The organism is Kitasatospora sp. NPDC093102 (assembly GCF_040683915.1).
Classification (GTDB): Bacteria; Actinomycetota; Actinomycetes; order Streptomycetales; family Streptomycetaceae; genus Kitasatospora.
In genome coordinates this window covers 1-57,671 of sequence record NZ_JBFBFA010000046.1, presented here as the reverse complement: position 1 = coordinate 57,671, position 57,671 = coordinate 1, and the positions used below count along the sequence as shown (strand labels likewise).

Sequence of the window (57,671 nt, the reverse complement as noted above, 5' to 3'; positions counted from 1 at the left end):
CTCCTTCCACGTCATCGCGTGCGGGTCCTTGGTGAGAAGGCCCTGCTCCTGTGGGATGTCGTCGTTGGTGGTGTTGACCGGTGTATCGCGCCTGTTCTGGTTCGAAACATCGCTGAGGGTGGCGTTCGCCGATGCGTCGCCGTTCTGCCAGTCCCTTTGCCAGTCCGTGTTCGGGTTCGAGTTCGAGTCCGACGTCTCGTTCATGGCGCGCTCCTACCGTCGACGCGGGTGCAGCAGGTCTTCGGGCTGGTCGTCGAGCCACTGCGACGACTCGCCCCGGGTGTCGTCCCCTTGGGAGGTGCGTGATTCCTCGGTGTCCCGCCGGACCGGCTGGACGACCTCTCCCTCCACCGAGGAGGCGGTGCGGCGCGCGGGGTCCGGACCGAACCGGGGGCCCGCGTACTCCTCGACCTCGCCCGCCACCGCGGTGCGCCCCTTCGGGTGGGCGCCCCAGACCTCGCTGTCCTCGGTCAGCTTGATCCTCTTCTCACCGGTGCGGGACTCCCCGCACTTGTACGGCAGTTCGCCGTGCGGCGCCGGAGCCAGTGGCATGCCGGGTGTTCCGGGCAGGTGCGGGCCGTACGGACCGTGGGCGAGCTCGGTCCGGTAGCGGCTCGCGGCCAGCTCCTCACCGACCGCCAGCTTGCCGCCGACGGTGGTGACGGTCCGGAACCCCGGGCTGCCCACCTCCAGCCTGGACAGCAGGCCCGGGGCGACCACCCGTTCCTCGGCCATGACGCCGCGCAGCTCGGCGAGCCGGGCCGACTGGACCCGCTGGGCCTCGTTGCCGCTCAGCACCTCCCCGTACCCGCCGGTCAGCGCCAGGGTGCCCATGGCGGGCACCTCCGGGGAGAGGTCGAGCGGGTGCTCGATCGCGGACGCGAGGCTGTTGGGCAGCGCACCGACGCCGTGGAACAGCGAGTCGTAGCCGTCGACCGTCTTCACCGGCACGTCGAGCGGCGGGTTCGGACCGCCACCGACCGGCAGCCCGGCCGGGGTCGGCAGGTCGGACGACGGCGCCGACGGAAGGTGCACCGCCAGGTGGGCCACGGGCGGCGGCCCCGGCACGTCGAGGTGCGGAACCGGGCCCGCGCCCGGCGGTGCCGGGGCGGAGAGGGACAGCGAGTCGACGTGGTGGTCCGTGAGGTTCCCCAGGTCGGGTGCGAGGGGAGCGATCGGCACCGGGCCGCCCGGCAGGTCGGTGCGCAGCGCCGGATCCGTGGAGGCACCCGGTACCGGGTACGCGGTCCGGGCGATCGGGCTGAGGGCGGCGGCGGCGTCGTCGTAGGTGGTGGCCAGCTGCGTGATCACCGCCCGCATCCGGGTGTTGAGCTGCTCCACCAGCTCCGGGTACTGGTCGATCGGCACGATGCTCATGCCCGCCTGGGCGGGCATCGGTGTCCTGGTGGTCCCGGGTTCGAGGGGCGCGCTGTTGTACCGCGCCGCGCCCTCGACCGCGACCTCGGAGTCGATCCGGCGGATCTCGATGATGGCGTTCGCGAGAGCGTCCGACATCCGCTGCATGGTGACGGCGTACGGGGTGGTCCCGTGGCCGACGCCGTTGCCCAGGATCGGGTCGGCGCGCTGCTGGATCCGTCCGACCAGCTCGAACATGGTGGCGCGGAAGTCCTCGGCGCCGGGCCCCTGCCAGATGCCCGAGTGGCCGGTCAGCTGCTCGATCATCCGGGTCACCTCGACGTTGAGGTTCTCCAGGTCCATGCCGGTCTGGGCGAACCTGGCCCCGGCACCGCTGATGGACAGCGGGTCACTGACCGAGGGCGTGACCGTGCCGGCGTAGTCGGGACCGTAGGTGCCGAGAATCGCGTTCTCGATCTGCCGCCAGTCCCAGGTGTCGTACGTGCCCACTGCTCTCTCCTCGGATCGTCGGCCAAGGCGGTGCGGCTGCGGCCCGGTGGCTAGTTGCCGCTTCCGCCGGCGGGCTGGGACGGGGACGAGGACGACGGCAGCCACGCCTCGACGTTGTGGACCATGGTGTCGATGTTGCTCACCAGGTACGAGTTCAGGTCGTCCACGCTCTGGTAGCGGTTGGCCGTCTCGATCAGCGCGCCGGCGAGCTTGGTCAGCGCGGACTCCAGGCTCTTGAGGTCGCTCATCAGCTGGGCGCCGCGGCTGCTGTCCGAGTTGGAGATCAGGTCGGCGATCTTCGTGGCCTCGGGGAACAGGCCGGCGAGGACCTTGTTGTTGCTGATGTTCTGGATCGCGGTGTCGATCTTCGGCGTGAGCGCCATCAGCTGGTTCCCGAACTGGCGCAGTTCGTCGGGGGTCACCTTGACGACGGGCTTGGCCGGGGCGCCGGACAGACCGAAGTCGCCGTACAGCTGGTTGAGGTCACTCACTGTGTTGCTGTTGCTCGGGAAGCTGTTCTGGACGTTGCTGTCCGTCGGATGGGTGCTGTTCGGGTTGCTGGCCACAGCTCACCTCTCACTCTCTCGCGCGGTGTCGGGTCCTCGACCCAGTGCGGGAGCCCGGGCCGCGCGCATGCTCGGCCCGGGCGCTGAAGCACCGTCCGGTCCGGTGAGGACCGGTCAGCTGACGTGAACCGTCAGACGTTGTGCGCCTGCTGCCACAGACGGGTGGTCTCGTCCTCGGTGGCGCTGTAGTTCTGCATGATGCGCTGGACGGCTTCGGTCATCTCGCCGTGCGCGGTGTGCAGCTGCTGGTACTGCAGGTCCAGGTCGTTGAAGAGCTGCAGGGCGCGCTGGTGCGACGGGCTGCCCTGCCAGACCCGGTCACCGCTCAGGTCGTTGAACAGGTTGCGGGCCTGACGGTTGTCGGTCTCCATCTCCTGGAGCGTGGCGTTCGCCTGGTGGAGGTAGTTGTTGGCCTCGTCGTAGTCGACCAGGTAGCTTGAGCCGGCCATGGGAGTTCCTCTCTTCGGGAGCGGGTTACGAGGGGGTGGCGATCGGGCCCGGTCAGGCCGAACCGACGATGGAGTTGGCCTTGGCCTCGGCGGCGCGGTACTGCGTGGCGGTCTGCTTCAGCAGGCCGATGAGCTGCTGGTAGTCCGTGAGGACGTTGGTGAAGGCGCGGTTGAAGCTGGCCACCTTCTGCTCGAAGAAGGCTTCGGCGGCGTTGCTCTGCCACGCCGCCTCGAGGATGCGCTGGCTGTTCTGGAGGGTGCCGAAGTGCCCCTCGCCGACCTGGAAGGCCTTCTGGAGGGCGTCGACGATGTGGTCGATCGCATCGGCGTTGACTGCCTGGGTGCTCTGCTGGGGAGCCATGGACTGTTCCACCTCTCGGGTTGACGGTTCCGGCTTTCACGTGGGCCGCCGGCGAGCGGTGGCCCGCCCCGAGCGGGGGCTCGGGGAAGTCTTCGGTTCAGGCGGCGGTGGTGGTCCCGATGCCGCGGGCCTCCAGCACCGGGCGCAGCGCGCGGACGGCGTAGAAGCTGCGGGACTTCACCGTCCCGGCCGGGACGCCGAGGACCTTCGCCGCCTCGGCCACGGAGCGGCCCTTCATGTGCAGCTCGACCAGCACGTCCCGGTGGTGCGGCGGCAGCTCGGCGAGCGCGCCGGCCAGGTCGTGCGCCATCAGGACCGAGTCCAGCGGGTCTGCGTTGAGGACGCGCTCCTCGGGGGCCTCGTTGGAGACCTCCTTCGGGCGGGCGCTCTGCATGCGGAAGTGGTCGATCGCGATGCGCCGGGCCACCGTGAAGAGCCAGGGGCGGCTGCGCTCGGGGCCCTGGGAGATCGCCTCGGGGTGCTGCCAGGCCCGGACGAAGGTCTCCTGGAGGATGTCCTCGGCCTTGCACCGGTCACCGCTGGTGACCTTGAGCAGGGCCCGCAGCAGGTAGCCGCCGTGCAGTCGGTAGAGCTCGGCCAGCGTGGCCTCGTCCAGCGTGGCGCCGCGGACGGCGCGGCCGGTGGTGGCGCCGCCGCCGGGCTTGTCGGCACCGGTGCCGGTGTACTGCGCCGTGCGACTGACGTTCAGGTCCGAGGCCTGCATCGAAACCACACTCCTCTTTGATCCCAGTCGGGTTGCCCACATGAGGGCCCGTTCGCCGCCCGCCTTGGCGGCGGACTGGGTGAGGCCCGTGTCCTCTGGAAGAAAGAGTGGACTTCCACCCCAACGGCAACCCAACTCACAGCCAAGCCGCCGTCCGTTGGTCCCTTTGGCCGCCGGGCTTGCTCATGGGACAGCGCTGACCTGCGGTTTTGCCTGGGCGCCAACGTCAGGGGGGCCGGCTTCGGCGCTCCGCGTTGGCGGACGTTGGCGGACGTTGGCGTCCATTGGCCGCCCTGACGGGCCGCAACCCCCGCCGGGAGCCGACGGGGGCTGCGCGTTCCGGTCCGGTCGTGCGTCAGCCGTCAGCCGCTCGCCGCCGTGGACTCGGTGACGACGGAACGGATGTCCGGCGGTGCGAAGAGCGGGATCCCGGCCGCCGCCTCGGCACCGGGCGCGACGGCGTCCGCCTCCACCTGCGCCTGCGCTCGCGCCTGCGCCTCCACCCCCGCTTCCGCTTCCGCTTCCGCCTCGACGTTCCCGCCGAGCGCCGGCAGGGCCACCGCCGCTCCGGTGGTGTCGACCACGTGGGCGTTGCGCAGCAGGAACAGCAGTGCGGTGCCGCGCAGCGCCTCGTCGAGGACGGGGCTCAGCTGGTCGGTGCGGAGCAGTTCCTGGACGTACTGGTCCGCCTGGAGGCCGTCCCGTTCGGCTCCCCGGTTCAGGTAGTCGGAGAACAGGTCCTGGTCGGGCGCCAGGTGCTCGGCCGACGCGACCGCGTCCAGCACGAGCTCGGCCTTGAACCCGAACTCGACCTGGGCCCGGATCTCCCGCTCGAACTCCTCCTCACCGATGCCGAGTCGGCCGAGGTAGGTGCCGAAGTCCATTCCCCGCTCCGGGAGTTCGTGACTCTCCAGCCGGTGACGGCGGGCCGCCACCTCCTCCTCCACGACCCGCTCCGGCAGCGGGATGACGGCCCGTCCGACCAGGTCCTCCAGCACCAGCTGCTCCGCCTCGGCCTGTTGGTCGATCCGCTTGACCTCGGCCAGTTCGGCCCGGCACTCCTCACGCAGTTCCGCGAGCGTGTCCAGGCCGCGGGAGAACCGCGCGAAGGCGTCGTCGAGTTCGGGGTACCGCTTCTCCTGGACCTCCAGCACGGTGACGCCCACCTCGGCCGCCTCTCCGGTCCGCTCGCCGCCGAGCACGCCCCGGAAGGTCGTCCGCTCACCCGCGGACAGCCCCACCACCGCCTCGTCGATGCCCGGGACGAGCGCGCCGGAGCCGATGACGTAGCCGAGCCCGCGCTCGACGCAGTCCTCCGGCACCTGCCCGTCGATCACGGCTTCGAGGTCGACCACCACGATGTCCTCGGGGCCCGCCGGGCGGTCCACCCGGTGGCCGGTGGCGAACCGCAGCCGGAACTCGGACAGCGCCGCCTCGACCTCCTCCGCCCGCACCCCGGCCGGTGCGACCGTGACCGACAGGCCGCGGTACTCGGGCAGTTCGACGGTCGGCCGGACGTCGACCTCCGCCGTGAACCGGAGCTCCCCGCCGTCCTGGAAGGCGAGCACGACGAACTGGGGGAAGCCGACGGGCCGCAGCCCGTGCTCCTTCGCCGCCCGCTCGAACCAGTGCCACTGGGCGTCCTCCACGGCCTCGGCGAGCACCGCCCGCCGACCGGCGTGGGCCTCGACGGCCGACGCCGGGGCCCCGCCCTCGGGGTAGCCGGGGACGTCGCCGCGGTCGCCCAGGGTGGCGTACGCCATGTCGACGTGCGGCGCGAACTCGGCCGGGGGGACCTCGACGAGTACCCGCACCCGGGTCTGGTCCAGTGTTTCCACGGTGCTCTGCACGGTTGGATCTCCTTGGGTTCCGCAGTGGCCCGTGGCCACCGGCCGCAGGTCCTCGACATCCTGGCTACGGCCGTCTCGCCCGGTGCGGTTCACCCGCCATTACCGCAATGGCCCCCTGTGCGGTAGACCACGGGAACCGGTCGTTACGGAACGGTGAACCCGCCGTCGGTTCGACCGCGTTGAACCGGAGGAAGTGCGCCGAGCCCGGCGGTGCCGGCATCCCGGTCGCTCACTGCGGACAGGCAATTGGGGGAGGCTGTGACCCAGACGGGAGATCCCGGCGACGGTCGGCTCGAATGCGGCTCGTCGGTCTCACGCGAGGGCGGCGTCCGCGCGCCGTCGCGGACCGCCTTCGAGCGGTGGCACGCCACACCGGTCCGCCGTCTGGTCGACTCCTGGCTGGCGGAGGAGTCCGGCCCCGGCTCCGTCGAGGCCGACCGGGCGGCGCTCACCGGCGGACTGGACCTGCCGCCCGCCGACGCCCGGTCCGTGATCGCGGCGGCCCATCACCTGCTGACCGGCCCCGACGCCCCGGGACGGCTCATGTTGCGGGCCCGCCTCGAACTCGGCGAGGAGGGCTTCGGCCGGTTACTGCGGCTGTCCGAGGCCCTGGTGGTGGACGAACACCCCTCGGCCGGGCTGTGGACCCCCCAGGACCGGCACCGGGCCGTCGAGGCGGTCGGCCTGCTGATCCACCGTTACGGCGAGGACGGTGTCAGACGACTGACGGCCGGCCTCCGACGCGAGCGGACCGACGGCGACGGCCCCGACGCGGGAGCCGGTGCGGTCGAGGGAGCGGGTCCGGGATCCGACGGCCCGTGAGGGCTTCGGTGGCTTCCACGCCCGTTCCCACGGGCGTCCTCACCTCGCCCCGGATACAGCCGCCGTCCGTCCGCCGCCCCTGCTCTTCAGGACCCGCCCGGCGCTGCCGCCTCCGGCCGGTCATCCAGCGCGGACCACGGCAGGACGTACGTCCCCGGCCGGCCGCTCCCCCGCGCCGCGCCCTGCCACTCCCGGGTCAGGGCCTCCATGGTGACCGGGGCGCGACGCTGCTGCAGCCGGGCCGCCGCGTCCAGCAGTCGCCCCCGGTCCGCCACGGAGACCGCGCCGGTGCGCGGCAGCCGGGCCAGCTCCCGGACGATCTGGTCGAACGTGTGGCCACCCGAGGTCGGCCGGCCCCCGAACCGCTGCCGCGCGAGCGCCTCCAGCCCCCGCAGCGCCCGGAGGTTCGGCACGGTGATCTCCCGGACCAGGGCCACCAGCGTTCGGGCGTCCTGGAACAGCTCGGCGCGCTGCTCGGCCCGGACCGGCACGCGCAGGGCGAGTCGGTGGACCGTGCGGACCACGCGGTCGAGCGTGTCCAGCGGACGGGCGAGGCGGGTGGCCGTGCCGGCCAGGTCGAGACCGGTGCCGATCCCGAGGAGCGCCCGCGCGGCCGAGACGTTCAGAGGGTCGGCCCGCTGCCCCAGGGCCCGCACCAGCCGGGACTCCGGTGTCTCGTCGGCCGGGAGCAGGTGGTCGATGTAGCTGACCGCCGAACGACGGCGTGTCCGTTCACCGGGGGCCGCCCCGAACGGACGGATGCGCTCCGCCCCGGCCGTCCCCGCCGGGCCGGCGGGCGCGGCGAACCCGGCGCCGGGCAGCCGGGTGAGGTCGCGTTGCCACTCGGTGTGCGCGAACAGCGCGGCCAACTGCGCCTTGCCGGCCCGGTCGTGCGCGACCAGGTCGATCAGCCGCCGGGCCGATCTGCCGTCCTCGGCCAGGGCCCGTCCGGTCAGCGCCTTGCCCGTGCCCGCCGTACGGTGATGGCTGCCGACCGGCTCGTACGGCGGCTGCGGCAGCGGCACCCCGCGGTTGCGGTGGGCCGCCACCGCGTCCACCAGGCCGTACGCCAGGCGGACGTGGCTCTGGATCGCCCCCTTGTCCAGGGAGGCGCCCGGGCTGCGGAACTCCACCCGCGCACTGGTCCGCCCGTCGACGGGGACCAGGTTGACCGCCCAGTACCGGCCCCGAGCCGGGTCGTACACCTCCTTCAGGGTCCGGAAGCCCTCCGCCGGCGGCTGCTCGTTGGGGCGGCAGGCCCGGATCCCGCGGTGGGTCGGCTGCCGCGGATCCCCGGCGAGGCGGTAGACCAGGTCCTCGTAGCCCCGGACGGCCCCCACCAGGTCGCTGTACCGCGCGGCCTCGTGGCCGAAGTCCCCCGTGCCGATGTTGATGTGCCCGCCGCCGGTGCCGCCGGGCGCCAGGCCACCGTGCCTGGTGACGATGTCGCAGGCCTTGCCCAGGTTGCGCCAGGTCAGTTCGGTGTCCCGCAGGACGGGGGAGATCAGCTCGGCGGCGACCTTCTTCTCGGTCTGGAAGCGCCAGCCGTCCGGATCGGCCGTGTACCGCTCGGCGGTCATCAGGTCGTGGTCGTACCACCGGGTGTCCTTGCTCAGTCCCTCCGCGACGAAGTCGGACATCATCGCGGCCAGCCGGCGGGACTGTTCCGCCTCCGGCGTGCCCGGCGGGAAGACGATCGTCAGCTCGATGCCGAAGGTCCGCCCGCCCTCCGGCTCCGCCTGCCCGCCCAGGACCCCGTCGCCGATCAGGTACGGGATCCCGCCCCGCTCGCGCGCCCTCTGGACGGCCGCCACGAAGGCCTCGGGATCGTCGAGGTAGGACGGTCCGGGCTCCGTCGCGCGCACCGGGACCGGTCCCAGCACCAGCCCGCTCTCCACCCCGAGCCCGGTCATCCGCCGGATCGACCGGTCCGGATCGGCGCCCACGGCCGTGTCCAGCCCGCGCAGGACCTCCGACACCTGCGAGAACTCGTCCCACCAGTTCTCGACCTCCACGGGCGGCCCCGGTACCCGGTCGTCCAGCAGCTTCCGGGCGAGCTCGCTCCCGGGCTGTTCGAACTCCGCCGTCCCGACGGCCGTGGTGTGCAGGCGGCGCACGGCCTCGGCCCGCGCCGGGTCCGCCCAGAGATTCCCGCTGCCCCGGTTCCGCGCCGGGTCGGTCAACCTGTCGATCAGCGTGGAGGATCGGAGCAGCAGGTCCGGGGCCTCCCGGATCAGCTGACGCGACTGGTGGACCCTGCGCCCGTGTGCGCCGGCGAGGACGAAGAGGCCCTGCACCGTGTCGCGCTCGCGCACGAAGGCGAGCAACTCCTCGTGGGTCCCGTAGGACACCAACGGGGACAGCACCGGGTACGCCGTGAGCAGGAGCGCCTGGAACTCCTCCGCGCGACGGTACTCGGCCCGGCCCATGACTCCGGGGTGGTCGGCACGGGCCGTGGCCATCGACTCCCGGACGGCGGCGAGCGCGACCGCCGCCTCCCGCAGGCTGTGGCAGGTCATCGGTTGGACGTACCGGTCCTCCGGCGGTACCGGCGTCAGGTCGCCCGTGCGGCGTCGACTCTCGACCTCGATCGCATGGTTCCAGCGATACGACTTCGCGTTCTCCAGGTGGGGTTCGGGCGACTCCGGCGCGAGCTCGACGCCCGAGGTGTCCGCGATCTCGTCCAGCCGGTCCCTGAACCACTCGAAGGCCTCCGAGAGTTGCTCACGCGCCAGTCCCTCGAGTTCCTCGACGAGGTCCGGCAGCCACTCCGGCAGCACCGTCCGCTCACCTTCGAGCACGGCCCAGGCGTGCTCCCCGGAACCGTCCTCCAACCGGACGACATCGACGGTCCGCGTCCGGTGCTCGGTCCCGTGCACTGCGGAGGGGGGTTCGCCGCCACCGCCGTCGGGGTGGAGGGTCCGCAGGGCCACGCCGTACCTGGGGTCCGCCAGCAGGTGCGGCACCACCTCGGTGAGCCGATCGTCCCAGTGTCCGGGTTCTCCTCGCAGTGCCCGGAGCACCGAGTCCCGGTCGGTGCGGTCCGGCAGCAGCCGGGCCGGTGCCGAATCCGGGTCGCGCAGGGACTCGCCGAGGTCCGCGAGCAGGGCGGCGCGCAGCGTGGGGCCGTCCTCGACGCCGGGCACCCCGTGGCGCCGAAGGGCATCGGCGACGGTGTCGAGGTAGGCGTCGGAGCCGTGCCGCAGGCTCGCCGCGTCGATGCGCTGCCCCCCGAGGGCGAGGACCATCCCCTGGCGGGACGTGGGCGGGTAGTCGTCCGGGTCGACGGCGGTCCGGTCGGTGCCGGGGCTCCCGGTCCGGGGATCCTCGGAGCCCGGCCGATCGGCGGGCGGGGCGAGCTCGTGGCTGAAGTCCGACGCGCCCGCGGCGTCCTCGAAGTCGAAGTCCGAGGCCCCGTCGGCCCCGACGTCGTCGGCGGACTCGGACGGCGGGGGCTCCGTGCGGAGTTCGGGGATCTCCACGGCCGGGAGCCGGAGTGCCTCGGGCCCGTCCACGTCGCCGAGCAGTTCCGCCGACTCCGCCTCCGTCCCGTGCCAGACGGCACTGACCTCCTCGCCGCCGAGCAGTTCCGCCAGTTCCGCCTCCGTCCCGTGCCAGACGGCACTGACCTCCTCGACGATCTCCGGCACACCGCCGTTGAAGGACACCGAGCCCGGGAGCGGTCGATCGATCGTGTCCTCGGGGCCGAGCTCACGGTAGCCGGGCGGCAGCCCACCGGTGAGCCGGGAGTCGTCGAGCGACAGGCAGGGCCCGAGGAGTTCCTCGCGCAACTGCCGGACCCCGTCCGGAGGGCAGCTGAACCGCTTCCACCTGCCGGGAACGATTCCCGGGCCGTCGTCGGAGTCACCGGCCGCCCGGACGGCCACCAGTTGCGCCGAGGACGGCCCGTTCCCCGGACCGCCCGAGCGCGGCTGCGGCATCAGGCAGGGGATGCCGTCGGCAGCGACGAGGTCGACGTAGGTGCCCCGCTCCGCCAGGTGTCGCACCGTCTCGGCCGCGAACGACTCCGTTCCGGGCTCGGACGGGGAACAGGCTCCGTCGTGCATCACCAGCTGGAGCGTCCGGTCGCCCACCTCTGCGGCGAGCAGCACCCTGTGCAGGACGCCGGCGAACTGCCCTGCGTCATGGAACCGGCCTCCCCAACGGACGCCCTGGTCCCCCGAGCCCGCGACCATGACGGTGTAGAAGCGCTCGTCGCGCGGAAGCCGCGCGGCCGCCTCGATCAGACGCTGCTGCTCCTCCGGGGAGACGCTCGGGTCGTAGAACCACACGCCGTCCTGGTTCGACAACTGGGTCGTGTAGCGGGCCATGTCCTCGGCGCCGTTCACCGTTCCCGGCGGATCGGGGTCCTCCGGCGCCGCCGGCTGCGGCTCGTCGGCGTCGTTCCCGGTTGCGGCGTCGGGGGCGTCGTTCCCGGCCTCGGCGTCGGGGGCGTCCTCGGGGTAGTAGCCGATCAGGGCGTGCTCGGAGGCGGCCGCGGCCTCACCGAGGAAGGGCTCCAGGCTGGGCCGGCGGGCGTTGCTGTGCTGGGCGTTCCGGTGGGCCTCCGAGATCACCGGGCGTGGCACGTTCGGGATGAACCGGAGCAGGGGCTCGGGTCTGGCCCCTTCGACGTGGTCGTCCACGATCCGGTCGAAGATCAGCTGCTCGAACCTGGTCTGTGGCGTCCAGTAGAGGTGGGCACCGTGCTGGACGCCCATGTCCGCCTCGCGCATCGCGGCCACGATCTCCTCGTACCGCTCCTGCGTCGGCCGTTTCCCGGTCGGCTCGAAGATGTCGTAGATGTCGTGGTCACCGGTGATCGGGCGCGGCTCGCCGTCCCGGTTCCGGCCCCACACCAGGCCGTCCCGTACCTCCCACGCGGGATCCCGGCTCAGTTGCGGCGCCAGTTCCTGGTACTCGTGACGGCGCTGCCGGTACCGCTGCTCGATCCGGTCCCTCAGGCCGGGCTGCCGGGCCTCCGCCTCCGGCAGGGGGTTCGGCAGTACCGGCTCGAACAGACCCACCAGGGACAGGTCCTCCGGCCTGGCACCGAGATGGACGTCGAGCTCGTTGATCGTCTTGGCCTTCACTCCGGGCGGCTTGGGCAGAGCGCCCTCCGCCAGACGGGCCACCGCACCGGGGTTGGTCGGGCGCACCTCGATCACGACGTCGAACCGGTCGGCGATGCGCTGGAACTCCACCTGGTTGCCGTGGGGCATGCCCATCACGCGCTCGGTGTACGTCGAGGAGAGCAGCGCTATCCGGGGGTTCCCGGTGACGAGTGTCGGTCGCTGCGGATGGGCTCCGGGGAGCGGGAGCACCTCGGGGCGATGGGCCGGCTGCGCCGTGGTGGCGGGGCGGCCGGACGGCCCGGCCTCCGTCTGCTCCGGCTCGGGCGGGTGCGGCGCGCCACCGTGTCCTGTCCGCACCTCGCGGCCCTCGGCGAGCGCCAGCTCGCCCGCGCCCCGTCGCCACACTTCCTGTTCCTCCGGCCGCAGTTCGAAGGAACCCGTGTCAACGGTCTTGCCCTTGCCCGAAACCGTCGGCACCTGCCCCTGCTCGACCTGCCAGTCCGTGAGCGCCTTCTCCCCGGCCCACATCGCCTGGCGCTCGAACCGGCGCTCCTCCCAGGTCCGTTCACCCAGTGGCACCTCCGCCACCTGTGACAACAGCCCTGCGTACACCTCACGGCGACGGTCCGGTACGCCCGCGAACCACAGCTCCAGATCGTGCGACGACAACCCACGTGCCGTCGCCACCAGCGGATCCGCCTCGGCCCGTGCCCTGCGCGCGGAGCGGGTCACTTCGACGGCGGTGTACTCCACGAGCGGAGCGGGCGGCTCGCCGTAGACCGCAGAGCCGGATCCCACCAGCGACTTGTGCATCACCGCGCGGTGCGCCAGGTCCACACCCCCGCCCACCACACCCAGCACAGCGCCCGAGGCGATCGCCTCCGCCAACACCTTCGCATCGACCGACCCGCCCTCGAACCCCGCCAACGCCACCACCGACGCCACACCACCCCCGACCCCCGCCACCGGATGCGCCAACAACCGCCCCACATCCCCCACCGGCAGATGCCCCCACCCCAGCCGCACCCCACCACCCGCAGCACCGGCCGCCGCACCCACCGCCGCAGCCTCAGCCGACGCCCAGTCCCACCCCTTGCGATACTCCGCGAACTGGATCAACTGCGTCGCCGCATCCTGCCCCACCCCCTGGATCACCCCCGCACGCAACTCCCCCACCAGCGCCCACACGATCTCCCGCACCGACTGCCGCGCCCCCGCCAGCACCTCCGGAACCAGCAGCGCCGCGATCCCCCCCGCCGCCGCCACCGCCGCCATCAGCTGATAGACCATCCACACCGCCATCGCCACCGCGAACCGCACCGACCACTGCGCGTAATCCGCCTGCAACGCGGAAGCCTCCAACTGCCCCGCACCCTCCTCCAACGTCGCCTGGGTCTCCCGCACCCGAGCCCCCGCATCCGCCACCGACTCCTTCATCACCCGCGCCGTCTCCCCCCCGACCAGCGCGGTGACCCCCACCCCCTCCCGGGAGACCGACTGCCCCGCCTCACCCACCGACGCCGACAACGCCCGCAAACCCGCAGCCGCCTCCACCAGATCCCCGGGCGCCACCGCCGGCCAGTCGTTCCCCGACAACCCCACCACCGCGAACGACGACCCCGACGGAACCTCCCTGCCCGAACCACCGAAATTCAGAAAACGCGCAAGCGACTCGAGGAAACCCGGCATGACCACAACCACCCAACGGGACAAGGAAGAACGGACGGACCGGCTGACACCGTGAACCGCAACGTGCCCCCGCCCGGCACCGGTTCGCGACGCTCACTCCACCGGAAAGTCCCCGAACACCCTGGTCCAGAGTTCGTCGCACCTGCGCCACAAGCCCTCGGTGGCCTCGACGGCCACCCGCACCAGGCCCACCAGACGCTCCGCCGTGGCCCGGTCGATGTCCTCGGGCTGGGTGAGCCGTCCGCCGAGGTAGCGCGTGGAAAGCCCCTGCAGCTCGGCGACCTTCGGCATCCACGCGACGTCGAGCAGTTCCTCGACCTGCCATCGGGGCATGGAGTAGGGAAGGCTCTTGGCGAGCCCTTCGAGGAACGGGAGGGTGCAACGCCCGGAGGTGGCCGACTCCCCGTCGGCGGGCGCGGTGCCGGCCGGGTCCTTCACGGCGGCGGAGGGCTGCGGGGCCTCGGGCCGGACAGACCTGGTGACCGGAGCACCCTCCCCCGGGCCCGCGGCCGGAGTCCCCTCCGGCGTGCCGGCCGGCGTCCCGGGCCCCGGGGCGGCCAGGTCGCTCGGCTCCGCGAGCAGCAACACCTGGGCACGGGCCAGTTCTTCGAGCGAGACCGCGGCCAGGAAGTGCGCGCGCGGCCAGCGCGCGTTCTCCAGCAGCAGTTCGGCATCGAGCAGCAGGGCGCGGGAGGTGCGGTAGGCGGCCTGGGCCAGCTCCGTGAGGGTCTGCCGGTCGTACGTGTCCGGTGTGTCCTGGACCGGTGCCTCGTTGTCCCTCGGCATCGCTGTCCCTCCCGCGGTAGGTCGACGTCGGCCTGCAAGTCGGCCGGTGTTCGAAACGTCCGCCCGTGTGACGCCGGTTCAGGAGCGGTCCGGCGCCCCCGCGGCTCCGGCCGGGCCTCGGGCAGGTTCTCCGCACACCCGGCTGAACCGAACCCGGGACGTCCGCCGTACCCATCTGCGCAACCCCCCGGTCCGGGGCCCGACCGGCCCCGACCTCCCGAGCCCCGTCGCCCGGCCTCCGGTTCCGCCCCCGAACCCGGCGGCCGGGCGACGGTCCCCGGGCACCCGGCGCGCCTTCGGCCCAGCGCACCCCCCGTCACCGCGCGAAGCCGCCGACCGGCCGGTACCCGGCCGCCCCGGTCCGTCCGGCTCCCCCTAGGACGGACCGGGGCCGATCCCGTATCCGTGCGCAACAACCCGTTCCATCGCAGCGAAAGGTTCCGCGACGACGTGTCCACCCTGCCGAGCCCCCACGGCCCCGCGCCCTCCGCGGAGTCCGACCGCACCGCCCTCAACCTGGCCCGCGAGGGCGCCTGCCGGTTCACCGACCCCGAACTGTTCTTCCCTCCGGACGCCTTCGCCCCCACCCACCCCCGGGTCCGGGCCGCGAAGAAGATCTGCGACGGCTGCCCGGTGGCCCGGCAGTGCCTGGAGCTGGCCCTGCGGCACAAGGAGACGCACGGCATCTGGGGCGGCATGACCAGCGTGGAGCGGCGTCACCTGATGCGGCGCCCCGGGCCGCGTCGGGCCACGGTCCCGGGGCGGTCCGTCACCGGCACCCGGCGGACCGAACCGTTGCGCTCGGTGGCTTAGCCACCGGAACTCGGTTATCCTCCCAGCCTCAACGATCCCCATCAGCGAGACCGCTCCGCGCGGACCCCGACTCCCATCCCCGGTGAGCTGCGGTTTTGTGGTCGGCACTCGCCCCACAACGCTGACCACTCATCATCGGAAATGGTGTCGATGACGCACTTTGTCGGACGCACGCACGAGTTGACCTTCCTGCGCGAAGCCGCCGGACAGGCGCGTCAGGGCAAGCCCTGCACCGTCGTGGTGGAGGGCGAGCCGGGGATCGGGAAGTCCGCGCTGGTCGGCCGGTTCGCACCCGAGCTGGACGGGTTCACCGTGCTGCGGGCCTTCGGCGACAGCGACAGCACCGAGCAGCCGTACGGCATCCTCCAGCAGTTCCTCGCCGGAGTGGACGAGGAACTGCTGCGGCGCTTCCCCACCCTGCGGGAGCCGGACGGCATCTCGGCGCCCCCGGCCGCGGTCGGGGCCCAGCTCGTCTCGCTGATCGGCCTGTTGGAGGCCCAGCGGCCCCTGGTGAGCGTCATCGACGACTGGCAGTGGGCCGACCTGCTGTCCCTGCGGGCCCTCTCCTTCGCCAATCAGCGGCTGTGGGCGGACTCCGTCCTCGCGGTCCGCATCACCCGGCCCGACGTCGACCCGGCCCGCCGCCGGCTCCTCGACGGCGACGGCAGGGCCCGCCACCTGAGGCTCGGTGCCCTGACCCCCGACGAGGTCACGGAGCTGGCCCTGAGCCTCGCCCCGCAGGCCCGGAACCACTCCGGCTTCGCGCTGGAGCTCCACCGCCGTACCCAGGGCCACCCGCTCTACCTGCGGACCCTGCTGAACGAGAACCCGGTCGAGGCGCTGACCGGGCCGGCCGACCAGGCCGTGGTGCCGGCCTCGCTGCGTTCCGCCATCACGTCCCAGCTCGCCGGGCTGCCCGATGCCACCCGTTCGCTGCTCCAGGCACTGGCGGTACTCGCCACCCGCGCGCGTCTCGCCCAGGTGGCCCAGCTGGCCGGCCTGTCGGACGGGGTGGCGGCGCTCTCCCCGGCCCTGTCCGCCGGTCTCGTCGACTGGTGGCCGAACGACCCCACCACACCGGTCGCCTTCCGGCACGAGCTGCAGCGCGAGGCGGTCTACTCGACCACCGACCCGGCCCACCGCCAACGGCTGCACGCGGCGGCCGCCCCGATGCTGCCGAGATCCGCCTCCTGGCGGCACCGGATGGCGGCGTCGGCCGGTTTCGACGCCGGGCTCGCCGCCGAGCTGGAACAGGAGGCCGCCGCCGAGGCCGAGCGGGGAAGGCTCGAACTCTGCGCGACCTACCTGCGGTGGGGCTCCCAGCTCTGCCCGGAGCGCGACGACCGCGAACGGATGCTGCTGATGGCCGCCGTCCGGCTCGCGAGCGGCGGACGGACCGGCGAGGTGGTGGCCATGATGGACACGATCGCCGACTGCTCTCCCAGCCGACTGCGCACCTGCGCACTCGGCAGCGCCTACCTGTTCCGCGGCGAGGGCCCCCGGGGCATCGCCCTGCTGGAGCAGGTGCTGGCCGAAACCGAACCCGGCCACGAGGACTTCGTCGCCAGCCTCGCCGCGACCCTCATGTCCGGCATGCTCACCTGGCTCGGCCGCGGTGGCGAAGCGGTGCGGATGGCCGAGCGGGCACTGGCGGCTCCCGACGCGCCGAGCGAGATCGTCACGGTCGCCGGCTACTCCCGCGCGGCCGGGACGGTGCACCAGCTCGGTGCCGCACGGGGAGTGGAACGGCTGCTGGACCTGCTGCCGGGCACCGACACCGGGGAACTGGCGCGGATACCGCTCGGCGCGGCCCTGCGAACGGTCGGACGTCTCACCGCCGCCGCCACGACCCTGGAGTCCACGGCCACCAGGATCGAGAGCGGGCTCAACCACTTCGGCGTCATGCTGCCGCACGGTTACCTGGCCCACACCTACGTGCTGCTCGGCCGCCACCAGGAGGCGGCACCGGTCATCGAGCGCGGGCTGGCCCTGGCCCGGGAGCGGGACCAGGCCGTCCAGTACAGCGGGCTGCACAGCGCGGCGGCCATGATCGCCGCGGCCCGGGGCGACTGGCGCACCGCGGAGGAGGAAGCGGCGCTCGCCCGGCGCTGGTGCGCGGCCCTGGGCAATCACGAGGCCCAGGCCGTCGCCGCCGGCACCGCGACGGCCGCCGTCGCCCACGCGCGCGGCGACGCGGCCGGAGTCCTGGAGGCGCTCGGCCCGCTGCGAGGCAGGCCCGCCCCGCCGGGGCGGGCGCTGAACAACGAGCTGCTGTGGAAGCCCTGGCTGGTCGAGGCCCTGATCGACACCGGCGACCTGGATGCGGCCGGAGCCGAGCTCTCCCTCCTGGAGCAGGACCTGACGGCCACTCCCGCCCTGCGACCGTGGCTGACCGGCCTGGCCGCCGCCCTGGCCGAGGCCCGCGGCGAGACCGCCGAGGCGGCGCACCGGTACGAGCAGGCCCTGAGCCATCCGACCGGCAGCGACGACCAGCCCCTGGAGCGAGCGCTGCTGGAGTGGCGGTACGGGCGGCTGCTCGCCACCACGGGTCGGCACACCGAGAGCTTCGCCCGGCTCGACCGGGCCCGGCAGCGCCTCGCCGGACTGGGGGCCGCCGCCTACCTCGCCCGGCTGGGAAGGCCGGAACCACAGCCCGGGCCGGCCGCGGCGCCGAAACCCTCCGGAGCGGGGTCTGCGACGGCCCAGCCGACCGCCGCAGGCCTGTTGACCGACCGGGAGCGGCAGATCGCCGAACAGGTCGCGCGCGGCCTGAGCAACGCCGAGGTGGCCCACCGTCTCTTCATCACGGTGAAGACGGTGGAGTACCACCTCGGCCGCACGTACACCAAGCTGGGCCTGGCCAACCGACGGCAGTTGCGGGACCTGATGATGCCCGCGCGCTGAGCGGGCACCGCGGTCCCGCCCGGTCACACCTCCGTCGGCCTCGGATAGCGGCCGGTGCGCCACCCCCACTCCAGCTGGCCGCGCATCCAGCAGGCGAGCAGGTCGGCGCATTCCAGGGCGAGTCGGCGCAGGCCGTCCGGCAGGCGGAGCTCGGCGCACAGCGAGGCCAGTTCGGCCTGGTCGGCGAAGAAACGGTCGAGGCGTTCCTCGCACAGCACGGACACATAGGCCCGGGCGTCGGGCTGCAACAGGCGCTGGCGCACGCCGACGACCGTGACGAGGCTCTCGTGCCCGGCCCGTGTCCGCGGGGCGTCCGCGGTCAGGAGGTCGTCGGTCCAGCAGACCGTGTCGGCCGCCGCCAGCAGCATGCCCTGGTAGGGCCGGCTGAAGTAGACGACGGGTGGCAGCGGCGCCCCGACGGCCTTCTCGACCAGGTCGAAGGAGGCGAGCACGGCGCCCAGGTCACGCCGCTGCTCGGCGAATCCGTCCAGCTCGGGGACGTGTCCGGCAGCGCGTCGGGCCGCACTGCGGACCTCGGCGGACAGGTAGTCGCAGACGTGTCGGCCGAACCGGAGCCGCCAGGCCTCCCCCATGCCGTCCGCGACCCGCTCCACGAGGTCCCGCAACGCGCTCGCCCCCGGTTCCTCGGAGACCCCTGCCGGCACACCCAGCGCGGCGGCCTGGAGGGCGTGTTGCTCGACCACCTGCGGCCCTCGGGCACTCTCGTGCCCGCCCTGCTCGAAGCGCCAGGCCAGCCACTCCGCGGCCAGCGCGAGCACCTCGGCGTCGGCGGTGGGATAGCAGTGGACGGCCAGCAGTGCCGGGTCGGCCGCCCGCCCGGCCGTCGGCTGCGGCGAGGAGCGGGCGCGCGTCCCCGCCTGGCTGGCGACCCGGCCGGCGCGCAGGGGGATCCTCCGCACCAGCGAGTCGGCGATCGATTCCACCTGAAAGACCCGCCCGCTCTGTCAACTCGGGCCGCCATGTCCGGCTTCGACTGCGCCTCGCGCACAAAACCCGAAGAGGTGACACCCAGTCTCCACACCGGCCGTCGTCCGGTCGCTACGGGTTTCCGTAACGATCACCTTGATCCCCCTGAACCCCCTTGCGGGCGAGCGCCGTTCGCATCCGCAAGGGGGGAACCGCCCGTGATCGAACCCGCCGCACCGCGTGCTGACGAAGGAGTCCGTCCCATGTCCCGCTGGATCGAGGTCAGCGCCCACACCGACTGGTTGCTCCGGGCCGCCCGGGCCGCGCCCGCCGAACCGGCGCGCCCGCCGACCGTGTCGGCCGGGCTGGTGTTACTTCCCACCGGGCTCTGCTTCGACGCGGTACGGATGCCGCAGTCGCTGGGGATGGACGTCCTCGACCGCGGTCTGCGGCAACACCCCCGGCTGGTCGGTCCGGTCCTGCACGACCGGTTCTCCCGCACCGTCTACTTCCTGGTCCCCAGCGACGACGAGCCGTATCCGTGGTCCCGGCTGGGGCTGCGGCTGGTCTCCTCGGGCGGCTGGCTGGCCGTGCCGGACCCGGTCGGCGGGCCCCACGCCGGTGTCGACTGGCTGCACCTGCCCAGCCGGGTGGGCCGGCTGAGCGGTCCGCACTGGCTCGCGGGCGCCGCCATCGCCGGGCTGGCCGCCCGGCTCGCCGCACGCTCGGCCTGAGAACCGGTAACGGGGGCGGCCGGACCGGCCGCCCCCTCCAGCGTGTCCGACAGCTACCGCAGGGCCTCGTCCGGGTGCTCGGCGGCCGGTTCGGCGTTCCGCCCGGCGGACCACGCCCGGGCCTCGTCCAGGTGGGCCCGGGCCTCCTCGTCGCGCCCCAGCCCCGCCAGGGTCGCGCCGACGGCGGCGAGCAGCCTGGCCCGGCCCCGCTGGTCCGCGGACCGCTCCGCGGCGCGCAGCCCGGCCCGCTCGCAGGCGAGTCGCTCGGCGGTGGCCGGGAGGTCCCGTCCCAGCACGGCCGCGTTGTCGGCCAGCCGCCAGCCGCGCTCGTACTGGTCGCTGAGCGAGGCGAGCTGGACCAGGGAGCGGATGGCCGACGCCTCCCGGCGGAACCACGCGTGGACCTCGGCCTCGGTACTCAGCCGCGGCAGCACCGTCGGCCTGTGGTGCAGCGCCCGGTTGGGATCGTCCTCGGCGGCGCCGACGACGCGGCAGGCCTCCGCGGTGACCTCCAGGTAGTAGTCGAGCAGGCGTCGGCCCGCGGCGGCCTGCTGTTCCCCGGTCAGTTCACGGTCCAGCAGGTGGGAGGAGTAGAGCCGCACCAGGCTGTGCCGTTCGTACCGTCCGGGGCTGTTCTCCACCGTGAGGTGGTACAGCGAGAGCATGCCGAGGGCGCGCCGGGCGCCCGCTTCGTCCCGTCCGAGCAGGGCGGTCGCGGTCGGCACGTCGACCTCGGCCCCCGGGTGGAGGGCGAGCAGGGCAAGCAGCCGGGAGGCCTCCGGGTCGAGCCGGTCCCGGGTGGCCGTGAGCGCCGCGGCCACGCTGGCGCCGTCGACCGTGTCCAGGACCTCCAGACGGGAGCGCTCGTCCTCCAGCTCGGCCACCAGGTCGGCGATGGACCAGGCCGGGCTGGCGGTGAGCCGGGCCACGGCGATGCGCATCGCCAGCGGCAGCCGGTCGCACAGGTCGACCAGCCGGCGGGCCGCCGCCGGCTCGGCGCCCATCCGTTCGGCTCCGACGAGCCGGTCGAACAGTTCGAGCGACTCCTCGGTGGACAGCGGGGTGAAGGAGAGCGCGGCGGCGCCGTCCAGGACCACCAGGTCGCCGAGCACGCGTCGGCTGGTGACCACGGTCGAGCAGTCGGCGCCCGCCGGGATCAGTGAGCGCACCGAGTCGGCGTCGGCGGCGTTGTCGAGCACCACCAGCAGCCGCAGCGACAGGGTCAGCGCACGGTACAGGTCCTCCCGCCCGATCAGGTCGTCGGGGATCTCGTCCGGCGGGACGCCGAGGGCGCGCAGGAAGCGGTCGAGGACCTCGGCCGGGTCGGCGCCGCCGTCCGGCTCCAGCCCGGCCAGGTCGGCGAAGAGCTGGCCGTCCGGGAAGGCGTCGGCGACGGCGTGGGCCCAGCGGACCACCGCCGCGGTCTTGCCCACGCCGGCCGGTCCGGTGATCACCGCCAGGCCGGAGCCGCAGCGGCCCGCGCCGCACTCCAGGTCCAGCCACTGGAGCTCCGCCTCGCGCCCCACCAGGCCCCCGGGCAGCCGGGGCAGCTGGCGCGGTACGGCCGCGCCCGGCCCCACCACCGGTTCCGGGACCTGCTCGACGGCCGGCGCCGCGACCACGGCCCGGGGAATCGGCTGCGGTGCCACCGGCCGCTCGTCGGCGTCGGCCAGGACGGTGGCGAGGGCCTCCTGCAGTCCGGCGCTCGGGGTGACCCCGAGCTCGTCGGCCAGGCGCTGCCTGGTCAGGTGGTACACCGACAGGGCGTCGGACTGGCGGCCCTCCTGGTAGAGGCAGAGCATCAGGGCCCGGGCCAGCGGCTCGCGCAGTTCGTGTTCGCGCAGGGTGCGTTCGAGTTCCGGGACGGCCTCGCCGCCGCGGCCCAGCCGCAGCAGGCGCTCGGCCCAGGCCTCCACGACCCGCACCCGGGCCTCGTTCAGCTCCTCGCCGAGGCCCCGCATCAACTCGCCGTCCGGGACGCCGAGCAGGGCCGGGCCGCGCCAGAGCCCCAGGGCCTCGCGCAGCAGCCTGGCGGCCCGCTCGTCCTCCGTACGCTCCGCGAGCCCCGCCAGCCGGGCGAACTCGTGCGCGTCGACGAGTTCGGCCGACCCGCGCAGCAGGTAGCCGGGCGCCCGGGTCTCCAGCGAGAGCGTCGTGCCGTCGCACAGTTTGCGCAGCGCGGCGATGTGGCCCTGGAGGGCGGCGCGGGCCTGCGGTGGCGGCGCGCCGTCCCAGACGAGGTCGAAGAACCGCTCCACCGGCACCACACGGTTGAGCTCGGCCGCGAGCAGGGCGAGCACGGCCCGGCGCTTTCCGGCGGGCACGTGGCCGGGCACGCCGTCGGCCGAGACCAGTTCCACCGGTCCCAGCAATGCCACCCGCACCATCACCGCTCCATCCGCCGCGGCGGGTGTCCCGCACGGGCCCATCGTGGTCCAGCGTTCACCCGGCTGCGCGGGAAAGTCTCCCGGAGCCGGAATTTCCGTCCAATACGGAAGTACGTAACAGGTCGAAGGTCACTCGCTCAAGGCCGGTCTGTGCGCGGCGGGGCGGGACGGGGCGACATCCTCCGTCACGGCCAGCAGCTGCCGCGGCCCCTCCACGGCGACCACGTCGAGGTAGCGGTCGCCCTGGCGGCCGTACAGGTCGGTGTCCCGCACCCGCAGCCGGTTCCCGTCCGGGTCGAGCCGGGGCGCGAGCATCGCCCCCACCCGGTGCGGCAGCGTGGACCTGGCGATCCGCCAGCGTCCGCCGACGACCTGGCCGAGCGAGACCTCGCAGTCCATCAGCCGGGCGGCCTCCAACGGCGTGCGGCACCGGTGCAGCTGCTCGGCCAGCGGCCCGGCGGACAGTGCCACCGAGCGGTCCCGGGCGTAGCCGAACCAGGAACCGGCCCGCACCAGCAGCCCGAACGCCCCGGTCTGCGGGTCGCGCAGCCGGGCGGCAGCCGTCGCGCGCACCCGCTCGACGAGGTTCCAGTACTCGGTGTAGGGCTCGTGCACCCCCTCCTCCACCAGCGCGCCGTTCTCCCAGCGCAGCGTCCCCTCGTCGGGGAGGGCGGCGGCCGGGTGCAGGTCGAGCCGGCGCCGCCAGCGGCAGAGGCCTCCCTCCCGCTCCGTGACGCCGGCGAAGGCGCTCTGCTCGCACAGCCGGAGGAGCTGGTCGCGCTGGAGGTCGAGCAGGCAGCGCGCGCCCGTCAGCCGGTCCAGCTCGGGCGACTGGCGCAGGTCCACGAAGAGGGTGGGCCCCTGGATCCAGGTGGTCACGGTGGTGCAGTCCACCTCGCCGTCACTGGCGACGTACAGCGCCCGCTCCCAGGTACCGGGGAGATCGGTGGCGGGATCCAGATGCGACACGGGTCACTCCCTGGTCGTGGGGGCCGGGACCGTCGGCGGTCCTTCTTCGCCCGGTTCTACGGCTGGCCGCGCGGCCGGGTTCGAAACCCGGCGGGACGGGCCCTACGGAAGTCCGTAGGGACGGGCCCGCGCCACCTCTGCTGGGATGATCCGCGCATTTGCGCCGGGACGAGACCTGCGGAGGACACATGACGGTCGCAGCAGCGGAACAGACCCCTCACTTCCCCCCGTTCCGCCCAGACGATCCGACCACGACGAGCCTGGAGGCCTACCTCGGCGAGTCCGTCCCGGCCGCCGGCGAGCCCTTCCGGGGCACCCAGCTGACCGCGCGCTACGACTGGTACCGGCTGATGCGCGAGCACCGCCCGGTAGCCCATGACCCGGACACCGGCTTCTGGTACCTGTTCCGCCACCAGGACGTCCGGCAGGCGCTCACCGACCCGGCGACCTTCTCCAACGCCCTGGTCCCCTACTTCGACGGCGACCCGCTCACCGGGAGCATGCTGCGCACCGACCCGCCCCGCCACCGGACCCTGCGCAGCCTGGTCGGTCCGGCCTTCTCGGCCCGGCGGATCGCGGCCCTGCGGGAGCAGGTGCGGGCACTGGTCGCCGGCCTGCTGGACCGCACGGACGACGCCGACCTGGACGTGGTCCCGGCGATCTCGCTCGAACTCCCCACCCTCGTGATCGCCACGCTCCTGGGCATCGACCCGGTGCTGCACCGCGACTTCCAGCGCTGGACGGGCGCCTTCATGCGCGCCTCGACCCGGCGGGAGGTGGACGAGCGGTCGGCGGCCGACCTGGGGGCCATGCGCGACTACTTCGCCGCCACCCTGGCCGAGCGGCGGCGCACCCCGAAGGACGACCTGATCGGCACCCTGGTCGCCGCCGAGGTGGACGGCGAGCGCCTCAGCGACGACGACCTGCTCAGGTTCTGCAACCTGCTGCTCATCGGCGGGATCGAGACCACCACCCACCTGATCACCAACTCCGTGGTCTGCCTGGCGCGTTACCCCTCGCAGGCCGCCCGGGTGCGGCAGGACCCCGCCCTGCTGCCGCAGTTCGTCGACGAGGTGCTCCGCTTCCTCTCCCCCAACCAGGGAATCCCGCGCGAGACCACCCGGGACGTCGAGCTGCACGGGCAGGTGATCCCCCGGGGCGCCCGGGTGATCGCGCTCAACGGGTCCGCCCACCGGGACGCCGCGGCCCTCCCCGATCCCGACACCTTCGACCTCGGCCGCCCGCAGGACCGCCTCCTGGCGTTCGGCCACGGCATCCACTACTGCCTGGGCGCCGCACTGGCGAAGCTGGAGGCCGAGGAGACGCTCACCGCCATGCTCGCCCGGTTGCCCGGCCGTTGGGAGGTGCCGACGACCGTCGAGGTGATGCCCTCCCGCCTGATGTCCGGCCTGCGCAGCCTCCCGCTGCGCTGGACACCCTGATCCGTCCCTGACAGGGTTGCGGGAATCCGTAGTGACAGCCGAAGCCGATCGGCCGGATCCTCTCCTTGCTCCGCCGCGGTCCGGCCCGGACCGGACCGACTCCTCACGACGTGTTGGGAATCCGATGCCCACCTTTGTCCAGCGACTGCGTGAATCGACCCACGACGTGCACGCCCAGCAGGAACAGGACCTCGCCTTCCTGTCCTCCCTGGAGACCCGGGAGGCCTACACCGGGGTCCTGGCCGCCTTCCTCGGCCTCCACCAGCCGCTGGAGGCCGGGCTCGCCGATGCGGACTGGACCGCCTTCCCTCCCCCCGGGGCCTCCCGGGCCGCCGCGATCCGCTCCGACCTGGCCGAACTCGGCTGGAGCGCGGCCGACATCGCGGCCGCGCCGATGTGTCCGGACCTCCCGGCCGTCGACGGACTGCCCGCCGCGATCGGCGTGCGCTACGTGCTGGACGGATCCGCGCTGGGCGGTCTGCTGATCGCCCGCTGGATCTCCGACCGGCTGGAGCTCCCGCCCGGCTTCGCCCAGTCCTTCTTCGGCGGGCGCGGCCGCGACCCGCGGCGCGACTTCCGGGGCTTCCTCACCGCCGCGGACGCGTCGGGGCTGACCCCGGCGGCCGAACAGCGGGCCGTGGACGCCGCCCTGGAGACCTTCGCGGTGTTCACCGACTGGCTCGGCGAGCACGCGGCCGTCCACACGGCGGGAGGCGCCCGGTGACGACGCCCCGACTGCCCGCACCCGCGCCCTCCTCGAAGGTCGAGAACATCGCCGAGCAGCTCCTGCTCCGCTGGCAGGCCGAGCCCGGCGCCTTCGTCCACGAGGGGGCGCCCGGGCTGACCTCCGGCGAGTACACCAGCGAGAACGGCGCCACCGTGATCCGCCACGTCCTCTGGGGAAGCCGGCGCTTCCGCTACCTGACGCTCGAAAAGGTCCACCTGGGCGAGGGGCTCGACGCGCTCCAGGCCGTCATGGCCCCGGACCCCTCCCACCCGGCACCGATCTTCGGCCTCCAGGTCGTCGCCCGGGGCGACCGGGTGGTGTGGGCCTTCGCCGACCTGTCGCCGGTCCTGCCCGACGGCTCGCTCGGCCCCGACTACGAGCGGGCGCTCGCCGGCCTGCCCGCCGATACCTTCCAGCACACCCGCGAACTCCCCTCCTGGGGCGGGATCTTCTCCCGGCACGCGCTCGGGGTCCACCCGCGCGACGAGGACGAGTACGCCGGGTTCGAGCGCCGGGTCACCGACCTCCTCGACCTGCTGCTCGCCGTCCCGACCCCGACCGACGCCACCCCGGAGCAGCTGCGGCAGGCCTGGGAGCGCTACCGCCACACCATCCTGGAGGGCGAGCAGCGCCGCCGCATCCTCGAACGGGACTTCGCCGCCGACTGGTTGGAGCAGTACGCCACGACGTCCTTCCTGCCGCCCCTGCCCGAGGCCTGACCGGCCATGCGCATCCAGCTGCTGGGACCAGTGGAACTCGTGGGGCCGGACGGCCGCACCGTCGAGCTCGGCGGCGCGAAGCGGCGCGGTGTCCTCGCCTTACTCGCCCTCGACCTGGGCCGGACCGTCTCCATCGACCGGTTCTACGAGCTGCTGTGGGAGGCCGACCCGCCCGCGCAGGCCCGCGCCGCCCTCCAGGGCCACATCGCCGCCCTTCGCAAACTGCTCGCGGGCTCCCCGTTCACGCTGCGCACCGAGGCCCCCGGCTACCGTCTGGACGGCGATCCGGAAGCGGTCGACGAGAAGCGCTTCGCCGCCCTCGCGGCCCGCGCCGCCGTCGCCGACGACACGGAGGGCGCCGCGCTCCTGCGCGGAGCCCTCGACCTCTGGGCCGACGAACCGCTGCGCGGGCTGCCCGGCACCGCGCTGGTGCGCGAGTTCGTCGAGCAGTTGAACGACCACCGGGTCCGCGTGCTGGAGTCCTGGGCGGAGCGCGAACTGCGGCTCGGCAACGGCCCGGTGGCGATCCCGTCGCTGGAGCAGAGCATCCGCGTCTACACCCTGCGCGAGCCCACCATCGCGCTGCTGATGCGCTGTCTCCACCAGGCCGGCCGCAGCGGCGACGCGCTGGACGTCTACCAGGACACCAAGGCCAGGCTGGACGACGAACTCGGCATCGCCCCCGGTCCGCTCCTGCACCAGGCGTTCGGCGAGATCCGCGGCGCCCGCACCCCCGAGCCGTCCGACCCGGCCCTCACTCCGGCGCCCGCGGGAGCGGCCTCCAGGCCGGCCGCCGTCCGACCGGGCCCGGCCGTACCGGGCGCCCTCCGCTGCCTCCCCCGGCAGCCCGCCGGATTCGTCGGGCGGGACGCCGAATTCGCCTGGCTGGAGCGCGAATGCGGGCCCGAGCGGGTCGGCAGCGGGCTGGCCGTGGTGGTCGGACCGGCCGGCGCGGGCAAGACCGCCGTGGTGGTCCGCTGGGCCCAGCAGGCGAGCTCGGGCTTCGCCGACGGCAGGCTGTTCGCGGACCTCCGGGGCTTCGACCCCTCCGGGCCCGCGAACCCCGGCCAGATCCTCGGCGACTTCCTGCGCGCCCTCGGGGAGCCCGAGTCCGGGATCCCGGAGGACCGGGCCGCCCGCGCCGAGCTGTACCGGAACCGGACCCGCGACCGCCGGCTGCTGGTCGTCCTGGACAACGTCCGCAGCTCCGAGGACATCGCCGACCTGCTGCCCGCCGACCCGCGCTGCGCCACCGTGGTGACCAGCCGGCGCACCCTGGAGGACCTGGTCGTCACCGAGGGCGCCGCCATGCTGCGCCTGGAGGCCCTGCCCGAGGGCGACGCCTGGGCCCTGCTCGAACGGATGCTGACACCCGCCCGGGTCGCCGCCGAGCAGCAGGCGACCCGCCGTCTGATCGCCCTGTGCGACCACCTTCCGCTCGCCCTGCGGATCGCCGCCGCACGGCTGGCCGCCCGGCCCGGGTGGACCGTCGCCGACCTGGTGACGGAACTGGAGGACGAACGCACCCGCCTGCTCGCGCTGGACACCGAGGGCGCGGTCAGCGTGCACAGCGCCCTCGCCCTGACGTGGCGCCATCTGCCGTCCGAAGCCGCCCGGTTGCTCGGGCTGCTCGCCGCGCACCCCGGAACGGAGGTCGACACGCCGGCCGCCGCGGCGCTGCTGGAGAGCGAGATCCCGGCCGCGCGCCGCGCACTCGGCACCCTGGCCGCGTACCACCTCCTGGTCGAGAGCGCACCCGGGCGGTACGGCCGGCACGACCTGGTCCGCCTGTTCGGGGCCCGGCTCCTCGCCGAACGGGGCGACGGCGCCCACGCGGAGGCCACCGCGCGCCTGCTCGACTACTACCTGGCGGCCTCCCGGGCGGCCGTGGCCTGCCTCGAACCGTTCGCCCACAGCCCCGGCCCGCTCTCGGATTCGGCACCCGCCCTGCCGTCGACCCCCGACGTACGGTCGGCACTGGCCTGGTTCCGCCGTGAGGAACCGACCCTGCGCGGGCTCGTCGCGCTGGCCGCCGACACCGGGGAGCCGGAACGGGCCTGGCGTCTGGCCAAACAGGCCCACTACCTCTACCTCGGAGCCGGACAGCTCACCGACCGGCTCTCCTGCCTCCGGGACGGGCTCCGGGCCGCCCGGCTGACCGGAGAGCGCTCTCCGCTGGCACTGATGGAGACCCTCACCGCCTCCGCCCTCACCTGGATCGGACGATCGGAGGAGGCGTTGTCCCTGGTGACCCAGGCGGTCGAGCGGACCGGGCCGTCGGACGGAGAGGCCCACATCCTCGCGCTGACCACCCTGGCGATGATCCACGGCATGCGGGGTGACCTGGCCCGCGCCCACGAGCAGTCCGACGCCGTGCTGCGGCTGATCCGGGAGACCGGGCTGCGCGAGCACGAGGCCGCCGTCCTCAGCAACGCCTCCGCACTCAAGGGCATGGCGGGCGACGCGGCCGGCGCGCTGCACTACGCCCGCGAGGCCCTGCGCCTCCTCGCCGACCATCCGGGCGCGTCCTTCCAGCTGTCCGCGATGCACAACGAGGCCCAGGCCATCCAGATCCTGCACCCGGAGGCGGCGGAGGACGCGTGGACGACGGTCCTGCACCGGTGCCGCGACGCGGGGAACGTCCACATGCAGGCGCTCACCGAGCGCCAGCTCGCCGACTTCCTCGCCCGTTCCGGCCGTCCCGCCGACGCCGCCGAGCACCTCCGGGCCGCCATCGAGCTCTACACCCAGCGCGGTGACGTCGGCCTGGTCGACCAACTCACCGCCCGCCTGGGGGAGCTGACGCACTGACCGGTCCTGCGTCGGCCTCCCGGTCCCCGGGAGGCCGTACCGGACCTACTCGTGGACCGGCTGGGGCTGGACCGGATGGATCGGCTGGGTGTGGCCGGGCACCAGGTGCCCGAAGTTGTCGTCGGCCGGGTCAGGGACCGCCGGCCGGTGGTGGTGGGAGCGCCGGTGGCAGCCGCCGGCGGCCTCCCGCAGGTCGTCCTCGGCCAGTTCGACCGGCTCGGCGTTCACGGGGGTGCCGTTCATCTGATGCTCCTTCGGAGGATCGGGTTCCTCGGACCGGGGCGGCCCTCCCCCTACGGAACGGACGCCGGGCGAACGGGGTTCGACCGCACCCCGGAGGTTTCCCGCACACACCCCCTCCCGGAGGCCGGAGGCGTCCGGTGTCCCCGGGATTCCCGCGCAGAACGGGTCCCGCGCGGAACGGGCCTCCTCAGATCAGAGTGCTGCCGTCCGACGGACGAAGATCTCCGGGCGGGCGAGGTCCAGGGCCGTCGCCACCGCGCCGTACAGCACCGCCTCCTCCTGCAGCCGGCTCGGGGCCAGCCTCGGCCGGATCGGCACCAGCCGGTGGAGCGCCTCCTCCAGCGGGCCGAGCAGGAGGTCCGCGCTCTGTCCGAGGCCACCGCCCAGGACGACCAGATCCGGATCCAGCACCGCCGACACCACCGCGACGGCGTAGGCGAGTTGCTCGGCCTCGTGGTGAACCGTCGCCACGGCGGCCTCGTCCCCGGCCCGCGCGGCGTCGAAGACCTTCCTGGCCGTCAGCTGTCCGCGCATGCCCAGTCGCCGCGCGGTCCGGACCACGGCCTCCGCGGAGGTCGCCTCCTCCAGGGTCTCGCCCGGTCTGCCCGGCAGCGGGAGGAAGCCGATCTCACCGGCCGACCCGTGCGTACCGGCCAGCAGGTCGCCCTCGCGCACCACGCCGACCCCGAGCCCGGTCCCGATCAGCAGGTAGGCGAACACCCGGCTCCCGGCTCCCGACCCGAACGTGTACTCCCCGAGGGCGGCGAGGTTGGCGTCGTTCGCCACGGTGATCCTCGTCCCGAGCCCCTCGGCGATCCGGTCGAACAGGCCGGGCTCGTTCCAACCGGGCAGCTGGTTCGCGTAGCGCACGCTGCGGCACTGTTCGTCCCAGACCCCCGGTGTGCCGATCACGGTGCGGTTGATCGCCGACTCCGGCACCCCGGCCTCCGCCGTGGCCCCGCGCGCGGCCGCGACCACCTCGTCGGCCACCGCGTCCGCCGAGCTGCCCCGGTTCGGCACGTCCGCACGGGCCAGCACCCGGCCGGCGAGATCGGTGAGCGCGACCCGCAGCCAGGCACGCCCGATGTCGATCCCGAGGACGCGGCCGGCGGTCGGGTCCCGCTCGTACAGCACGGCCGTGCGGCCCCGCTCGGGAGCGAATCGGCCGGCCTCCCGGGCCAGCCCGGCCCGCTCCAGCGCGGCCAGGGCGATGGACACCGTGGGCTTCGACAGCCCGGTGTCGCGCGCCAGCTGGGCCCGGGACAACGGGCCGCCGGTCCGCAGCCTTTCCAGCAGCAGCCACTCGTTGTTGCTGCGCAGCCGCTGCCTGTTCCAGGTTTCGCCGGGCCGTACGACCCCACCGAAGCCGGTCACCAACGGGTAGCTCACGGCTTCCTCCGGTCGACGATCGTCCACCCTCGCGGCACGGAACAGCCGACCTGGTCGGAGCGGCCTCGAAGTCACCGCCACCCTACCCGCCACGAAGATCGCAGACGCACCGACCTGTGCCCTGACCAGGGCAGCGGCCGCACGGCCCTCGATCGCGTGCCCTACGGCACCAGCCACGCCCGGGCGGCCGCCGGGCGGCCCGGCGCTCCGGGGTCCGGCAGCAGCGCGGCCTCGGCCGGCGCGAGCGGACGGTCCCAGACCTCGATCGCCGTCACCGCGCCGTCCCACTGCCGCGTCCAACTGCCGCCCTGGGCGAGGCGACCGACCTGGAAGCCGCCCGGTGCGGCGGTCGAGACCGAGGCCGCCGGAGCCTCGGCGGCCAGGGCGCCGTCGACGTAGAGCCGGATCGCGTGGGTGGCCGGGTCGTACCCGCCGGTCAGCAGCGTCCACCTGCCGCGAGCTGCCTTCGGCCGGGCCACCGCACGGGAGACCACACCGGTGGCGTCGGTGGTCTCGAACACCCAGTGGTTCCCGTCCTGCTCGAACTCCCGGCCGAGATCGAACGAGAACCCGGAGCCGGACGCCTGGCTCAGCGCCGACCGGCTCTCCGTCGACGCGTCGTTGTACACCCACGCCGACACGGTGAAACCACCTCCGGTGTCGACCACCGGCGAGCGGGTCTGCGCGTAGCCGAACGGGCTGCCGTCCAGCACCAGCGCGGTCCCGGTACGCCCCGGCGCGCTGCCGACCACACCCCGCGGCCCCGTCTCCAGGGCGGGCCCGCCGCCCCGCTCCGACAGCGTGACGGGCTTCGCGTTCGACGCCGGGGTCGCCGCCGAAGCTGCCGGAGCCGCCGTCGTCGGAGCCCCGGTCGCCGCCCTCGGAGCGGCGGCCGCACCGGACGGACGATCGGCCCCCGAACCCGCCGCCGCCAGGCTGACACCGGCGACCACCACCAGGGCCGCGACCGCCACCGCCGCGATCTTGCCCAGCCGGCGGCGGCGGGCCCGGACCTCGTACGCGTCGGCGAGCGCGTGCCAGTCGGGCCGGTCACCCTCGATGTGGACGGGCTGTTCCGTCAGGTCCACCGGGGCTCCGGGGAACAGCGCGCGGTCGTCCGGTGCCTGCCAGCCGCCTACATGCTCGGGACCCATGGCCGTACCCTTCCGTCCACGACGGTCGCCGCCCGCGAGCCGCCGGTACCAGGCGGTCGGGGCAAGGGGTGAGGAGACCGCCAGGGGGAACTACGGCGCCCGGCCGCAGGGCAGTTCACCCCACGACTTCGGAACTACGTAACGACATCGGCACCCGGCCCCGCCTATGCTGCTGACCCCGTGCCGTGCGAGGGCGGTGAACCACGCCTCGCAGGCGAGCCGTTCGACCTCGGGACGCTGCCCGACCGGTGTTCCAGCGCTACCGCCCTGATCGGTCGCGACTTTGAACGGACTGATGAGGACTCCGCGATGGCCGTCTCCCCCGTTTCCTGGTTCGCCGGGGTGTTCGATTTCGGGGCCTCGGGCAAGGACGTGCCGTCGTGCTGGGCGGCGTTGATGGGCGCGATGTCGGGTGGCTCGTACCCGAAGGTGGATCCGCCGACGCTGTTGTCGAGTGCGGGTGCGTTGCGGCGGGTGGCGTCGGCCGTTGACGAGCACTCGGTTTCCTTCGAGCGGTCGATGTTCGGGTTGTCGGTGACGTCTCCGGGGGCGCGGGAGATGGTGTCGGCGACCGCGGAGGGGGTGGGCGACAGTGCGCGCGGGACCGCGCGGAGTCTGCGTGAGGGTGCGGGGGCGCTGGAGGAGCAGGCGCTGCAGGTGGACTACGCGCAGTGGTCGATGCGGTGCACGGCGGTGATGACGCTGTGGATGGTCGCGCAGTTGATGTGGGCGGCGGCGGCCACGGCCGGGGCGTCGGCGGCGCTGATCCCGGGGGTGCTGGCCGGGGGGCGGCGTTCGGTGATGGACATCGTGAGGGATCTGCTGGCGGGGGTGCGGGCGTCGGCGCGTTCGGGTGCGGTGTTCGGGGCCGGGCAGGACGCGCTGATCCAGGCGGTCGAGCAGGGCCAGTACCGGCACAGGTTCGACCTGACGTCGCTGTGGCTGGCGGGGCTGAGCGGGCTGGCGGGTGGTCTGGGGGATCCGGTCGGGCGGGGCCTGGGTGACAAGGTGGCCGCGCCGGAGCTGTTGCGCAAGCTGGCGGGCGGGGCGCTGGGCGGGGTGGCCGGTGGTGAGGCGGGCGCGGTGGTCTCCGCGGCCTGGGAGGGTCAGTGGGACCCGTCGATGTTCGGCCTGGCCGCCGCGGCCGGAGCCGGCACCGGCCTGATCGGCGGCGCCCTCCACCACTACACCCAGATCAAACACGCAATGAACCAGGGTTTGGCACAGGATCCGCCGCCGCCCCGCGAAGGCCATCAGCCGGCCCCCGACCCTCACGGTCGGCATCTGCCGGTCGAACTCCCGCCACCGCCTTCCGAAGCCGCTTCCGACCGGAAGGCTCCCGAGCACGCCGCCGGCACAGGGGCTCCCGAGACACTCCACCAGCCCGAACTCGTCCGCCCGACAATGACGTTCGAGAACCCCTACCCTCCTCACGATCCGCGAAGCCGCATTCCCGACTGGGCCGAGATCGTCCGCCGGGCGCAGGAGGATCCGCGTGTGCGGGAGGTCAGCGGGCTGACACCCGAACAGCTTCACAGCTGGTGGACGCTCCTGCCGAAGGAACAACAGCAGCAGCTGAGTTCGATGGTCAACAACGTGGTCAGCGCACCGAAGCAGCTGAACCTACGTGTGAACCCGACCGAAACCCTGCGCCTGCGTGCCGCGTTCGTCGGCGAGTTGTCGGTCCAACGTGCCCGCCACCTTGACACCTCGATCAGCGTCGAGCACCTCCTGAACGCCCATCGTGGAAGCGGCGCACCGCATCCTGCGACGTACACCACCGCGGACCGCGATGTCTTCCACCACGTCGCCGGTCGACAGGCCACCGCGGCGGACCGGCTGCGGTTCGGACTGCCGTCCGGTGCACCGGACCAGGGCGATCCCGTACGGCTCCCTTCCCCCGGGAACGGGGGATCCTCGTCCGCTGCCGGGCCGTCCTCCTCCCGCCAGGAGCACACGTCGGAGGGCGTTCAGCACCAGCCCGCAACCACCAGTCCTCCGTCGGCGCCTCCGTCGGGCAAGCGCCCGTTCCCGAGCCGCTCGGTGTCCCCCGCGACCGCCGCCCTCGACCCGGAGCCTCCCAAACGCTCCCGGGTCGACACGGAAGGCACCGCTCACCGGCCACCGGTCCCCGCAGCCCCCGGAGGTCCCCGGGCCGACACCGAGCTGAGCGCCCTCGCCAGGCGTCTGAAGGTCCAGGGAGTGGCGGACTGCCCCAAGGGCACCGTCAACGAGCTGCTCCGGCTCACCCTCCGGATCCCGCCCGAAACCCCCATCAGCACCGAGCACCGCCGACGTCTGCGCCAAGCCGGCGAGTTGACCCTCGACCACTTCAGCCGCTCGGCACCGCTCCAGGGCGGCACCCAGTCCCTGACGGTCGCCCTCCTCCGGCAGGCGGACAAGCTCAACTCGCTCGCGGCGCACGAGCACGCCGGCTCCTGGCGCGACGGCGGCCTGAACTACGCCCGCGCACTCTCCCACCTCAGGCTGCCGATCACCGCCGACAACCTCCGCGCTCTCGGCACCGTCCTCGGTGAGGCCCCGCCCTCCTCCCACCGGAAGCCCGCCGTTGCCGGGGACCATCTCGAAGTCCTGGACCGGCTCGCCGCCCTGACCGGAGTCGACGCCAAGGAACAGCCACCGGCCGACGCGGATCCCCGCAGAACACTCGTGGAGGACACCGCTCGCCGGCTCGCCGATGAGGGGCACACGGCGCCCCTGCCGCAAGGCCCCGCCGTTCCCACCACGACTGCCCAGGCCACTGGCAACGCCTCGGCCACCGCGGACGGGCAGCCGACCTCCGTACCCACCCAGAGCCGGAGCACGCCGACGGTACTCGACCAGGAGGCCCTCGGCATCGCCGTCAAGCTGATGGTCGACCACGGGATCCCCCTGCCGGAACCCCACCTCCGGGAGTCGGACCCCACGGTCCTGGACATCGCCTGGTCCTACGCCTTCTCCGCCGATTCCCTCAAGGGAACCTTCGGCAACGAGATGGCGAAGTCCCTCGCCGAAGCCGCCGCCAAAACCCGCGCGGGCGAACTCGCGCGATCCGTGTCCACGGGTGAGTCGCACGGCACGGATCTGGAGATGACCGACGCCGCCACGCCGGCCCACGATGCGGTCGCCGACTCCGGTACGTCCGGCGCTCCCCGACAACCCGATGTCGTCGTCTGGGCCGTGGACTCCGATCGCACCGCCTTCGGCACGCTGGAGTCCTCACCCGATCGCGCTGGCATCGTCACCCTCACCGTGCCGCTCATCGACGTCCGGGTGGTCCACTCGACCGACCGCAACGCGGTCCTGGTCCCCACCGAGCACGGCTGGCACGCCACCGACCGTTCGTCCGGCCGAACCCAGTGGCGCGAGCTCCTCGGCCGGTTGTCGGACGACACCTTCGCGGTGCAGCTCCCCGCTCACGAGCCGACCGATCCGGAAACCGCGCTGCTGTTCGCCAACACCCGCCGGGAGCTGGAGAAGCACCTCGGCGTCGCGCTGTTCACCGCCCCACCCGGCAGCCGCCTGCACAGGGACGCCGGGGGTGATCTGAGGATCCCTCCCGGCCTGAACTGGGTCGGCGACCTCCACGGCATCCGTCGGCGGAAAGGATGGTTCAACCTCCCGAGTGAGGTGTTCACCGACCAGTTCGGCCTGCTGTGCGTTTCCGGCCAGACTGCGCTTCGTCCCGGGCCGGCAGGTCTCGGCTTCACCGGCGGGGCACGGTGGAACGCCGCCTGGCAATCCGTCAGGCCTACCAGCGACGAGGTACTCGCCATCACCTGCGACATCGCGGCGGAGAGCGTGCATCTGCCCTCCACCGCGAGGTTCGCCGTCACCTGGGTCGAAACCGACCTGCCGAATCTGCTGGGTGCTCTCGGTGTCGAGTCCGACACCCCGATTCAGCTGCTGAACGGAGGATGGAGTAAGGGACCATCGGAAACGTTCCTCCAGCACCTTACCGCCTCCCTCAACCGGCCTCTGATCGTGACCGACGAGGCGTCTGTCTGGGACCAGACCGCGGTCCATCAAGGCATGATCCGGGCGATCGGCGTGAACGGCCACAGCCAGGGACGGTGGCGGATGATCCTGCCCCGCGGCCACCGCCTGGAGGGCGCCCACCTGTGGACCGAGGACAGCGGGGAGGTGCGCTGGCCACCCGAGAAAATCCCGCAGCAGGACCGGACCTGGACGTCACTCACCACGGAACAGGTCACCGCGACGGTCCAGGACATCCTTCGGGAGTGGCTGCCACGCGAACCCGGCAGCCAGAGGAACAGTTCCGGAGAACTGGTACGGCCGCAGACCCGCGCCAGGCCCTGGCGCTCCGAGGGCACCACACCTCACGACCTCACCGGACCGCAGCTCCGCGAGGAGTTGCTGGCCGTCCTCCGCGCCGGGCTGGAGGAGAACGATCCACTCGCGCTGCTGGACGACCAGACCATCCGCCAGTTCAACCTCACGCCGCCCGAACTGGCGGAGGCCTCGAAGGCTGCCTTCAGCGAGGCCCGGGACCAGGTCGCGCAGGAGTCCTACGGCGACGGAACGATCATGACCGATCAACACAGACATCAGGCCCATGAGGAGCAGTGGCGTGCCGACCTGGCGCGTCGGTTGTCACGGACCCCCGAGGACATCGATCAGCTCAAGGAGGCGGCGTCGCACAGCCGCCGCGCCGACGACCTGCTGAAGAAGACGCTGCAACGTCTTCGGACGAGGCTAGTCGAGCAGTACGCCGCTCCGAGCTGGCTGAGCAGCAGCGAGAACTTCCTCGATGCCTCCTCCGACGTGGGAACTGCGGCGCTGAAAGTCGTCGACCTCTTCGACCGGCACGGAATTCGCGGGCTGATGGAACTTGAGCGCAGGCTGCGAGGCACTCTGACAGGCGAACCGCCGCTGCAGCCCGCACCCCGGGAGGCTGTGGGATCAGCCACCGGTGAACGCTTCATCATCCAGTCTTCCCATACCGGCACCGATTCCATGGTGATCTACCTGGGCGGTATGAGCGAGGATTCCTCGGCCTTCATACTGACCCGGCTGGACGACGGCCCCGGCGCGATGTCAGCGATCCGCGATGCTGAGGACAACGTCCTCGACCGCCGACCACTGAAGTGGGCAGGTGAACCCACGGTGTACATCGACCTCCACGGACTTCCCGGCAGAGCGATCCCTGCGCTGGCAGAACCACTCACGGGAACCGCGGACACCACCGGAGGACACCTCGCCGATCTGGTGGCCCAACGGGCCGCGTTCATCGAGATGTGGCATCGCCATGGAGGTCGGCTCAACGTCGTTCTGGTCATGTGCTTCTCCGCTGCCGTCCCGGAGGGAGCAGGATCGGCAGCCGACCGTACCGATCGGCTCGTCACCGCTCGGGAATTCGCCGACCGCCTTGAGGAACACCACCACATGCCGGTCAAGGTCTACGGAGCCGAACTTCAGGTGTCGTACTCGACCGAGCTCGGAGTCTCGCTACCCGAAGGCGCCTCCTACGACCCGGCGGTCATCGACTGGCACCTGTTCGCGCCCACCGCCGGAACCGAGGTGAAGCACGCACCCTCCGATGACGAGGACCCCATGAACGTCGACGGGGCACCCGCCCCCTCCGCGACCGTCCTCCCCCCGGTCGACATCGGCCCGATCATGCAGTGAGCCGACGGCCGGCCGGAGGCAGGTGCGTGCCTCCGGCCGGGCATTCCGGCGAGCGTCTGACAAATCCTCTCCGCCCGCCCGGGTCGCCGTCTCCGCCGCCGGCGCGGAATGCCGGTCAGGTCGATTCCCGTCGCACTTCACCGCTGCCCTCGGGCGAGGGGCCGGAGCACACGTGCCACCCACACGCAGGGCCAAGCTTGCTACCTGACCGTCGACAACGGCCCGCGACGGCCGGGGCCCGTCACCCGCATCGGCCCGCCGAGTGGCACACGCACCACGGCTGGCCCACGCTGGGGCGGAAGTCCGGTGCGGCAGATGGGTACGGTGCCGATGTTCGATACGAGCTTTGCGTTCCCGCGTTCGCTGGAGAAACCGGTGGCCGGTGCCCGGGGCCGGGTCGCCGTGGTCGGGGCGGGCGTCGCCGGGCTGGTGTGCGCCTACGAGCTGCAGCGCCGCGGGTTCGACGTCGCCGTGTACGAGCGGGCGAACCGGCCGGGCGGGCGGGTGCGCACCCACCGTTTCTGGGACGGCACCCACGTGGACCTCGGCGCCATGCGCATCCCCGGCAACCACCACTGCGTGCTGCACTACGTCTCCCGGTTCCGGCTGGCGACCCGCCCGTTCGTCAACGCCAACCCGCGCGCCTACTACCACCTGCGCGGCCGGCGGGTCCGGGTGCAGGACGTGGCGGCGCTGTTCCCCGCGTACGATCTGCGCCCGGCCGAGCGGCAGCCTCCGACCCCGGTGCTGGACCACCTGCTCGGCTCGGTGTGGCGCACCCTGACCGTGGAGCAGCAGCGCCGCACCCTGGAGGGCCACTGGGACGACCCGGCACTGGAGCGGGCGGCCTCGGTGTCGCTGTGGCAGTTCGTCCACGAGCACCTGTCCCAGGACGCCTGGGACCTGGTCGGCCACGCCAGCGGACTCGCCCACTACGAGCAGTCCTCGCTGCTGGAGGTGCTGGTCGACTACTTCGGCCTGTTCCACCGCGGCCAGGTCGAGCTGGTCGACGGGCTGGACGCGCTGATCCACGCCTTCGTCGGCGCGCTGCGCCCCGGCACGCTCCAGCTCTCCACCCAGGTCGACGAACTGGCGCTGACCACGGACGGCGTCCGGCTCCGCGGCCGGCGGATCGGCGCCCGGCTGCAACAGGACGTCGACTACGTGGTGTGCTGCGTCCCGGCGCCCGCGCTCGACCGGATCGCCGTCACCCCGGCCCTGCCGCACGCCCAGCGGCACGCCGTCCGCGGCATCAGCTACGCGAGCAGCATCAAGACCGTCCTGCACCTCACCCGCCGCCGTTGGGAGCTGGAGGACGGCATCCACGGCGGCGGCAGCTTCACCGACCTGCCGATCCAGCAGTGCTGGTACCCCTCGGACAATGCGGTGCGGGCGAAGGACGGGGTCAACGGCGACTCCGGCCCGCGCTGGACGGTGCGCGACCCGCTGCGCTCGGCCGAGCCGACGGCCCTGCTCGGCGCGTACCTGTGGGGCGCCAACGCCCGCCGCTTCGCCGCGCTGGAGCCGGCCGACCGGGACGCGCTGGTGCTGCAGTGCCTGGAACGGCTCCACCCGGGTATCACCGGGGACGTGGACGACATCGTGCACTGCAACTGGGACGTGCAGACCGGCATGGGCGGCGGCGCCTTCGCCCATCTGACACCCGGCGAGCACACCCGCTACCTGAGCGTGCTCGGCTCCCCGTTCCCGGCGGAGCAGCCGCGGATCTTCTTCGCCGGCGAGCACCTGTCCGGCGCCCACGCGTGGTGCCAGGGCGCGGCACAGTCCGCCCTCGGCACGGTGAGCGCCCTGCTCGACCGGGCCGGGCACCCCCGGGAAGCCACCCGGGTGGGGGCGGTGTGACGCAGGGCGGGGCTGGCCCGGCCCTCGGTCGGGCCGAACTGCTGGCCCCGTTCCGGCCCGGCCGCTGCGAACTGGTCGGCATCGAGGTCGAGTGCGGCCTGGTCGACCCTTCCACCGGGCTGGCCGCCCGCTACTTCGGCGAGCGCGGCGTGCTGGCCGTCCTGGAGGCGGTGCAGGCCAGGTGGGGCGGCGAGCGACAGGAGGACGCCGGGCGGCTGACCGGGGTACGGCTCCCGGACGGCAGCCAGATCACCCTGGAACACGGCGGCCAGCTGGAGTACTCCTCGATGCCCGTCCCGTCCGTGGCCAAGGCAGTGGACGACATGCGCGCCGCCCTGGAGCGACTCGCCGAGCTGGTCGGCCGGTTCGGCCTCGCCCTGCTGCCCGGCGCCAACCTGCCGTTCGACCGGCTCGCCGACATGCAGTGGGTACCGATGACCCGGGGCGCCATCATGCGGGACTACTTCGCCGGGCTGGGCGAGCCGGGCAGCCGCGCCCGGTACGTGATGGCGCTGTCGCTGTCCACCCAGGTCACCCTGGACTACCTCTCCCCCGCCGACTTCACGCAGAAGCTGCGGATGCAGATGGCCGCCGCCCCGGTGGTCTCCGCCCTACTCGTCAACTCACCGCTCCAGGAGGGAGGTTCGTCCAGCGGGCTGCTGTCCCACCGCTGCTGGGCCTGGCTGCGGATGGACCCGCGCCGGAGCGGGGTGCTGCCGCCCGCACTGCGCCCCGACGTCACCGTCGAGCAGATCGCCGACTGGGCGCTCGGCATCCCGCTGATCCACTACCGCACCCCGGACGGCCGCTACCACCCCGCGCCCGACCGCACCTTCGCCGCACTCCTGCGGGACGGCTACCCGGACGGCTCACGGCCCACCCCGGCGCACTGGGCCGCCCACCTCAACCAGCTCTGGACCAACACCCGGGTCCGCAACACCCTGGAGGTGCGCGCCTCGGACGGGCCACCGCACCCGTTCATCCCGGCCGTCCCCGCCCTCTGGGCCGGGCTCAGCTACCACCCCGGATCCTGCTCCGCCGCCTGGGAGTTACTCGGCCGCTACACCCTGCACGACCACCGGGCCGCGCTCGCCGAGCTGCCCGCCCTCGGGCTCGCCACCCGCCTCGGCGGCGACCCGGTCCGCCCGCTGGCCGCCGAACTGCTGCGGCTGGCCCGGGCCGGCCTCGCCGCCCGGATCGCGGCCGGGCTCGAACCGCCGCACGTGCTCGGATACCTGGACCCGCTGGAGGAGATCCTCGCCACCGGACGGACCTTCGCCGAGCAGTGCCGGGAACGCTGGCACGGCGACCTGCGCCGCGACCCGGCCCGCTACGTCGCCGCGTACCGGGTCTGAGGCCGCCGGGACACGTGCGAACCGCCGCCGTGTCAGCAGTTCGTCAACGACGTGTCAGCAGCCCGTCAATCCGGGCCCCGGCGCCACGGAAGCGGCGGAGGCTGGACGGACCACGCCTGCGGAACCCGCAGGTCGCCCCGGAGGTGAGCCGCATGTCCGTCCTCGCTGCGTTCCATTCCGTCGTCCCGGACGTGCGCCGCCACGGCCACGGACTGCGCACCGCCGTGACGCGGGTCCTGGACCGCCTGACCGCCAGCCCACTCGACAACACCGTGCTCGGCGCCATGGGCACGCCCCGACCGACCGGTCCGCGCGCCCGCCGGCACCCCGCGCCCCGACCGGACGGCGCCACTCCCCTCGAAGCCACCGGCGACCCTCGAAGCCACCGGTGACCGGAGGCCTCACGCCCGGTGATCTCCGGCCGGGAGCCGGGCCCGTCCGTCCCGGCGCGGGCGGGCCCCGGCGGCACGGCCATTCGGCGCAGTGCTCCCCCACGCGGCACGGCACCCGTCCGCAGTGCGCGCCTATGGTGGGCGAATGACCGATCGTCGGACCGCCCGGCCCGGAGGTGTCGCCCGGGTGGGCCACCTCGTCGCCGCCGCCGCTTTCGCCGTCTGCATGGCGGGCACCACGCTGCCCACCCCGCTCTACGGGCTGTACCAGGAGAAGCTCGGCTTCTCCGAGCTGACGGTGACGGTCGTGTTCGCGGTGTACGCCTTCGGTGTCATCGGCGTGCTGCTGCTGATCGGCAACGTCTCCGACGCCGTCGGACGCCGGCCCGTGCTGCTCTGCGGCCTGGGCTGCTCGGCCGCCAGCGCCGCGGTCTTCCTGGCCGCGGACACCGTCGCCCTGCTCTGCCTGGGCCGCCTGCTGTCCGGATTCTCGGCGGGCCTGTTCACCGGCACCGGGACGGCGTACGTGCTGGAGCTCGCGCCGCCCGGGCGCCGGGCCCGCGCGGGCTTCGTCGCGACCGCCGCCAACATCGGCGGGCTCGGCTGCGGACCACTGCTGTCGGGCCTGCTGTCGCAGTACGCGCCGTACCCGCTGGTCCTGCCGTTCGCCGTGCACCTGGGGCTGCTCGCGGCCTCGTTCGGGCTCACCCTGCTGCTGCCGGAGACGGTCGCCGGGGCACGCCCGCTGCGCACCGCCCGGCCCAACCGGCCGACCCTGCCACCGGAGGTCCGGCGGGTGTTCGTGCCGGCCGGGATCGCGGCCTTCGCCGGCTTCTCCCTGCTGGGCCTGTTCACCTCGGTCAGCCCCGCCTTCCTCGCCGTCGACCTGGGCGTCCACAACCGTGCGGTGGTCGGCCTGGTCGTCTTCACGGTCTTCTTCGCCTCCACCCTCGGCCAGCTCCTGGTGCCCCGGCTCGGCAGCGCGCGGGCGATCCCACTGGGCTGCCTGGTGCTGATCGCCGGGCTGGCCCTGCTGGCCGCCTCGCTCGCCCGGGAGGCCCTCCTGCTGCTGGTGCTCAGCGCCCTGGTGGGCGGCGCCGGCCAGGGCGTGGGCCTGCGCGGCGCGGTGGGCGAGGTCGCCGCCGCCGCGCCCGCCGAGCACCGCGGCGGGGCCCTCTCGTCGCTGTTCGTGGTCGCCTACTTCGGCATCTCGATCCCGGTCATCGGGGTGGGCCTGCTCGCCGGACGGCTCGGTCTGACCGACGCGGGCCTGGCCTTCGCCGCCTGCATGGCCGTGCTCGCCGCCGCCTCCGGCGCCTACCTGCTGCGCCAGGCGCGCGCCGGGACCTGACCGTCGCGCGCCACCCGCGCGCGCCCGCCGGGTGCCGCCGGTACGCGTTTGCCGTCCGGTCCGGGGACCGGTAGACACGACCCAGACGCCCCGCGTGACATCCGGAGGTCCCCGCCATGAGCGTGACGAGTCGGTACCGGGACGCCTGGGAGGGCTTCTGGCGCGACGCGCCCGAGGAACCGGGCTCGGTGATCTGGGACGCGGAACCGGCCCTCAGCGCCGAACGCCACCTCACGCTGTTCCGCCCCCACCTGGCCGACCCCGCACTGCCCGTCGTCGATCTCGGCTGCGGCAACGGCACCCAGACCCGCTTCCTCGCCGAACACTTCCCGCTCGTCCTCGGGGTCGACCTGTCCACCGCCGCACTGGACCTCGCCCGGCGCGGCGACCCGGCCGGGCGGGCCGCGTTCACCCGCTTGGACGCCACCGAGGCCGAGGCCGTCCGGGCGCTCCACCACCGCCTCGGCGACGCCAACGTGTACGTGCGCGGGGTGATCCACCAGAGTGAGCCGGCCGACCGCCGACGGGTGGTCGAAGCCGTTCGCACCCTGCTCGGGGCACGCGGCCGGGCCTTCGTGTTCGAGCTCGCCGAGGCGGCCAAGGACGTGCTCGACGACCTCGTGCGCAGCCCGGCCGGCCCGCCCCCGAAGCTGCGCCCGGTGTTCTCCCACGGGCTCGCCCCCGCCGGGGTCGCCGACGCGGCCTTCCCCGAGCTGTTCCGTGCGGCCGGCCTCGCCGTCCTCGCCACCGGCGAACTGCCGCTGGCCACCACGGAGTCCGCACCCGACGGCGCCCGGATCGACCTGCCCGCGCACTGGCTGGTCGCCGGACCGGCCTGAGCCCGGGCGGTGTCGCCTGCGGCGGAACGTCGCCGCGAGGCCGGTCAGCCAGTGTGCCGCCCCCGTGATCGGCACCCGGCGCACACACGATAGGTGCCCGGAAAGCCTTGTACACACATGAATGTGACTCTACGTCAGATTTCGGCCATCCTCCGCACCGACCCGAACCCCCCGGGGCCGCCCGCTCCGACGGCCCGGCCGTCGGTGATCTCCGCTGGTCACCCGTGGATCATCCGACGAACCCGGAAGGATCGTTCACCACCGGGATCTTGGCGCATTTGCGGGGCCGGAGCGACGAAGGCGTTCGAACGATCGGGCCCACCGTGTTTTGCTTCCCTGCACGTGACATCGGTCGGCGCGGCAGCAACGGGGTGTCCGTCCCGGCCTCCGAGGGCCTCGTGCTCGTCACCCGGGGCCGGGCGGTGACGCTGCCTCCACACGTCCGCCACCGGACCGTGCCCGACACAGGAGTCTGAACACATGGGATCTTCCACGGCCGAGGAGTCGCCCGTACCCGCGGAGTCCGGCCCACCCGCGGAGTCCGGCCCGCCCGCGACGCCGCCCCCGGCCCCGGAATCCGTCCCGCTCCGCCGGCACCGCCCGCTGCTGCTGCTCGTCACGGAGCAGATGACGAGCTCGGTGGGACGACAGGTCACCGCACTGGCGCTGCCGCTGCTGGCCATCGCCCATCTGCACGCCGGACCGCTGGGCGCCTCCGCGCTGATGGCGATGACCTACCTGCCCGGCGTCCTGCTCAGCCCGCTGATCGGCGTCGCCGTCGACCGGGCCCGGTTGCGGCGGATGCTGGTCTCGGTGTCCTGGCTACAGGTCCCCGCCCTCGGCAGCGTGCCGCTCGCGGCCGCACTGGACGGCCTGACCTGGCCGCACCTGTTCGCCGCGGCCGCCGCCTCCGGGGCGCTGAGCTCCGCCCAGGGCGTCGCGCTGCAGTCCTGCCTGCCCCGCGTGGTGCCCGCGGAACGCCTGCTGCCGGCCAACTCCTCGCTCACCGGCGCCCGGACCATCGGCCTGATCGGCGGACCGGCACTCGGCGGCATCCTGATCGGCGTGATCGACCCGGCCCCGGCACTGCTGGTCGAGTGCGCCGCCTACCTCGCCGGCGGGGCGCTGTTCCTCGCGCTGCCGGCCTCGCTGAACCGGTCCGCGCACGAGGCGGGCAGCGGCGCGCGGTCCCGCGTCGAGGCTCTGAAGGAAGGCCTCGCGGTCATCCGGCGCGAGACCCTGCTGCGCCGCCAGGCCCTGGCCGCGGCCGGGCTCAACCTCGGCGGCGGGGCCGCCGGCGGTCTGTTCGTCCTGTACGCCGAACGGGAGCTGGAACTGCCCCCGTGGCAGCTCGGCGCGGTCTACGCCGCGTACGCCGTCGGCATGGGCACCGGTGTCCTGGCCGCGACCTCCGTCACCCGGGCGCTGGGCATGGCCCGGGCCATCCGGCTGTGCGCCGTGGGCTCGGGGGCCACCCTGTTCCTCATCCCGGCGGCCTCGCTGGGACCGGCCTTCCCCGTCCTGGTCCTGTACCAGCTGCTGTTCGGGCTGCTGGCCACCGTGTGGTCGATCGCCATGACCACCGGGCGCCAGCTCGTCACCCCCGCCCACCTGCTGGGCCGCGTCAACGCCTTCCTCCAGGCCGTGCTGACCGCCACCGTGCCCGTCGGCGCCCTCGTCGGCGGATGGCTCGCCTCCCGGGTCGGCATCGTGCCGGTGCTGGTCGGGGCGGCGGCCGTCGCCCTGGCGGGGGCGAGCAGCCTCTGGTTCCCGCGGGACATGCTCGCCGGGATCGAGCGGGCGGCCGAGAGGACGTCCTGACGCCCGGGGGCGCCGGCGAGTCGCCGGGCCTCCCGTCCCGAGCGCATCCTGGAGGGGAAACCACATCCCCTCGCCAGGGAGGAAGCACGATGGCGGTCCGGCGCGTCGGTCTCGTGGTGCACAAGGGACGCCCCGAGGCGGTGGCGTCCTCGGAACTGGTGCGGGCCTGGTGCGCGGACCACCGGGTCCAGTGCACCGAGATCGACGTGTGGAACGCGGGTGTACAACGGCGCAGCGCCGGCGAGGAGATGGCCGCGGCCGGGAACCCGGACCTCATCGTCGCGCTGGGCGGTGACGGCACCTTCCTGCGCGGCGCCCGTCTGGCGGCGCACAACGACTCCCTTCTGCTGGGCATCGACTTCGGGCACCTCGGGTTCCTCACCGAGGTGCCCGCCCGGGACGTGCTCCAGGCGCTGGACGCCGTCCAGGAGTCCCGTACGACCGTGGAGGAGCGGATGCTGCTCACCATGCGCGCCTCCAGACCGCTCTCGCCGCCCGAGGAGCTCGGTCCGCTGCGGCCGGACGGCCGGCGACCGTCGCTGCCCACGCCGCAGGTGCGTCCCGGCTGCCAGGCCGGCGGGGGCTGGGGGGTGGCGCTCGACGTGCTCGGGCTGAACGACGTCGTCGTGGAGAAGTTCGACCGGGACGGCCGGGTCGCCGCCGCGGTCTACTTCGCCGGGAGGCTGCTCGCCAGCTACGCCGGCGACGCGCTGCTGGTGGCGACCCCGACGGGCTCGACCGCGTACAGCTTCGCCGCGGGCGGGCCGGTGGTCTCGCCCCGGGCGGAGGTCCTCGTCTTCACGCCCGTCGCGGCGCACATGGTCTTCATGCGCTCGGTCCTCGCCGCACCGGACGAGCCGATCGCCATCCGGCTGCTGCCGGACTCGGGGAACGCGGCGGTCAGCGTGGACGGCCAGCTCCGCGGTGTGCTGGAGCCCTGTGACTGGGTCGGCGTCTACGCCGCGCCGACGCGGCTGCGGGCGGTGCGCCTGGGGCCGACCGACTTCTACGGCCGCCTGCGCCGGCGGATGCGGCTGACCGACGCGCCCGCCACCTCCTCCGACGGTGAGGCGCCCTCGACCTGGCCGCTGACCGCGCCGCCGCCGCACGACCTGGAACACCTGAACCTGCCCACGCTGCAGCCGGGCAGACGCCTGCCCTCCGTGGTCCGCCGGGCCGACGGCGAGGCCTGACCGGCTCCGTGCGGAACGGGCCTTCCCGGGGTGAGAACGGCCGTTCCGGGAACGGGCGTTCTCAGGCCCGTCCGAGGACCCGGTCGACGGCGATCTCGATGACCACCCGGTCCGGGTTGACCCGCGGCTCGCGGTAGCGCTCGGCGTAGCGGCGCTCCGCCTCGGCGACCTGCTCGGGCTCGTCGCGGACGACCGCGACGCCCTCCAGGGTCGACCAGCGGGCCCGGTCCACCTGGCAGACCGCGACCCGCAGGCCCTCGGGTCCGGCCGCGGCGACGTTGCGGGCCTTGCGGCTGGAGCGGCTGGTGATCACCCGGGCCGTCCCCGTCTCCGGCTGGTACGTCACGCCGACCGGCACCACGTGCGGCGTGCCGTCCGGGCGGGTGGTGGTCAGCGTGGAGATGTGCCGCTCCCGCCAGAAGGCGAGGAAGGAGCCGTCGAGGTCGCGCGGGTCATGGGCCATGATCGCGATGGTACGGCCCCCGGGGAACGACCGTTCCCCGGGGGCCGTACGGGCAGGGCGTCAGTGCCCGCGCGCGATCCACTCCGGCAGGGCCGGGGCCTCGGCGCCGATGGTGGTCGGCTCGCCGTGGCCGGTGCGCACCACGGTCTCGGCCGGGAGCGTCAGCAGCCGCTCGCGGATCGAGTCGACGATGGTCGGGAAGTCCGAGAACGACCGGCCGGTGGCTCCCGGACCGCCCTGGAACAGGGTGTCGCCGGTGAAGACGGTGCCCAGCGCGGGCGCGTACAGGCAGACCGCGCCCGGCGCGTGGCCCGGGGTGTGCAGCACGGTCAGCTCGGTGCCGGCCACCTCGATCCGCTGGCCGTCGGCCAGTTCGCCGTCCGGCAGCCGCTCGGGGTGGGTGAGCTTCCACAGCGGCAGGTCGTCGGGGTGCAGCAGGACCGGCGCACCGGTACGGGCGGCGAGTGCCGGAGCCGCGTCGATGTGGTCGTTGTGCGCGTGGGTGGAGACGATCGCCAGCAGCCGGCGCCCGCCGAGCGCGGCCTCGATGGCCTCGGCGTCGTGCGCGGCGTCGATCACCACCGCCTCCTCGTCGTTCCCGACGATCCAGACGTTGTTCTCCACCTCCCAGCTGCCGCCGTCGAGTTCGAAGGTGCCGGCCGTCACCAGCCGGTCGATCCGCGCGGTCACAGGACCACCACCGAACGCAGGACGTCGCCCTGGTGCATGCGCTCGAAGGCCTGCTCCACGGCATCGAGCTCGATGGTCTCGGTGACGAAGGCGCCGAGGTCCAGGCGGCCCTGGAGGTAGAGGTCGATCAGCATCGGGAAGTCCCGCGAGGGCAGGCAGTCGCCGTACCAGGAGGACTTCAGCGCGCCGCCGCGGCCGAAGACGTCGAGCAGCGGGAGCTCCAGCGTCATCTCCGGGGTCGGCACGCCGACCAGGACGACGGTGCCGGCCAGGTCACGGGCGTAGAAGGCCTGCTTGTAGGTCTCCGGCCGGCCGACCGCCTCGACCACCACGTCCGCGCCGTTGCCGCCGGTCAGCTCGCGGATCGCCTCGACCGGGTCGGTGGTACGGGAGTTGACGGTGTGGGTGGCGCCCAGCCTGCGGGCGGTCTCCAGCTTGCGGTCGTCGATGTCCACCGCGATGATCTTCGCCGCGCCCGCCAGCCGGGAGCCCATCACGGCCGCGCCGCCGACGCCGCCGCAGCCGATCACCGCGACCGAGTCGCCCCGGCCGACGCTGCCGGTGTTGATCGCGGCGCCGAGGCCCGCCATCACGCCGCAGCCCAGCAGGCCGGCGACGGCCGGCTCGGCGGCCGGGTCCACCTTGGTGCACTGGCCGGCCGCGACCAGGGTCTTCTCGGCGAACGCGCCGATGCCCAGCGCCGGGGACAGCTCGGTGCCGTCCAGCAGCGTCATCTTCTGCTTGGCGTTGTGGGTGTTGAAGCAGTACTGCGGGCGGCCCCGCTTGCACGCGCGGCACTGGCCGCACACCGCACGCCAGTTGAGGACCACGAAGTCACCGGGCTCGACCTCGGTGACGCCCTCGCCGACCGACTCCACGATGCCCGCGGCCTCGTGGCCGAGCAGGAACGGGAACTCGTCGTTGATGCCGCCCTCCCGGTAGTGGAGGTCGGTGTGGCAGACGCCGCAAGCCTGGATCCGGACCACCGCCTCGCCCGGGCCCGGGTCCGGCACCACGATCGTGGTCACCTCCACGGGCGCGCCCTTGGCGCGCGCGATGACTGCCTTGACCTGCTGGGGCATCCGATTCCACCTCCGTCTGCCGATGCGGCTCTGCACCGGCGTGACCTGCGACAAACGACTGCAAGACGAACTGCCCACGAAGCGTATCGCCCGCCCGGCCGGACCCCGGCGGGGCCTACGGGCGATCCGGTGTGACGCAGTGTGATACGGCTCACCGCACGTACCGACGACACGTCCGCCGCCGTCGCGACGGCTCACGAGTTCTCACGTGGCACGTGCCGGCCGGGTACCCGCCGAGGGCCCCGCGACAGCCCGGCGTGGCCGTGCCGACGGGGGCGTACAAGTGTCGCTGAGCGCCTGTCAGTGCGCCTCGAAGTGCCCGGAAAGCACCGGCGTTGGCTGGAACTGCCGCAGACGGGCGCCCCGGCACCCACGTACGGTCGTAGCCGAGACGGTCCACGCGACCACGCTCAGCACACTCGCCTCACCCGTCGGCGCGCGATCACGCGCCGGCCGCGCCGGGTGCGTACCGACCGTGCGCCCCCGCACATTTCGCGCCACATCCCCGTAGGAGCCCGACCGAACCCCGGCCCGTGTCGAGCCGCCAGCCGGCCGCATCACCCGTCCCCCGCACCATCCCCGGATTCACCCACCGTCGGGTCGCGCCCCGCGGCCCACCGCCCTGGAGTCTGGAGTACGGATGTCCACCGAGAACAGTGCGACCAGCGCCGGCACCGCCCCGCTCCCCCCGCTGCACTGCATGCGCCTGCTCGAACCCGGCCCGCCCCGCCTCGCCGCGCTGCCCACCGGCACGCCGGTCTGGCTGGTCAGCCGGCACGCCGACGTGCGCCAGGTGCTGACCGACCCGCGGCTGGGCCGCGCCCCGCTCTACGCGCCGGACGCCCCGCCGGTCACGGTCACGCCCAACATCCTGGACGACCCGCAGAGCATGCTGAACATCGACGGCACCGAGCACCAGCGGCTGCGCCGCACCGTGCAGCGGGCCTTCACCCCGCGCGCGATCGAGCGGTGGCGGCCCTGGGTGGCCTCGGTGGTCGAGTCGCTGATCGACGAGCTGATCGACCACGGCTCCCCGGCCGACGTCATCGCCGGCTACTCCCGCCCGCTGCCGGTCGCGGTGATCAGCCGGCTGATGGGCCTGGACAACCTGGACAGCAAGCGGCTGGCGCACTGGAGCGACCACGCGCTCTCCACCACCGCCTACAGCGCCGGGGCGATCGTCACCGCGATGGCCGAGTTCGCCGCCTTCGGCGCCGAGGTGATCGCCGAACGCCGGGCCGCCCCCGGCGAGGACCTGGTCAGCAGCCTGCTCGCGGCCGCCACCGAGGACGGCTCGATCACCGAGGGCCAGCTGGTCTCGCTGGTCATCGGCCTCGTCGTGGCCGGCCACGAGACCACCATGACGAGCCTCGGCAACGCCCTGGTCTACCTGCTCCAGGACGGCCGCGAGGCCTGGCAGCGGCTCACCTCCGACGAGACCAGCGCCGCCGCCGCGACCGAGCAGTTGCTGCGCGCCGTCCCGCTCGGCGACCGGCAGGAGCACATGCCCGGGCTGATGCGCCGCACCACCGAGGACGTCGAGATCGGCGGCGTGGTCATCCCGGCCGGCAGCGTGGTCGCCGCCGACGCGGCCGCCGCCAACCACGACCCGGAGGCCTTCACCGGCGACCTGCGCACCGAGCTGTTCGCCCCGCTGACCGCCCCCACCCTCACCTTCGGCGCCGGGCCGCACCACTGCCTGGGCGCCTGGCTGGCCCGGATGGAGCTGGAGCTCGCCCTGCACCGGCTGGCCCGTCGGCTGCCCGCCCTGCGGCTGGCCGACCCGGTCGAGCAGATCGACTGGCGGCGCGGCCTGCTCACCCGCAGCCCCAACGCCCTGCGGGTGGTCTGGTGACGGGCCGCGCGGACACCGAGCCGGTGGTCGTCCGGGTCGACCGGGCCCGCTGCATCGGCTCCGGGATGTGCGCCCTCAGCGCCCCCGACTCGCTGGCCCTCGGCGCCGACGGGCTGGCCGCGCCGCTGGCCGAGTACGCGGACGGCGGCGCGGCACTGACGGACGGGCTGAGCGAGGCAGTGGACTTCTGCCCGGTCGAGGCGCTCAGCCTCCACTCGGCCCGAGGCGGCCACCGGATCGCCCCCGCGGAGTGAGTCCGCGCCGGTGGTGCCCGCCGCGGTCGTCGCGGCCGGCACCACCGGCGCGTTCCCGGCGAACCGGCCGGCCGAACAGCCGGTCGGTCGAACAGCCGGTCGGTCGACGAACCGTTCGGTCGAAGAACCGGGTGATCAATGAGCCCGGCTCATGGGTCGATGAGGTCATCGATCTTGTTCGGCTCTTCCGCCGGCTGGTGAGCTGACCGCATGACAAACGTCGAAACCCTCGCGCCACCGGCCGCCTCACCCACCGCCCACCGCTGGTCCCCGGTTCTCGCCGTCGCACTCGCCACCTTCACCGTGGTGTCCTCCGAGATGATGCCGGTCGGCCTGCTCACCCCGATGTCCCACAGCCTCGGGGTCACCGACGGGGTCACCGGCCTCTCCCTCACCATCACCGGCCTGATCGCCGCCGTCCTCTCCCCCTTCGCCCCGCTGCTCGTCGGCCTGCGCGACCGCCGGACCGTCCTGGTCGCCTTCATGCTGCTGCTCGGCCTGGCCGACGCGGTGACCGCACTGGCGCCGAACTTCGCCGTCCTGGCCGCCGGCCGCGTCCTGCTCGGCGTCGCCATGGGCATCGTCTGGGGCCTCGCCGCGAGCATCGGCCCGCGCCTCGCCGACGGCCCGCGCATCGCGCTCGCCATGACGCTGATCTTCTCCGGCGTCTCCATCGCCTCGGTCCTCGGCGTCCCGCTGGGTACCTACCTGGCCGCGCTGCTCGACTGGCGCGCCGCGTTCTGGGCGCTCGCCCTGTTCGGCGCCGCCTCCGCCGCCGTGCTCGCCGTCACCCTGCCCGCACTGCCCGTGCACGAGCGCGGACGGCTCGGCAAACTGGCCGGCGCCCTGCGCCACCGGGGCGTCGCCACCGGGATCGCGATCACCGCCTTCGTCGTGCTCGGCCACTTCGCGGGCTACACCTACGTCCGCCCGGTCCTTGAAACCGACGCGGGCCTGAGCAGCGGCGTGATCGCCGCCTGCCTGCTGGTGTACGGACTCGCGGGCGTCGCCGGGAACTTCACCCTCGGCCCATTGTCCGGGCGCCGCCCGAGGACCGCCGTCGCCCTCGCCCTCGCCGGCGTCACCCTGGCCGCCGCCCTGCTCACCCACGCCACCGGCGTCGTCACCGTCCTGCTCGTCCTGACCGTCTGGGGAGCCTCGTACGGCGGCGTGTCCGTCTCCACGCAGACGTGGGTCCGCACCGCCGACCCGGCCCGGATCGAGGCCTCGGCAGCGCTCTGGGCGGGCGTGTTCAATGCGAGCATCGCGCTCGGCTCCTTCACCGGCGGACTGGTCGTCGACCGGGCCGGTAACCGCGCCGTCCTGCTCACGGCGGCCGCCCTGGCGGCCGCCGGACTGCTGCTCACCCTGCTCTCCCGGCCGCACGACCGGCGCCTGGACCGGTAGTCCGGGCGGCGGCTCGACCAGCCCGTGCAGCCCGGCGGCTCAGTCGACGTGCCCGGCCAGCAGCTCGACGAACCCGGCCGCCAGCCGGTGCGGCCGCCGCTCGTTCCGGACCACCTCCAGCGTGGTCGGCCCCAGCTCGGGCACCGGCAGGAAGCGGATGTCCGGCCGCTGGACGTACGCCGTGCTGCGCTCGCACAGCAGCAGCCCCTGACGGGTGCCGGCCACCATCGACAGGCCCTCCTGGATGGTGGTCGCACCCGTCGAGTAGACCAGCTCCCGCCCGCCCGGCGTCCGCCGGGGCGCGTTCACCTCCCGCCAGTACCCGGGCGCCGGGCCGCGCGGCTCGATCAGCGGCAGCGCGGCCAGCTCGTCGGCGTTCACCCCGTCCACCCCGCCGAGGCGCTGCGCGGCGGAGACCGCCACGTACACCGGCTGACGGGAGAACTCCATCAGCACCTCCAACCCCGGCTCCCGGCACGGGGCGAGCACGATCGCCAGGTCGACCTCGCCCCGGGCGAGGAGCGAGAACGGGTCCGCCCACGGCAGTTCGACCAGCTGCACCGTGCCCTCCGGTAGGCCCGCGATCACCCGGGCGACCGGCTCGTACACCGCGCACTGGAAGCCCAGCCGCAGCGGCCGGGCGGTGGCGGCGCCGGCCCGGGCGGCGTCGTAGCCCTCCCGGAGCCGCTCGAAGGCGGGCACCACCTGCTCGGCCAGTGCCCGCCCCAGCTCCGTCAACTCGACCCGGCGGCTGGTCCGGCGGAACACCGGGGCGCCGACCCGGCTCTCCAGACGCTTGATCAGCTGGGAGACCCTCCCCTGCGAGACGCCGAGCCGCTGCGCCGTCCGCCCGAAGTGCAGCTGGTGGACGAGGACGGAGAAGCACTCCAGCTCCTGCAACGGCAGCTCGGGCAGGACGGGGGCCGGCGTCGGTCGTTCCACCACGGCAGTCTACGCCGGGCCACCGGCCGCTCCGCAGGCCAGCAGGGCGCGCAGCTCGGCGGCCGGATCGCCCTCGTGGTACGGGCGTTCGCTCGGCTCGATGTGGTCCAGGAACTCCTGGTACCGCAGGGCGTAGGACAGGTGGTAGAGCGGCTCGGCGAGTTCGAGGGCGCGCCGCGGGTCGGAGCCGGGGGCGTGGTGCTGCCAGGCCTCCGTCCAGACCCGGGCGTGGTGCTGCCAGGCCTCCTCGCCGAGGTAGGCGCGCGGGCGCAGCCCGTCCAGGGCGGGGTGGCCGAGGCAGGAGTCGGCGTAGTCGACGACCACCGTGCTCACGCCGTCGGAGCGCCAGTTGCCGGGGTGGAAGTCGCCGTGCAGCAGCGTCTCCGGCAGGCCGCAGGCGGCCAGCCGGTCCAGCAGCCCGGGAAGGCCGGCGGCGAAGCCGCCCAGGCGCTCCAGTTCCTCGGGCGTCAGATCGGTCTCCTCGGCGAACCGGTCCAGCAGGGCCGCCAGTTGGGCCGCCAGGGCACGGGGGGTGCGGTCGCGCAGGCCGGACGGCCCGGCCGGTCGGGCGGCGAGCGCGGCCTGGGCGGCGACGAAGCGCGGGACGACGTCGGCGACGGTCCCGGCGGACGGGCTCCAGCAGTCCTCGCCGGGGACGTGGTCGAGCAGCAGCCGACCACCGGCGGGGTCGGCGGCGAGGACGGTCGGGACGAGTCCGGGATCAATGCTGCCGAGCAGTGCGATGACCTCGCCCTCGTGGGCGTTGAACGCGGGCGTCGTGGTCTTCAGCCAGGCGTCGACGCCGGTGGCGGTGGGGAGGCGGAAGAGGCCGGAGAGGTTCCAGGTCCGGATCTGCCGCGCGGGTACGGCCTGCGGGCGGCCCACGGCGGCGAGCTGCGCCTCCGCCCAGGCCAGCGCCTCCCGCAGGCCTCCGGGCGTGGCCCAGGCGGCGCGGCGTTCGGCAGGGCCGAGCAGCGCGGCCGTCCCGTCGTCCGGGGTGCCGGCGCCGAGCCCGGTCGGCCGGCGCAGCGCCTCGGCGTGGTAGCGGACCCGCCCGCCGTGGCCGGGGTTCTCGCTCTGCCCGTCGACCAGCCGCGCCACCAGCACCGGCACTCCGGCCGACTCCGCCGCCCGCGCGACCACCCCGTCCACCGAGGACCACCAGCCGACCTCCACCTCGAAGGGGCCCAGCTGCCCGAAGTACTCGTCGCTGTAGGTGAGATCGACCGTCACGGTCCGGTTGCTCGCTCGCTGCATCGGAGCAGCTTCGCCCACGGGAGCGGGCACATGCCAACGGTTTTCCGGACGCGCCGACCGGGGCGAGGGCGAGCAGGTCCTGCGGCAACCCCCTTCCGGGGGACCGGAACCGGCGCTACCCGATCGCCACTGCCGTGCCCGAGACGCGTACCCGGGTGTCCTCCGCCCGCAGGCCGACCCGCAGGACGCCGGGGCGGCCCAGGTCGTCGCCCTGGTGCAGCGTCAGCACCGCCGGGGCCGCCACCGCGCCGAGGTCCCGCAGGTAGGCGCCGAAGGCGGCCGCGGCAGCGCCGGTGGCCGGATCCTCGACCACACCGCCGACCGGGAACGGGTCACGGACGTGGAAGACCTCGGAGGCCTCCCGCCAGGCGAGCTGCAGGGTGGTCAGGTCGTGGGCACGCATGAAGTCCGCCAGGCCGTCGAAGTCGTAGTCGAGCCGGGCCAGCCGTTCACGGGTGGCCACGGGCAGCACGAGGTGACGGGCACCCGCGTAGGCGATGCGGGGCGGCAGAACCGGGTCGAGGTCGGCGGCGGACCAGCCGAGCAGGGCGAGCGCCTGCGCCACGTCGGCCGCCGGCACCTCCTCCACCTTCGGCTCGACACTGGTGAGGGTGGCGCGCAGCAGCCCGTCGGCCCCGCGCTCGACCTCGACCGGGACGTCCCCGGCCGCGGTCGCGAAGACGTACCGCCCGGGGCCGGTGCGCTCGGCGAGGGCGACGGCGGAGGCGACCGTCGCGTGCCCGCAGAACGGCACCTCGGCGAGCGGGCTGAAGTACCGCACCCGATAGGCTCCTTCGGCCGGGCCGGCGGTGAGGAAGGCGGTCTCGGAGTACCCGACCTCGGCGGCGACGGCGAGCATCCGCTCGTCGGTCAGCCCGGTGGCGTCGAGCACCACGCCGGCCGGGTTGCCGCCCTCGGGGCGGGTGGCGAAGGCGGCGTAGCGGAGGATCTCGGGAGCGGCGTCGTCGGTCATGACCGGACGAACGCCTTCCGTGGGCCCGCTGTTCCCGCTCACCGCAGCACCGCCTCCAGGAAGTCCGAGCCGAGCCGGGCGCTGCCCGCCAGGTCGAGCTCGTAGAGCATGTACCGCCCGCGCCGTCTGGTCGTGAGCAGTCCGGCCTTGCGCAGCACGGCCAGGTGCCGGGACACCTCGGGCGCGCTGAGCTGCCAGGCGGAGGCCAGTTCGCCGGTGGTGTGCGGGCCGCGGGCCATGGTGCGGGCGAGGCGCAGCCGGACGGGGTGGGCGAGCGCCTCCAGCCGCTGCTGGACGAGGGCGAGCGAGACGGGCTCGGGCAGGCCGGCCTCGGCGACGGGGTACTGGAGGACGGGCCGCCAGCCGCGCGCGTGCACCACCAGGAGGTGCGGGCGGCCGAAGGCGGTGGGGATGAAGGTGACGCCCCCGGCATCGGTGCCGCTGGTGGTGTTGTCCTGGAGCTTGTCGATGACGATCCGGCGCCGTCCGTCCCCGCCCTGGTCGAGGGCGACGGAGGGCGAGATGTCGGCGAGCGCCTCGGCGAGGCCGCGGCGGGCGAGCAGGTCGGCCTTGCGCCGGGCGTCGGCGGCGAGGTCGGGCAGGACGCGCTGCCAGGCGTCGGCGAAGAACGCGGACTGGCAGTCCTCCAGCATCCGGCGCACCAGGGCCCGGACGGCCGGCGGGTCGGCGAGCAGCCGGTCGGCGAAGGCGGCCTGCCGGGGGCCGCGGGCGAGGGCGAGTTCCCGGGCCCGCTCGTTGGCGACCGGGTCGGTGAGCGGGGAGCCCATCCGGCTGGTGAGCCGGGAGGAGCCGCAGGTGGTGATGAGGGCGGCGGCGACGTACAGCTCGTCGTCGATCCGGTCGACGGCGTCGAGCTCCTCGGCGAGGGTGGCGCCGGGCAGACCGGGCACGAGGAAGTCGGCACGCGAGGAGCGCCAGAGGAAGTCGGCCTCCAGCAGCCGTTCGGACAGCTCGGGCGGGATCACGGTGGCGGTGCAGCCGGCCCAGCCGTGCAGCGCGGGGTGGTGCGCGGGCTCGGCGAGCACGTGCAGCATGGCGTTCAGCTCGCCGAGCGGGGAGGGCGTGAAGAGCAGGCGCTCGTCGGGCAGACCCGTGATGTCGATGGTCAAACTCACATCGAGGATCCTGCCACCCGCCCTCGACCGGGCTCCCGCCGATTGACGGGAAGCGTCAATCCGCGTGCCGGGCGGTCCGGTCCGGGCGGACGGTACCGGCCATGAGCCTGATCCAGGAGAAGTCCGTTCACGACCACGCCGCCGTCCGCCACGGCGAGCCGCCCGCCCCGCCGATCGGCACGGGCCGCCGGAGCCCGTCCGCGCTGTTGAGCCTGCTGACCGCCGCCGGCGGCCCCCGGTACGCCGTCGCGCTGGCGGTGGACGCGGTGGGCGGCGGGCTGCTGCGGCCGTTCCTGCTGCTGTACGGCGTCGGCATGCTGCGGCTGGGCGCGGGTGCCGCCGGGCTGGCGCTGTCGGCCGGGATGATGGCGGGCCTGCTGGTGGTGCCGCTGACCGGCCGCTGGATCGACCGCGGCGCCCGGACCCTGCCCGCCGCCGCCACGCTGCTGCTGCGGGCGGCGGGTGCGCTGACGCTGCTGCTGGCGGACGGCCTGCCGGGGTTCACCGCGGCGGCGGTGCTGTTCGGGGTGGGCAGCCAGTCCTGGCCGACCACCCACGCGGCGGTGGTGAGCACGCTGACCGAGGGCCGGCTGCGGGATGCCGCACTGGCCGCCGGGCGGTCGCTGCGCAACGCCGGGCTGGGGGTGGGCGCGCTGCTGGCCACGGTGGCGGTGAGCGGCGGGGCGGGCGCGATCCGGGTGCTGGCCGGGGTGACGGGCGTGGCCTGGCTGGTCTCGGCCGTCCTGGTGGGCTCGCTGCGGGTGCGGGCTCCGCAGCTGGAGCGGACGGTGAGCGCGCGGGAGCGTGTCGAGCCGCTGCGCCGGATCACCCTGCTGAGCCTCGCCAACGTGCCCTACGCGTTCTGCTTCGACGTGCTGGAGGTGGCACTGCCCGCGCTGCTGGTGTTGCAGCTGCACGCCTCACCGGCCTGGTCCTCGGGCATCTTCGTCGGCAACACGGTGCTGGTGATCGCCCTGCAGCTGGCGCTGGTGCTGCGGCTGGCGGACCGTTCGCGGCGCGCCGTGCTGGCGGCCTCCGGGGCGCTGCTGGCGGTGTCGTACCTGGGGTTCTGGGCGGCCGGCTCGCTGGGCGGCGGGGCGGGCCCGGCGGGCGTCGCGGCGGTCTCGGTGCTGTACACGCTGGGCGAGATCCTCTACACCGGGTCGGGGACGGCGCTGGTGGCGGCCGTCGCCCCGCCGCACCTGCTCGGACGGGCGCTGGCGCGCTGGGAGCTGTCGGCGGGCGTGGGCCGGGCGGCCGCGCCGGCTGTGCTGACGGCGCTGCTGGCCTCCGGTCCCGGGGCGCTCTGGGTGCCGCTCGCCGCGGCGACCGCGCTGGGGTCGCTGGCGGTGCTGCGGCTGGGCCCGGCCCGGTGACGGGGCGGCCCGGCGGGCCCGCGCCGGTGGGGCGGATTCTCCCGACCGGCCGGACCCTCGCGGTGGCCACCAGCAGCGACCTCACGCGCTGGACCCGCGCCTGACCTTCCGGATGCGGACGCAGCGCCCAGCGCCGATGCTGGCGGCGAGGCGTGCCGGCCCGAGGAAGGACGAAGGACACATGAGCGAGCGAAGCATGGGGGTCCCCCCGGCCGAAGGCTGGGGGAGAGTCGTCGAGAGGTGCGCGTTGCGCGAAGCGCCCGCCGAGCGGAGCGAGGTGGGCGCATGAGTTTCCTGAGTCAACCCCTATGCCGCCAGCGCCGTCTCGGGAGTCGTTTTGATCTTGTTGTTGGCTTGGTGGGTGGC

Annotated in this window: 42 protein-coding genes (1 of these 42 running past the window's edge); 20 read left to right on the top strand and 22 right to left on the bottom strand. The window is 73.9% G+C overall.

What is annotated here, in order from left to right:
• The 7 genes from AB0O11_RS33655 to tig form a co-directional block, all read right to left on the bottom strand.
• Window positions 1–204, bottom strand: the 5' end (the start) of a protein-coding gene (locus AB0O11_RS33655) for a hypothetical protein (protein WP_363394646.1). 1,434 nt of this gene lie to the left of the window's left edge; the window shows 204 of its 1,638 coding nt (coding positions 1–204); the start codon lies at window positions 202–204; the stop codon falls past the left edge of the window.
• Between the two features lie 9 nt (window positions 205–213).
• The gene (locus AB0O11_RS33650) at window positions 214–1,866 is read right to left on the bottom strand and encodes a hypothetical protein (protein ID WP_363394645.1); all 1,653 of its coding nucleotides are present in this window, start codon (window positions 1,864–1,866) and stop codon (window positions 214–216) included.
• Between the two features lie 50 nt (window positions 1,867–1,916).
• Window positions 1,917–2,432 (bottom strand): hypothetical protein, encoded by a 516-nt coding sequence (locus AB0O11_RS33645; RefSeq protein WP_363394643.1) that lies wholly within the window; start codon window positions 2,430–2,432, stop codon window positions 1,917–1,919.
• Between the two features lie 131 nt (window positions 2,433–2,563).
• Window positions 2,564–2,881 (bottom strand): hypothetical protein, encoded by a 318-nt coding sequence (locus tag AB0O11_RS33640; protein WP_363394641.1) that lies wholly within the window; start codon window positions 2,879–2,881, stop codon window positions 2,564–2,566.
• Window positions 2,882–2,933: 52 nt separating this feature from the next.
• A complete protein-coding gene (locus AB0O11_RS33635) occupies window positions 2,934–3,242 on the bottom strand; it encodes a WXG100 family type VII secretion target (RefSeq protein WP_363394639.1) in 309 nt (102 codons plus the stop codon).
• Window positions 3,243–3,339: 97 nt separating this feature from the next.
• On the bottom strand, window positions 3,340–3,966 hold the full coding sequence (locus AB0O11_RS33630; RefSeq protein ID WP_363394637.1) for a sigma-70 family RNA polymerase sigma factor: 627 nt from the start codon (window positions 3,964–3,966) through the stop codon (window positions 3,340–3,342).
• 362 nt (window positions 3,967–4,328) lie between these two features.
• Entirely contained in the window at window positions 4,329–5,816 is a 1,488-nt protein-coding gene (gene tig, locus AB0O11_RS33625; protein WP_363394635.1) for a trigger factor, read from the bottom strand.
• A gap of 258 nt (window positions 5,817–6,074) precedes the next feature.
• Between tig and AB0O11_RS33620 the strand changes: the two genes are divergently transcribed.
• A complete protein-coding gene (locus AB0O11_RS33620; RefSeq protein ID WP_363394633.1) occupies window positions 6,075–6,638 on the top strand; it encodes a hypothetical protein in 564 nt (187 codons plus the stop codon).
• 86 nt (window positions 6,639–6,724) lie between these two features.
• Here the strand turns inward: AB0O11_RS33620 and AB0O11_RS33615 are convergent, their stop codons facing one another.
• Window positions 6,725–13,150 carry a hypothetical protein gene (locus AB0O11_RS33615; protein WP_363394631.1) on the bottom strand — a complete coding sequence of 2,142 codons (6,426 nt, stop codon included), beginning with the start codon at window positions 13,148–13,150 and terminating at the stop codon, window positions 6,725–6,727.
• A gap of 345 nt (window positions 13,151–13,495) precedes the next feature.
• Window positions 13,496–14,188 carry an AbiV family abortive infection protein gene (locus AB0O11_RS33610; RefSeq protein ID WP_363394629.1) on the bottom strand — a complete coding sequence of 231 codons (693 nt, stop codon included), beginning with the start codon at window positions 14,186–14,188 and terminating at the stop codon, window positions 13,496–13,498.
• A gap of 450 nt (window positions 14,189–14,638) precedes the next feature.
• On the opposite strand from AB0O11_RS33610, the gene AB0O11_RS33605 reads away from it, so the two are divergent.
• A complete protein-coding gene (locus AB0O11_RS33605; RefSeq protein ID WP_363394627.1) occupies window positions 14,639–15,001 on the top strand; it encodes a WhiB family transcriptional regulator in 363 nt (120 codons plus the stop codon).
• Window positions 15,002–15,151: 150 nt separating this feature from the next.
• The gene (locus tag AB0O11_RS33600; RefSeq protein ID WP_363394625.1) at window positions 15,152–17,905 is read left to right on the top strand and encodes an AAA family ATPase; all 2,754 of its coding nucleotides are present in this window, start codon (window positions 15,152–15,154) and stop codon (window positions 17,903–17,905) included.
• 23 nt (window positions 17,906–17,928) lie between these two features.
• Here AB0O11_RS33600 and AB0O11_RS33595 read toward each other — a convergent pair whose 3' ends face one another.
• Complete coding sequence (locus tag AB0O11_RS33595; protein ID WP_363394623.1) at window positions 17,929–18,849, bottom strand: terpene synthase; 921 nt, start codon at window positions 18,847–18,849, stop codon at window positions 17,929–17,931.
• Between the two features lie 246 nt (window positions 18,850–19,095).
• Between AB0O11_RS33595 and AB0O11_RS33590 the strand changes: the two genes are divergently transcribed.
• Complete coding sequence (locus tag AB0O11_RS33590) at window positions 19,096–19,566, top strand: hypothetical protein (RefSeq protein WP_363394621.1); 471 nt, start codon at window positions 19,096–19,098, stop codon at window positions 19,564–19,566.
• A gap of 53 nt (window positions 19,567–19,619) precedes the next feature.
• On the opposite strand, the gene AB0O11_RS33585 is transcribed toward AB0O11_RS33590, so the two are convergent.
• Both AB0O11_RS33585 and AB0O11_RS33580 read right to left on the bottom strand, forming a co-directional pair.
• Window positions 19,620–21,944 (bottom strand): AfsR/SARP family transcriptional regulator, encoded by a 2,325-nt coding sequence (locus AB0O11_RS33585; protein WP_363394619.1) that lies wholly within the window; start codon window positions 21,942–21,944, stop codon window positions 19,620–19,622.
• Window positions 21,945–22,082: 138 nt separating this feature from the next.
• Window positions 22,083–22,922 (bottom strand): hypothetical protein, encoded by an 840-nt coding sequence (locus AB0O11_RS33580; protein ID WP_363394617.1) that lies wholly within the window; start codon window positions 22,920–22,922, stop codon window positions 22,083–22,085.
• 188 nt (window positions 22,923–23,110) lie between these two features.
• Between AB0O11_RS33580 and AB0O11_RS33575 the strand changes: the two genes are divergently transcribed.
• From AB0O11_RS33575 to AB0O11_RS33560, 4 genes are all read left to right on the top strand, one after another.
• Window positions 23,111–24,364, top strand: a complete 1,254-nt coding sequence (locus AB0O11_RS33575; RefSeq protein ID WP_363394615.1) for a cytochrome P450 — start codon at window positions 23,111–23,113, stop codon at window positions 24,362–24,364.
• A gap of 124 nt (window positions 24,365–24,488) precedes the next feature.
• Window positions 24,489–25,088 (top strand): biliverdin-producing heme oxygenase, encoded by a 600-nt coding sequence (locus tag AB0O11_RS33570; protein WP_363394613.1) that lies wholly within the window; start codon window positions 24,489–24,491, stop codon window positions 25,086–25,088.
• Window positions 25,085–25,810 (top strand): hypothetical protein, encoded by a 726-nt coding sequence (locus AB0O11_RS33565; protein WP_363394611.1) that lies wholly within the window; start codon window positions 25,085–25,087, stop codon window positions 25,808–25,810. The genes AB0O11_RS33570 and AB0O11_RS33565 overlap by 4 nt, the downstream gene beginning before the upstream one ends.
• A 6-nt stretch (window positions 25,811–25,816) precedes the next feature.
• Window positions 25,817–28,621, top strand: a complete 2,805-nt coding sequence (locus AB0O11_RS33560; protein ID WP_363394609.1) for a BTAD domain-containing putative transcriptional regulator — start codon at window positions 25,817–25,819, stop codon at window positions 28,619–28,621.
• Between the two features lie 45 nt (window positions 28,622–28,666).
• Here AB0O11_RS33560 and AB0O11_RS33555 read toward each other — a convergent pair whose 3' ends face one another.
• The 3 genes from AB0O11_RS33555 to AB0O11_RS33545 form a co-directional block, all read right to left on the bottom strand.
• Entirely contained in the window at window positions 28,667–28,864 is a 198-nt protein-coding gene (locus AB0O11_RS33555; protein WP_363394607.1) for a hypothetical protein, read from the bottom strand.
• Between the two features lie 192 nt (window positions 28,865–29,056).
• Window positions 29,057–30,253 (bottom strand): ROK family transcriptional regulator, encoded by a 1,197-nt coding sequence (locus AB0O11_RS33550; RefSeq protein WP_363394605.1) that lies wholly within the window; start codon window positions 30,251–30,253, stop codon window positions 29,057–29,059.
• A 161-nt stretch (window positions 30,254–30,414) separates the two neighbouring features.
• Window positions 30,415–31,407 (bottom strand): LamG domain-containing protein, encoded by a 993-nt coding sequence (locus AB0O11_RS33545; protein WP_363394603.1) that lies wholly within the window; start codon window positions 31,405–31,407, stop codon window positions 30,415–30,417.
• A gap of 309 nt (window positions 31,408–31,716) precedes the next feature.
• Between AB0O11_RS33545 and AB0O11_RS33540 the strand changes: the two genes are divergently transcribed.
• The 8 genes from AB0O11_RS33540 (at window position 31,717) to AB0O11_RS33505 (ending at window position 45,870) form a co-directional block, all read left to right on the top strand.
• A complete protein-coding gene (locus tag AB0O11_RS33540) occupies window positions 31,717–37,056 on the top strand; it encodes a hypothetical protein (RefSeq protein ID WP_363394601.1) in 5,340 nt (1,779 codons plus the stop codon).
• A 375-nt stretch (window positions 37,057–37,431) separates the two neighbouring features.
• Window positions 37,432–38,919, top strand: a complete 1,488-nt coding sequence (locus AB0O11_RS33535; protein ID WP_363394599.1) for an NAD(P)/FAD-dependent oxidoreductase — start codon at window positions 37,432–37,434, stop codon at window positions 38,917–38,919.
• Window positions 38,916–40,274 (top strand): glutamate-cysteine ligase family protein, encoded by a 1,359-nt coding sequence (locus AB0O11_RS33530; RefSeq protein WP_363394597.1) that lies wholly within the window; start codon window positions 38,916–38,918, stop codon window positions 40,272–40,274. Before AB0O11_RS33535 ends, AB0O11_RS33530 begins: the two co-directional genes overlap by 4 nt.
• A 152-nt stretch (window positions 40,275–40,426) precedes the next feature.
• Window positions 40,427–40,666: a hypothetical protein gene (locus tag AB0O11_RS33525; protein ID WP_363394595.1), complete on the top strand. Its 240-nt coding sequence runs from the start codon at window positions 40,427–40,429 to the stop codon at window positions 40,664–40,666.
• Window positions 40,667–40,811: 145 nt separating this feature from the next.
• Window positions 40,812–42,017 carry an MFS transporter gene (locus AB0O11_RS33520; protein ID WP_363394593.1) on the top strand — a complete coding sequence of 402 codons (1,206 nt, stop codon included), beginning with the start codon at window positions 40,812–40,814 and terminating at the stop codon, window positions 42,015–42,017.
• Between the two features lie 116 nt (window positions 42,018–42,133).
• Entirely contained in the window at window positions 42,134–42,856 is a 723-nt protein-coding gene (locus tag AB0O11_RS33515) for a class I SAM-dependent methyltransferase (RefSeq protein WP_363394591.1), read from the top strand.
• A gap of 480 nt (window positions 42,857–43,336) precedes the next feature.
• Window positions 43,337–44,677 carry an MFS transporter gene (locus tag AB0O11_RS33510; RefSeq protein ID WP_363394589.1) on the top strand — a complete coding sequence of 447 codons (1,341 nt, stop codon included), beginning with the start codon at window positions 43,337–43,339 and terminating at the stop codon, window positions 44,675–44,677.
• Between the two features lie 89 nt (window positions 44,678–44,766).
• Window positions 44,767–45,870 (top strand): NAD(+)/NADH kinase, encoded by a 1,104-nt coding sequence (locus AB0O11_RS33505; RefSeq protein WP_363394587.1) that lies wholly within the window; start codon window positions 44,767–44,769, stop codon window positions 45,868–45,870.
• A gap of 61 nt (window positions 45,871–45,931) precedes the next feature.
• Here the strand turns inward: AB0O11_RS33505 and AB0O11_RS33500 are convergent, their stop codons facing one another.
• The 3 genes from AB0O11_RS33500 to AB0O11_RS33490 are packed head-to-tail and all read right to left on the bottom strand — an operon-like array spanning window position 45,932 to window position 48,105.
• Complete coding sequence (locus AB0O11_RS33500) at window positions 45,932–46,333, bottom strand: TIGR03618 family F420-dependent PPOX class oxidoreductase (RefSeq protein ID WP_363394585.1); 402 nt, start codon at window positions 46,331–46,333, stop codon at window positions 45,932–45,934.
• Window positions 46,334–46,393: 60 nt separating this feature from the next.
• On the bottom strand, window positions 46,394–47,023 hold the full coding sequence (locus AB0O11_RS33495) for an MBL fold metallo-hydrolase (protein WP_363394583.1): 630 nt from the start codon (window positions 47,021–47,023) through the stop codon (window positions 46,394–46,396).
• Window positions 47,020–48,105 (bottom strand): S-(hydroxymethyl)mycothiol dehydrogenase, encoded by a 1,086-nt coding sequence (locus AB0O11_RS33490; protein ID WP_363394581.1) that lies wholly within the window; start codon window positions 48,103–48,105, stop codon window positions 47,020–47,022. Before AB0O11_RS33490 ends, AB0O11_RS33495 begins: the two co-directional genes overlap by 4 nt.
• Before the next feature lie 640 nt (window positions 48,106–48,745).
• On the opposite strand from AB0O11_RS33490, the gene AB0O11_RS33485 reads away from it, so the two are divergent.
• The 3 genes from AB0O11_RS33485 (at window position 48,746) to AB0O11_RS33475 (ending at window position 51,621) form a co-directional block, all read left to right on the top strand.
• A complete protein-coding gene (locus tag AB0O11_RS33485; protein WP_363394579.1) occupies window positions 48,746–49,960 on the top strand; it encodes a cytochrome P450 in 1,215 nt (404 codons plus the stop codon).
• A complete protein-coding gene (locus AB0O11_RS33480) occupies window positions 49,957–50,214 on the top strand; it encodes a ferredoxin (RefSeq protein WP_363394577.1) in 258 nt (85 codons plus the stop codon). Before AB0O11_RS33485 ends, AB0O11_RS33480 begins: the two co-directional genes overlap by 4 nt.
• 210 nt (window positions 50,215–50,424) lie before the next feature.
• Window positions 50,425–51,621, top strand: a complete 1,197-nt coding sequence (locus AB0O11_RS33475; RefSeq protein ID WP_363394575.1) for an MFS transporter — start codon at window positions 50,425–50,427, stop codon at window positions 51,619–51,621.
• Window positions 51,622–51,660: 39 nt separating this feature from the next.
• Here the strand turns inward: AB0O11_RS33475 and AB0O11_RS33470 are convergent, their stop codons facing one another.
• The 4 genes from AB0O11_RS33470 to AB0O11_RS33455 form a co-directional block, all read right to left on the bottom strand.
• Complete coding sequence (locus AB0O11_RS33470; protein WP_363394573.1) at window positions 51,661–52,563, bottom strand: LysR family transcriptional regulator; 903 nt, start codon at window positions 52,561–52,563, stop codon at window positions 51,661–51,663.
• 9 nt (window positions 52,564–52,572) lie between these two features.
• Window positions 52,573–53,820, bottom strand: coding sequence for a phosphotransferase (locus AB0O11_RS33465; protein ID WP_363394571.1), 1,248 nt, complete (start codon window positions 53,818–53,820; stop codon window positions 52,573–52,575).
• A gap of 115 nt (window positions 53,821–53,935) precedes the next feature.
• A complete protein-coding gene (locus AB0O11_RS33460) occupies window positions 53,936–54,793 on the bottom strand; it encodes a PhzF family phenazine biosynthesis isomerase (RefSeq protein WP_363394569.1) in 858 nt (285 codons plus the stop codon).
• Window positions 54,794–54,831: 38 nt separating this feature from the next.
• On the bottom strand, window positions 54,832–55,929 hold the full coding sequence (locus AB0O11_RS33455; RefSeq protein ID WP_363394567.1) for a DUF5937 family protein: 1,098 nt from the start codon (window positions 55,927–55,929) through the stop codon (window positions 54,832–54,834).
• 101 nt (window positions 55,930–56,030) lie between these two features.
• On the opposite strand from AB0O11_RS33455, the gene AB0O11_RS33450 reads away from it, so the two are divergent.
• Entirely contained in the window at window positions 56,031–57,305 is a 1,275-nt protein-coding gene (locus AB0O11_RS33450; protein WP_363394565.1) for an MFS transporter, read from the top strand.
• The last annotated feature ends 366 nt before the right edge of the window (window positions 57,306–57,671 follow it).

Bases quoted from the DNA above. Each gene is read 5' to 3' on its own strand.
- AB0O11_RS33635 (WP_363394639.1), bottom strand. From the start codon at position 3,242: ATGGCTCCCCAGCAGAGCACCCAGGCAGTCAACGCCGATGCGATCGAC.
- AB0O11_RS33505 (WP_363394587.1), top strand. From the start codon at position 44,767: ATGGCGGTCCGGCGCGTCGGTCTCGTGGTGCACAAGGGACGCCCCGAG.
- AB0O11_RS33570 (WP_363394613.1), top strand. From the start codon at position 24,489: ATGCCCACCTTTGTCCAGCGACTGCGTGAATCGACCCACGACGTGCAC.
- AB0O11_RS33615 (WP_363394631.1), bottom strand. From the start codon at position 13,150: ATGAAGGAGTCGGTGGCGGATGCGGGGGCTCGGGTGCGGGAGACCCAG.
- AB0O11_RS33610 (WP_363394629.1), bottom strand. From the start codon at position 14,188: ATGCCGAGGGACAACGAGGCACCGGTCCAGGACACACCGGACACGTAC.
- AB0O11_RS33525 (WP_363394595.1), top strand. From the start codon at position 40,427: ATGTCCGTCCTCGCTGCGTTCCATTCCGTCGTCCCGGACGTGCGCCGC.
- AB0O11_RS33540 (WP_363394601.1), top strand. From the start codon at position 31,717: ATGGCCGTCTCCCCCGTTTCCTGGTTCGCCGGGGTGTTCGATTTCGGG.
- AB0O11_RS33600 (WP_363394625.1), top strand. From the start codon at position 15,152: ATGACGCACTTTGTCGGACGCACGCACGAGTTGACCTTCCTGCGCGAA.
- AB0O11_RS33520 (WP_363394593.1), top strand. From the start codon at position 40,812: ATGACCGATCGTCGGACCGCCCGGCCCGGAGGTGTCGCCCGGGTGGGC.
- AB0O11_RS33555 (WP_363394607.1), bottom strand. From the start codon at position 28,864: ATGAACGGCACCCCCGTGAACGCCGAGCCGGTCGAACTGGCCGAGGAC.
- AB0O11_RS33460 (WP_363394569.1), bottom strand. From the start codon at position 54,793: ATGACCGACGACGCCGCTCCCGAGATCCTCCGCTACGCCGCCTTCGCC.
- AB0O11_RS33545 (WP_363394603.1), bottom strand. From the start codon at position 31,407: ATGGGTCCCGAGCATGTAGGCGGCTGGCAGGCACCGGACGACCGCGCG.
- AB0O11_RS33500 (WP_363394585.1), bottom strand. From the start codon at position 46,333: ATGGCCCATGACCCGCGCGACCTCGACGGCTCCTTCCTCGCCTTCTGG.
- AB0O11_RS33590 (WP_363394621.1), top strand. From the start codon at position 19,096: ATGTCCCGCTGGATCGAGGTCAGCGCCCACACCGACTGGTTGCTCCGG.
- AB0O11_RS33475 (WP_363394575.1), top strand. From the start codon at position 50,425: ATGACAAACGTCGAAACCCTCGCGCCACCGGCCGCCTCACCCACCGCC.
- AB0O11_RS33510 (WP_363394589.1), top strand. From the start codon at position 43,337: ATGGGATCTTCCACGGCCGAGGAGTCGCCCGTACCCGCGGAGTCCGGC.
- AB0O11_RS33575 (WP_363394615.1), top strand. From the start codon at position 23,111: ATGACGGTCGCAGCAGCGGAACAGACCCCTCACTTCCCCCCGTTCCGC.
- AB0O11_RS33515 (WP_363394591.1), top strand. From the start codon at position 42,134: ATGAGCGTGACGAGTCGGTACCGGGACGCCTGGGAGGGCTTCTGGCGC.
- AB0O11_RS33465 (WP_363394571.1), bottom strand. From the start codon at position 53,820: ATGCAGCGAGCGAGCAACCGGACCGTGACGGTCGATCTCACCTACAGC.
- AB0O11_RS33485 (WP_363394579.1), top strand. From the start codon at position 48,746: ATGTCCACCGAGAACAGTGCGACCAGCGCCGGCACCGCCCCGCTCCCC.
- AB0O11_RS33490 (WP_363394581.1), bottom strand. From the start codon at position 48,105: ATGCCCCAGCAGGTCAAGGCAGTCATCGCGCGCGCCAAGGGCGCGCCC.
- AB0O11_RS33640 (WP_363394641.1), bottom strand. From the start codon at position 2,881: ATGGCCGGCTCAAGCTACCTGGTCGACTACGACGAGGCCAACAACTAC.
- AB0O11_RS33630 (WP_363394637.1), bottom strand. From the start codon at position 3,966: ATGCAGGCCTCGGACCTGAACGTCAGTCGCACGGCGCAGTACACCGGC.
- AB0O11_RS33560 (WP_363394609.1), top strand. From the start codon at position 25,817: ATGCGCATCCAGCTGCTGGGACCAGTGGAACTCGTGGGGCCGGACGGC.
- AB0O11_RS33450 (WP_363394565.1), top strand. From the start codon at position 56,031: ATGAGCCTGATCCAGGAGAAGTCCGTTCACGACCACGCCGCCGTCCGC.